The organism is Nonomuraea sp. NPDC049141 (assembly GCF_040648415.1).
Lineage (GTDB): Bacteria > Actinomycetota > Actinomycetes > Streptosporangiales > Streptosporangiaceae > Nonomuraea.
Genome location: NZ_JBEZDR010000003.1, coordinates 111559 through 167263, shown reverse-complemented (window position 1 = coordinate 167263; position 55705 = coordinate 111559). Strand labels below are relative to the sequence as shown.

The following is a 55705-nucleotide window of genomic DNA, read 5'->3' as shown; positions in this document are numbered from 1 at the left end:
TCTCGCAGACCATCCTGCGGGTCCACACCCGTGTGGCCGACCTCTACAACGACCCGATGAACCAGTTCGAGGAGCAGCTCCGCCTGACGATCCACGAGATCCGCGAACGCCAGGAATGGGAGATGCTCAACAACCGCGAGTTCGGGCTGCTGCACAACGCGGATTACGGACAGCGGATCAACACCTGGTCAGGCCCGCCGACCCCGGACGACCTGGACGACCTGATCAGCATGCGCCGCAAGACCCGCCTGCTGCTCGCGCATCCCAAGGCGATCGCGGCCTTCTTCCGCGAATGCAACAAGCGCGGACTGGCCGTGGGCAGCGCCAACGTCAACGGCCATGAGATCCCGGCCTGGCGCGGCATCCCGATCTTCCCCTGCGGCAAGATCCCGATCACCGACGGGCACACCACCTCGATCGTGGCCATGCGCACGGGCGAGGAGGACCAGGGGGTGGTCGGCCTCCACCAGGTCGGCATCCCCGAGGAGTACGAGCCCGGCCTCAACGTCCGGTTCATGGAGACCAACAGCCAGGCGGTCATGTCCTACCTGGTCAGCGCCTACTACTCGACGGCGATCCTGGTTCCCGACGCGATCGGGATCCTGGAGAACGCCAACATCGCCGCCCCTCGATCCTGACCGATTCACCATCGTTGGAAGAGGGCGTCATGTCCGCAGACGACACCACAGAACCTCCCGCCGCCATCACCCTGCCCGGCCCCACCGGCCTGGGCACCTCGGCGCTGCGCGTCCTGCTCCCGGACCGGCGGCCCGCGCCCAGGCCCTGTGAGCACGACGGCCACGAACCTCCGCTGCCGCAGCTGACCCTTCCGGGCGCCGTACGCAAGCACAGCCTCGCGCCCCTCACCTACCAGGAGCGGGAGTGGGGCGACGGATCGTATCCGCCGCTGTACTGCCCCGAGACCGTACGGATCGACGAGGACCTGGCCGACGAGGTCAACCGGCGGCTGGTGGCGTGGGCGGAGCGGGTCGGGATCCACGAGGGCCGGATGAAGGAGTTCGGCGACACGGGCTACGGCCGGCTGGCCATGCTCACCCACCCCGACACGGACGACGCCGACATGCTGCTGGTCGCGGCGCAGATGAACGCCGCCTGGTGGGCGGCCGACGACTACTACGCCGACGAGACCGAGCTGGGCGCGACACCGACCGAGCTGCCGCCGCGGCTGGCACTGGTGACCTCCGCCATGGACCCGCCCCCGCCCGCGGGCGGCTACACCTCCCAGCTCGAGGACGCGATCCAGGCCGACCCCGTCCTGGTCTCGCTGAGGTCGAGCATCAGCCACGTCTCCCGGCACGCCACCCCGTCACAGGTCGGCCGCGTCTGCAACATCACCTCCCAGATGTACGTGAGCTGGGCCGCCTACGCGGCCTGGCGCTATCTGGAGACGCCGCCGCCGGTCTGGCGTTACCTCGCGGCACGTCAGCACGACAGCTTCTACACCTCCATGACGCTGATCGACATCGTGGGCGGTTACCAGCTGCCCGCCGACCTCTTCTTCGAGCGGCGCTTCCACACCGCGCTCATGCAGGCGGGCACCGCCAGCGTCCTGGTCAACGACCTGTACTCCGTCGAGAAGGAGGCCGCCGACGAGCTCCCGGACTCCAACGTGATCCTGCTCATCGCGGCCGAGGAGAAGTGTTCGACCCGCGAGGCGACCGAACGCGCGGTCGCCCTCCACAACGATCTCGTCAGGGGCTTCGAATCCAGCCGGCGCGAGCTCACCGCCGTCCCGTCAGCCGAACTCCACCGGTTCCTGCGCGGAGCGCAGGGGTGGATGGCCGGATGCCTCGAATGGCACGGCTCCACCAGCCGCTACCAGTCTTGACCCCGCTCCCCGCCGTTTCGCGAAGAAGGGAAATCCCCCAGGTGACCGCTACGCAGGATCCCACTGTCCTCAGCAGCCTCTACCAGCGATCCGTCGCCGACTACTGGAACACCGAGAAGAACCCGGTCAACCTCCGTCTGGGCGAGGTGGACGGCATCTACCACCATCACTACGGCATCGGCGACGTCGACTGGGCCGTGCTGGACGGCTCCGCGCAGACCCGGGACGAACGCGTGATCAGGGAGCTCCACCGGCTCGAATCAGCGCAGACCGACCTTCTCATGAGCTGGCTCGGCCCGCTCGAACCCCACCACCGGGTCATGGACGCGGGCTCGGGCAGAGGCGGCTCCAGCATCGTCGCCAATCTGCGTTTCGGCTGTCACGTGGACGGCGTGTCCATCTCCGAGTCCCAGGTCGCCTTCGCCAACGAGCAGGCCAGGCAGCGCGGCGTGGACGACAAGGTCCGCTTCCACTTCCGCAACATGCTCGACACCCGCTTCGAGTCTGGAACGTTCCAGGCGATCTGGAACAACGAGAGCACGATGTACGTCGAGCTCTCGCTGCTGTTCGCCGAGCACGCCCGGCTGCTGAACCGCGGTGGCCGATACGTCTGCATCACCGGCTGTTACAACGACGCCTACGGCCTGCCGTCCCGGGCCATCAGCCAGATCAACGCGCACTACATCTGCGATATCCACCCGCGCAGCACCTACTTCAAGGAAATGGCGGCCAACCGCCTGGTCCCCATCAGCGTCGTGGACCTCACGCCCGCGACGATCCCCTACTGGGAACTACGCGCCAAGAGCAGCCTTGCCACCGGAATCGAGCAGCCCTTCCTCGACGCCTACAAGAACGGCAGCTTCCAGTACCTCCTCATCGCCGCCGACCGCGCCTGACAGACGTGCCCCCGGCCGCCGCCACGCGATCGTCGCAGGCGGCACCCCTCCTGGGGGCGCGCCCGTCCAACGGTGCTGGTTCGCAGGTAAAGTGGTGTGATCGTGGTAACCCGTAATGACGTGGCGCGCCTGGCCGGGACCTCACCCGCCGTGGTCAGTTATGTGATGAACAACGGTCCCAAGCCGGTGTCCGCGGCGACCAAGAGCCGGGTGCTGGCCGCCGTCGAGGAGCTGGGCTACCGTCCCAACGCCGTGGCCAGGTCGTTGCGTGCGCGGCGGACGTGGACGATCGGCGTCATCGCCTCCGACAGCGCGGGCGGCAAGAGCCCGTTCTTCGGCGAGTTCACCCGGTCGTGCGAGGACGTGGCCTGGGAGCGCGGCTACTCCGTCCTGCTCGGCAACTCGGCCGAGCAGCCCGTACGCGCCGAGGGCTACGTGCGCTCCTTCCTGGAGCGGCAGGTCGACGGGCTGGTGCTGATGCGCGTACGCCCGTCGGCCCAGCAGGTCAAGGAGCTGGAGGGGCGCACCCCGGTCGTGACGATCGACCACGAGGCACCACCGTTCTTCTCCAGGCTGGCCGTCGACGACGAGGAAGGCGGTTATCTCGCCGCCAAGCACCTGGCCGGGCACGGGCACACCCGGCTCGCGTTCATCGGCGGGCCGCTGGACATCATGGCGGTAGAGCTGCGGCTGGCTGGCTGGCGCAAAGGGCTGGCCGAGAAGGGGCTCGACAGTTCACTGGTCGCGCATGCCGCGATCAGCCTGGAGGGCGGCTATTCGGCCGCCGCCGAGCTGCTGGCCGAACAGCGCCCGACGGCGCTGTTCGCCACCACCGACCACCAGGCGATCGGCGCCATGCGCGCCGCCGCCGACCTGGGCCTGCGGGTGCCCGCCGACCTGGCGATCGTCGGGTTCGACGGGGCGCGCGAGTCCGCGTTCACCGTGCCGGGCCTGACGACGATCAGGCAGCCGATCGACGAGATGGCCCGCTTCGCCGCCGAGAAGCTGATCGCCGCCATCGAGCAGGGCGAGACCGAGCCGGTCACCCGGATCTTCCCCGCCGAGCTCGTCCGCCGTGGCTCATGCGGCTGCCAGGACCCGCGCACTCCCTAACGGGGTGCCGCGACGGTCCTGGCGACGATCTGCGCGGCCACCTCGTCCGCACGCGCCGCCACGGTGATCCTGGTACGGCCCGCGCCCTCGGTGAACACGCTGCCGCCCGTGGCGTCGATCGCCACATGGCCCTCCGCGGTGAACCCGAACAGCTCGGGCGTCAGCAGCGTCAGCACCGTGATCGGGTCGTGCGGGCTGTTCCACTCCTCGTTCCAGAACCGCCACCACTGCTCGATCTCCGCCTTCAGCGCCTTCCCGAACTCACCCGCCTCGGCGATCCTGGCCACGTCGCCGGCCTCCAGCCGCACAGTCGTGGTGATCTCCAGTCCGGTCACGGTGATCGGGGCGCCGGAGTCGAAAACGATCTTCGCGGCCTCGGGGTCGCACTTGAAGTTGTGCTCGGGCTCCAGGGAGTCGAAGCGGCCGCCCATGATCCACAGGTGCCGGACGTTCGCCGCGAACGACGGGTCGGCCTGGATGGCGTTCGCGATGTTGGTCAGCGGGCCGATCGCGACGACGTCGATCTCGCCCGGCGCCCGCCGCACCTGATCGGTGAGGTAGGTAGTGGCGTCCGGCTCGTGGGAGATCCGCTCGGTGTCGAGGTCGGTGAAGAGCTTGCCTTCGTGACCCGCCCACCAGACCTCGCGGTCGGTGAGCGTCTTCTCCGCGCCGGGCACCACGGTCACGGTACGGCCCGCGAGCCGTACCAGCCGCTTGGCCAGCCGCGCCCGCAGGGCCGTGTCACCGTAGACGGTGACGCAGCCCAGCAGGTCCACCTCCGGCGACCCGAGCAGGACGGCCAGCGCGAGCGCGTCGTCCACGTCGGAGCCGAGGTCGGTGTCGAGAATGATCTGACGGTCAGCCATGGTGGCCTTTCTCCAGGAGAGCTATTTGAGCCCGGTCGTCGCGATGGACTGGGTGAACTGGCGCTGGAAGCGCAGGATGATGGCCAGCGGGATCACGGTCAGCACGACCGAGCCGGCGAACAGCTGCCCGTAGTCGATGGTGAACTGCCCGCGCATGTTGGCCAGGGCGATCGGGCCGAGTTGATGGGCGGTGTCGGTGCCGATGAGCAGCGGCCAGACGTAGGCCTGCCACTGGAAGATGAACAGCGTCAGGCCCGCGCTGACGAGGGCGGGACGCGACAACGGCAGGTAGAGCCTGGCGAACACCCCGAACCAGCCCAGCCCGTCGATCCGCGCCGCCTCCACCAGCTCGGCCGGGATGGCCAGGAAGAACTGGCGCAGCAGGAAGATGGCCAGGCCGTGGCCGAGACCGGGCAGGATGAGGCCGGCGTAGGTGTTCTGCAGGTTCCAGTCGCGGAACAGCGTGGCCAGCGGGATCGCGATCGCGTCGAACGGGATGAGGAAGCTCAGCACGACCAGCCCGAAGAGCACGGCCTGGCCCCTGAACCTGATGGCCGACAGCCCGAACGCCGCCGCCGCGGAGATGGCCAGGCCGATCAGGACCGTGGCCAGCGCGACGAGCAGCGAGTTGGCGATGGCCCGGCCGAAGCCGCCGGTGAGCAGCGCCAGGTAGTTGGCGAGTGTCGGGTCAGTGGGAATCAGCGAGTTGCCGAGGTTGCCCGTGCCGCGCAGCGAGCTGCTGAGCGCCCACAGCAGGGGCAGCGCGAAAGCGAGGCCGACGAGCGCGGCGAGTGTCCTTCTGAGCATGCTCAGTCCTTGGCGCGCAGCAGGCGGAACTGGACGATGACCACCGCGAGCACGACCAGCACCAGCAGCATGACCTCGGCCTGGGCCAGGTTGAGGTCGCCGACGCTGTAGGCGCGGGTGAAGATGTCGAACATGGTGACGTTCGTGGACCCCTGCGGGCCGCCGTTGGTCAGCATCTGGACCGGGGCGAAGACCAGGAAGTTGGACACCGTGTCGGCCACCAGCACGAACGCCAGCGGCCTGCGCAGCAGCGGCAGCGTCACGTGCCAGAACCTGGCCCAGGAGGAGGCGCCGTCGATGCCCGCCGCCTCATAGAGCTCGCGCGGGATGTCCTGCATGCCGGCGATCAGGAACATCATCCAGTAGCCGACCCCGATCCACGACAGCAGCACGATCAGGCACCACAGCGCCTGCTGCGGCGAGGTCAGGAACGGCTGCTGCGGAATGCCGAGCACGTGCAGCACGGCGTTGAGCATCCCGTCGGGCCGGTAGGCCACGCTCCAGATGGCGGCCGACACCGCGGGCGGCACCGCGATCGGCAGGATCACCAGGGAGCGCAGGAAGCGCACCCCGGCGAACTTCTGGGTGTAGAGGACCGCCAGCGCCAGCGCCACCGCGATCTGCAACGGGTTCACGATCAGGCTGAACACCAGCGTGACCTTGACGCTCTGCAGGAACGTCGGGTCCTCGAACAGCGTCGCGTAATTGCCGAGCCCGACGAAGGACGTCTCGCCGGTGACCAGGCTGGTGTGCCGCAGGCTGCTGCCGACGGCGATGGCCGCGGGGATCAGCCGGAGCGCCAGCAGGGCCACCAGCGCGGGCGCCAGGAAGGCCAGCGCGACCTTCATCGAAGCTGCTTCCAGGCGGTGGTGATCTCCTGGGTCGCCTGGTCGAGCCGGGCCTTGGGGTCGGCGCCGTTGCGGATGTCGGCGAACGCCTTGGTCATGATGTCCTCGAACTGGATGTAGCCGACCGACCTGGGCCGCGCCACCGCCGTGTGCTGGGCGTCGTACGTCATGATCTCGCCGACGCCCTTCGCCTTCGCGTCGAGCAGGGGTACGTACTTCTCGAACGCCGCCTTGCTCGACGGGATGATCGTGGTGTTCTGCGTGGTCTGGAGGTTGCCTTCGGGGTCGAGCGCCGCGTACTCGATGAACTTCCGCGCCGCCGTCTGCTTCTTGGAGGCCGGGTTGACGCCCCACGACCACGAGCCGGTCGGGGTCACCGGCTTGCCGCCCTGGAAGTACGGGTACGGCGCGACGCCCCACTTCAGACCCTTGGCCGCGGCGAACGTGCCCACGTCCCACGGGCCGCCGGCGAAGAAGGCCACCTTGCCCTCGCTGAACAGCGGCGAGGTCTGGAAGGAGCCGACGCCACGCGGGGCCAGCTTGTTCGCGAACAGGCCGTGGTACCAGGTCATCGCCTTGACCCAGCCGTCGGTGGTGATGGCGGGCGTCAGCATCTCGGGGCCGGTGATCCCGGATCCGCCGCCGAGCGACTCGGCCAGGCTCTGGAGCTGGTAGAACTGCTCGATCTGCTCGGGGATGACCGCCCACTGGGCGCCGGCCTTCTCCTGCGCCTTCTTGCCGGCCTCGACCGTCTGCTCCCACGTCCACCGCTTGGCCGGGTCGCTCGACGGCGGCTGGACTCCCGCCTTCTCCAGCAGCTCGGTGTTGTAGAAGAGGAACTGGTCGGAGGTCCAGATGGGCAGCGCCCACAGCTTGTCCCTGAAGACGTTGACCTCGTACTGGCCGGGGAGCGCGGCGCTCTTCACCTTGTCCGTCAGATCGGTCAGGTCGGTGAGGAAGCCGCGGGTGGCGAGCGCGGCGACGCGCGGCTGGTCGACCGTGTAGACGTCGATCGAGTCGTCCTTGGCCGCGAGGCGCTGCTGGAGCACGCTGTTGAGCTGGTCGAAGGGGACCTGGGTGTAGGTCACCTTGAGCCCCGGGTTCTTGGCCTCGAATCCGGCGATGACCGGGGCGAAGGTCTTGGGATCCTCGGGGCCGACGAACTGGATCGGTCCCGCCGTGTCGGCGGCCCGGCTCGCGTCACCAGACCCACCTGACCCGCCTGACCCCCCCGACCCGCAGGCGGCCAGGGCGCCGGCCAGGGTTGCCGCGACTATCACCCTGTAGAACTTCATCCCCTAGCTCCTTCTGACTGAGGTCTACACGTGTCACCTTCAGTCGGGCCAGGATGCCATCAAGCGCCGGGAAGAACAAGCCCCAGGTCAGGCGGTTTTTACGCCATCCACCCGCAAATCGGGCGCGCCGCTACTGCACCAGCCGGGCGGGGAATCCGCCGGTCGCGATCGGGCTCCAGCGGTCGATGTGCAGGCGGATGAGGGACTTGTCCTGCCGCCGCATGGCCGCGCGATACTCATCCCAATCGGGATGCTCACCCGAGATGCACCGGTAGTACTCCACGAGCGCGTCGAGCGCCTCGGGCATGTCCAGCACCTCGGCACGCCCGTCGACCTGGACGTACGGGCCGTCCCAGTCGTCGGACAGCACGCAGATCGACGCCCGCTCGTCGCGGCGGGCGTTGCGCGTCTTGGCCCGGTCGGGATAGGTGGACACCACGATCCGGCCGCCCTCGTCGACCCCGCAGGAGACCGGCGAGAGCTGGGGCCGCCCGTCGGCACGGGTGGTCGACAGCAGGCCGTGATGCCTGGGACGGAGGAAATCCAGTAGTTCGGGCAGTTCGACACGGCTGGCGGTCGCGACCCTCGGAGCCATCTCACGTACCTTTCCGCGCCGGGCCGTCGGCGGCATCCGGCGTCAAGGCTCCGATCCTTTCATCCGCCCCCGACCTGGCAGACGCCGGGATGAACCTATACTCGTCTCGATCGCCCATGACTACACACACCACATCCTCACCGGACGCCTCCGCGCAGCTGCTTGAGGTGTTCAAGGCGCTCGCCAATCCCGTGCGGCTCCAGGTGCTCCAGTGGCTGCGCGATCCCGACCTCCATTTCCCGCCGGACCAGGCGATCGCGGACCAGCATGAGGTCGGCGTGTGCGTGAGCCACATTCAGGCCAAGACCGGGCTCGCGCAGTCGACCGTCTCCGCCTACATGGCCTCGCTGCAGCGTGCCGGGCTGGTCCGCGCCACTCGCGTGGGGAAGTGGACGCACTACCGGCGCGACGAGGAGCGCATCGCCCGGCTCGTCGACGTGCTCGGCCGCTCGCTTTAGCGTTCGCTACCCGGACTCCGCACGGGCTCCGCATTTGGTGTCATATCGACTTTCTGCGATACTTCGATTCGTACCGATTCGGCGAGGAGGAGCCATGGGCACGATCGACGGCATGGATGTGGGGCGCTTCGGGGTCTGGACGTTCGACTTCGAGGACCAGCCGGCGAGCATGATGCGAGAGTCCATCCAGGAGCTCGAAGAGCTCGGCTGGCCGGCGTTCTGGATCCCGGAACGGGACGGGCGCGAGGCGATGACGCACGCCGGGTTCCTGCTGTCCAGCACCGAGCGCATCAACGTCATCAACGGCATCGCGCGGATCTGGTCCCGCGAGCCACGATGGACCCAGGGCGCGGCGCTGCTCCTGGCCGACGCCTATCCGAACCGCCACCTGCTCGGTCTCGGCTTCGGGGGCGGGCGGCCCGGGGCCAAGCCTCTTCAGGCGATGAGCGAGTACCTGGATGAGATGGACGCCGCGACGAGCGCCAACCCCCTGCCACGGGCGCCGATGCGCCGCCTGCTGGCCGCGTACGGACCGAAGATGCTCGAACTGGCCCGCGACCGGTCCGAAGGCGCTCATACCTACCACGTGACGGTGGGGCACACGGCGCAGGCGCGGGAGGTGCTGGGCGACGGCCCGTTCCTCGGCGTCGAGCACGCGGTGCTCTTCGAGACCGACCCGGGCAAGGCGCGGGAGATCGCCCGCGAGCATCTGCACGTGTATTTCACGACGAAGTACAACATCGCCAAGTTCCTTCGCCTGGGCTACACCGAGGCGGACATCGACGGCGGCCGGGGCAGCGACCGGCTCGTCGACGACCTGGTGTTCTGGGGCGACCTCGACACGATCGTCGGCAAGCTGCACGACCACCTCGAGGCCGGCGCCGACCACGTCGGCATCCAGGTTCTCGGCGTCCAGCCCGGCCAGACGGCCATGCCGCGATGGCGGGAGCTGGCCGAGGCGCTGCTTCCCCAGCGAGCCGCCAAGTAGGACCGGCCGACACCCTCGATATCGTGGGCCACGTGGACATCATCGAGGCCCCTCGGCTCGTCCTGCTCCCCCTGCGGGTCGAGCACGCGGACGAGATGGCCGTCGCACTCTCCGATCCCGCCCTGCACACCTTCATCGGCGGTACGCCCATGACCGCGTACGAGCTGCGCGCTCGCTACGAGCGCCTGGTCGCCGGGCCGCCCGGCTGGCGCAACTGGGTGATCCGGCTGCGCGAGGACGACAGCCTGGTGGGGTACGTACAGGCCACGATCGACGAACGCAGCGCCGAGGTCGCCTGGGTGATCGGCACTCCCTGGCAGGGCCGCGGCCTGGCCGGCGAGGCCGCCAAGGCGCTGGTCGGATGGATCGCGGAGCAGGAGATCGACACGATCGTCGCGCACATCCACCCCGATCACGCCGCCTCGGCCGCCGTCGCCGCCTCCGCCGGGCTGCACCCCACCGACCAGTGGCAGTCCGGCGAGGTGCGGTGGGAGGCACGGGTGTGAGAGCGGCGGTGCTGTCCGACACCCATGCCCCGCGGCACTGGAAGTCGTGCCCGGACCGGGTGGCCGCCCACCTGCGGGGAGCCGACGTCATCCTGCACGCGGGCGATGTCTGCGTCGGTGCGGTGCTCACCGAGCTGGGGGCGTACGCACCGGTGCACGCGGTCAAGGGCAACAACGACGGACCGGACGTGGACGCGCCCGAGACGCTGGAGCTGGAGCTCGCGGGGCTCCGGGTGGCGATGATCCATGACAGCGGACCGGCCAAGGGGCGCTGGGACCGGCTGCGGCGGCGTTTCCCGGACGCCGACCTCGTGGTGTTCGGTCACTCGCACATCCCGCTTGACCATCACGAGGACGGGCTGCGGATCTTCAACCCGGGCTCCCCCACCGACCGCCGCCGCCAACCTCACGGAACGATCGGGCTGCTCGTGATCGAAGAGGGCCAGCTGGTGTCGTCGGAGATCGTCCCCGTCACCTGAGGCCCCATCGCGGGTAATACTGCCGGTATGGCCCATACGCATGACGCCCATTCGCATGACGCGGACGCGCTCTGTGACGTCGCCCATGGCGAGGCGGCAGCCGGTGACGGTGATCGCACGCTCGTCGCCGTGTTCGCCTCACCTGTCGCCGACCACCTGCTGCGCTACGGCGCCGACCTGGGATTCCGCGGGATCCTCTTCGAGCCCGACCCGCATCGGAGCCCGGCCCCGGTGGGGTTCGAGGTCGTCTCCGCGCCCCCGGCGGACCTGGACGGCACCGCCGACATCGTGCTCACCGACCACCACCGCCCGGAGCTCGCCGCGGTGCTGCACGAGCTGCTCGCGTACAAGTGCCGGTGGATAGGGGTGATGGGCAGCCCACGCCATCCGGCGCCGTATCTCCAGGCGCTGGCCGAGCTCGGCGCGCGGGAGGCGGACATCGCCCGGGTGCACCGGCCGATCGGGCTCAACATCGGCTCGCGCACGCCACCGGAGATCGCCATCGCCACTCTGGCCGGCCTGCTCGCCGACCGCAACGGACGGCCGGGCGGCTTCACCTTCTGAAGCCACCCCGCCGCGGTGACTCAATCAGCAGGGGGTCTCTTGGAAGTCGAGGTATATGGTTTTGACGCCCCAGCCGGGAAGGGTTTCCCCTTCACAGCCCACGCGCCTGACTCCCGCCACCGTGGTGCGGGTTTCGTCGGTGTAGTACGTGCTGACGCAGGTGTATCCGAGCGCGCAGGCCCGGGCGAAAGCGGGGGCACTTGTGACGGTCGTGATGGTGGCGAAGGAGCCGACGACGAGGAGTACGGCCAGCAGAGCGCGGCGAATCATGAAGACCCTTCCCGATCGAGGGAGCGATACTGCTCACGATGATCGATCACCGGCATCGGAAGCTCAAGACGCGTTGGGGATCTTGGCCGCATCCGGCCGTCCGCCGAAAATGATGGGACTTTCGGCCCTAATCATGAGCAGATCCGATAAGGAACCCTAAACAGCATGCAATTGGACTCGTCCGGCCTGGTGGTGCTCTCCCGTGCGGAGTGCCTCCATCTGCTGGCCTCGGCCGCGATCGGGCGGATCGTCTTCACCGACCGCGCGCTGCCCGCCGTGCAGCCGGTCAACTTCTGTCTCGATGGCGAGAGCATCGTCATCCGTACCGCGATCGGCTCGAAGCTGGCCGCCGCCACCCGGCAGGCCGTGGTGGCGTTCGAGGCCGACGAGTTCGATCCGGAGATGCGCACGGGGTGGTCGGTGACGACCGTGGGACACGCGCGGGCCGTACGCGATCCCGCCGAGCTGGCGCGCCTGGCGGCGCTGCCGCTCCAGCCCTGGGCGCCGGGGAGCAGGGACCACTACATCGTGGTGCGCGCGGAGCAGGTCTCGGGGCGCCGGATCACAGAGGCACCCGCCAGCACAGCCGGGCTCCGCCCGGATCCGGAGAGGTGATCTCCAGGGCCCCGCCCAGACAGGTGGCGCGGTCTTCGAGATTGCGCAGCCCGCTGCGCCGGCCGTCGGCGGGCAGGCCGATGCCGTTGTCCTGAACGATGAGCGTGAGCCGGCCTTCCGCGACCTCCACCGCCACGTCGGCCTTGGACGCCTTGGCGTGACGTACCACGTTGGACAGCGCTTCGCGCAGCACGGCGAGCAGGTGCTCGGCCACGGCGTCCGGAACCTGGTTGTCGAGCGGGCCCTCCATCCGCAGCCCCGGCATGAACCCCAGATGACCGCGGGCGGCCTCGACCAGGCCGACGATCTGCGCGCGCAGGCTCGGGTCGGTGCTCTCGCGCGGGCTCTGCAGCGCGAAGATGGTCGAGCGGATCTGGCGGATGGTCTCGTCGAGCTCGTCGATGGCGTGCTGGACGCGGCCGGCCGCCTCCGGGCGTTCCACCAGCTTGACCGTGCTCATCAGGGTCATCGCGGTGGCGAACAGCCGTTGGATGACCACGTCGTGCAGGTCCTTGGCGATCCGGTCGCGATCTTCCAGCAGGTTCAGGCGTTCGGCGTCCTTGCGGGCCTCGGCCAGTTCCAGCGCGATCGCGGCCTGGCCGGCGAACGACTGCAGCATCCGCAGGTCGGCCGCGATGAACGGCATCCGCCCCGAGCGCTTGGCCAGGGCCAGCACGCCGCGTATGGCCCGGCCCGCGCCCAGCGGCAGCAGCAGCTCAGGGCCGAAGCCGAGGCGGCGCAGCGGCGAGTCGGCGTCCAGCAGGTCGTCCTGGCTGAGCGGCTCTCCATGGGTGAACACCTGGCCGGCCGCGCTGGTGCCGAGGTCGAAGGTGATGCCGGCCACCTCGTCGGCCAGCTCGCCGTCCACGATCTCCGCCGTCAGGACGCCGTCGAGCGGCAGCAGCACCTTGACCAGGTCGGCTCCGGTCATCGCCCTGGCCCGCTGGGCCATCATGGTGAGCACCTCACCCGGGTCCGCGCCGGACAGCAGGCTGGTGGTGACCTCTGAGGAGGCCTGGAGCCAGGTCTCGCGCCGCCGGGTCTCCTCATACAGGCGGGCGTTCTCCACGGCGACGCCGGCCGCGGCGGCCAGCGCGATGACGATGGCCTCGTCCTCCTCGTCGAACTCCGCCCCGCCGCGCTTCTCGGTCAGGTAGAGGTTGCCGAAGACCACATCACGCACCCGGATCGGGACACCCAGGAAACTGCCCATCGGCGGATGCCCCGGCGGGAACCCGTAGGACTCGGGATGGTCGGCGATCCGCACCAGCCGCAGCGGCCGGGCGTCCTTGATCAGCAGCCCGAGCAGGCCCAGCCCGTGTGGCCAATGCTCGATGCGGGCGATCTCTTCCTCGCTCAGCCCGACCGGGATGAACTGGATGAGCGTATTCTCCTGCCCGACCACGCCCAGCGCGCCGTAGCTCGCGTCCACCAACTTGGTCGCGGTCTCCACGATCCGGCGCAGCACCGTCTCCAGATCCAGGTCGCTGCCGACGGACACGACGGCCTCCAGCAGCGCGTGCACCCGGTCGCGGGTGGCCAGCACGGCGTTCAGCCGGACCTGCAGCTCCGCCAGCAGCTCGTCCAGGCGACTACCCGGCATCAGCGGGTGCGACCCCATGTCCGTCATAAGGGCAGTTTCCCACCCCAGCAGCGGGACACACATCCCCGGTCGATCAGTCGGCCACTTCGTACAGGGGCCGGCGGACCGCGGCGGTCTGGTCGAAGGTGATCCCGAGTCGCATGATCATCTGGGGCTGCTCGCCGGAGCAGAGCGACTCGCGCAGGAACTCCCGCAGGTGGGGCATCTCCAGCGCCTGGGTGTGGAAGGCGGCGCTGACGCCGTGGGCGGAGGCGTGCAGCAGGACACGCTGCAGCGCCTGGCCGGTGGCGATCCACTCCTCCCGGGTGTCACCGGGCGTGGTGAGCAGGGCCACGACGCCGGCCGTGCTCGACGCGCCCTGGTCGTCCTGGCTGCCCCAGTCGTGCCGCCAGGAGTAGTCGCGCTGCGGGAAGTCCGGGTCGGTCCGTACCGCCTCACGCGGGTAGCCCTCGGCGGGCACGCCGTCGGTGCGCCTGCTGCCCGGCGGGCGGGCCCAGCGGATCACCTCCAGGCTGAACAGCCGGTCCTGGGCCTGTACGCCCTGTGCCGCCTGGGTGAGCGCGGCGACGACCCGCACGGCGTCCGGGGACCTGACCGGCGTGAGCCTGGCCTGCTCCATCGACGCCTCTTTGACCAGCCGCTCGACCACCTGCTCGGGAACGGGCAGGTTGGTGAAGCCCGCGCGGTGCGTACGGCGCCGCTCGATCTCGCCCCTGAGCAGCCGGGTGTGCTCGTCGGCCTCGATGGTCGCGCCGAGTCGCACCGTGGCCAGCAGCGACGGGCGGTCGGGATCGGGCAGGACCCGGACCACCGGGTCGTACCCCTCGCAGGACAGCGCCGTACGCATGGTGAACAGCGCCGCGCCACAGCTGATCAGCAGTTGCCTGCCTTCTATGTCGCTGACGCGCAGTTTCCGGTCGACGTCGGCCCGCAGGCTGATCTCCTCGCCGGAGACGGCGAAGGACCACGGCTGGGTGTTGTGCACGGACGGTGCCCAGCGGGCGGCCTCCAGGGCCGACTCGATGGCCTGCGCCCGCGTCGCCGTACGAGTGCTCATGACTCCACCTCCAAAGGTGCTCAACCCAGCCCATCACCGACCGGAGGCGGCTGTCAGGGCCGAAGGTCCCACCTGTCTAGAGGCGGTCGTCCCGCCTGCGGGATCAGTGCCCCGCGAGCTTCGCCGCCGCGTCGGGCACGTGCGTCTCCAACCTGGGCGGCCGGCGGTATCCGGTCCCGGGTGGCCGGGCCGGGATCTTCAGCCGAGTCCGCCGGACCTCCTGGTAGGGGATGCTCGACAGCAGGTGGGAGATCATGTTGATCCTGGCCCGCCGCTTGTCCTCGCTCTCCACGTCATACCAGGGCGCCTCGGGGATGTGGGTGTGAATCAGCATCTGGTCCTTGGCCCGGGAGTACTCCTCCCACCGCGTGATCGACTCCAGGTCCATCTCCGACAGCTTCCACTGCCGCATCGGGTCCCCGAGCCGGGCGTGGAAACGCCGCTCCTGCTCGTCGTCGCTCACCGAGAACCAGTATTTGCGCAGCAGGATCCCGTCCTCCACCAGCAGCCGCTCGAAGATCGGGCACTGGTGGAGGAACCGCGTGTACTCCTCCTGCGTGCAGAAGCCCATCACCCGCTCGACCCCGGCCCGGTTGTACCAGCTCCGATCGAAGAACACGATCTGTCCGGCGGCGGGCAGGTGCTGGATGTAGCGCTGGAAGTACCACTGGCTGCGTTCCCGCTCGGTGGGCGCTGGCAGCGCGACGATCCTGGCCACGCGCGGGTTGAGGTATTCCGAGACCCGTTTGATCGTGCTGCCCTTGCCGGCGGCGTCGCGGCCCTCGAAGATCACCACCACCCGCCGGCCCTCGGTCCGCACCCACTCCTGCAGCTTCACCAGCTCTCCCTGCAGGCGGAAGAGCTCCTTCTCGTACAGCTTGCGGCTCAGCTTCTTGGCCATGCGGCCCATCCTTCCCGGCGCCTTTACCCCAGGTTCGCACGGAGGCCGGGCTGCAGGCGGTCGGCGTGGGCCGCGACCATGTCGTCGCACAGCCGCCAGATCCGCTCGACGGGCAGGGCCCCGGCGGTCGCCGGGTCCATCATGGCGGCGTGCCGGATGTGGCGGGGATCGTCCTCCAGCGCGGCCCGTACGACCAGGTCGTTCATGCTGAGATAGGCGCGGTTGAGCGCGGCCAGTTGCGGGGGCAGCTCGCCGACGCGGGTGGGTTGGACGCCCATCGCGTCGACCAGGCAGGGCACCTCGACCACGCCGCGCGAGGGGAGGTTCTCGATCAGGCCATGGTTGGGAACGTTCCCATAGATGGTGCGGGGCGTGCCCGTGGTGATGCTGTGGATGATCTGCGGGGCGTACTCCATGGTCCCCTCGACCGGCAGCGGGGCTCCGGTGGCCAGGGCGTCGCGGGTCTTCTCGTACGTGGCCACGTTCTCCTCGACGATGTCCAGATAGGCGCCGATGGGCAGGCGCAGCCGCTCGATCTCGCTGTCGTGGCCCAGGTACCAGGGCACGTACTCGGAGGAGTGCTCGCTGGTCTCGGTCGGGTAGTAGCCCAGCCGCCGGTACATGTCGACGCGGACGCGGCGGCGCAGCTGCTCGTCACCCGCGATCAGCGCGTCGAGGCGGGGGTACAGGTCGGCGCCGTCGTGCTCGAACCGCAGCACCCACGCCTGGTGGTTGACGCCCGCGGCCCGGTAGGTCACCTCCTCGAACGGCACACCCACCAGGTCCGAAAGGTCACGCATCGTCCAGTAGACCGAGTGGCACAGCCCCACCACGCGGGTCAGCCCGGTGGCCTCGGTGAGGTACTGGACGTTCATCGCCATCGGGTTGGTGTAGTTGAGCAGCCACGCGTCGGGACAGACGGCGGCGATGTCCTCGCCCAGTGCCTTCAGCAGCGGGAACGTGCGCAGGGCGCGGAAGATGCCGCCGACGCCGAGGGTGTCGCCGATCGTCTGGCGCAGGCCGTACCGGGCGGGGATCTCGAAGTCGGTGCGTGTCGCCTCGCCCATGCCGACCTGGACGATGTTGATGACGAAGTCCGCGCCGGTCAGGGCCTCCCGCCGGTCGGCGTGCGCGGTGATCCGCGGGCGGGCGCCGCGTTCGGCGGCGATGTGCCGGGCGGCGGCCTCCGCGGTGCTCAGGCGTTCGGCGTCGATGTCGTGCAGGGCGATGTGGGCGTCCTTCAGCTCGGGGAACGCGAAGAGGTCCGCGAGGAGGCCCTGGGTGAAGACGACGCTTCCCGCGCCGATGAATGCGATCTTCGGAGTGCTCATGTCGGCTGGTTTTCCTTGCTGGTGACGTGTGCGACGGCCTCATCCCAAGTGGGCTGGGCCGTGGTGCCGCCGGGGGCGCGGGTGGACAGGGCGCCGCAGACGGCGGCGAACTCCAGGGCGCGGTCGGGGAGCAGGCCGTTCAGGGTCGCGGCGATGAAGCCGGCGTCGAAGCTGTCGCCCGCGCCCACGGCGTCCACGGCGTCCACGGCGATGCCGCCGGTGGTGACGAGCGTGTCCCCGTCGTGGCAGAGGGCGCCGTCCGCCCCGTTCTTGACGGCCACGAGCGGGCCGCGCGCGGCGAGCGCGGCGGCGACCGCTTCCAGGGAGCCCGCGGCGTGACCCGCGAGGTGGCGAGCCTCGTGCGCGTTGGGCAACAGGATGTCGAGCTCCGCGAGTACGGCGGTCAGCCCAGCCGGATCCCACAGTCCGGCGGGGTCGTCGTTGGTGTCGAGCGAGGTCGTGGCGCCGTGGGCCCGCGCGGTGCGCAGCAGGCCGGGCAGCGCCTTGGCGAGTCCCGGCATCAGGAAGTAGGAGGCGAAGTGCACGTGCCTGGTGGCGGCGAGCAGTGACTCGGGGACGTCGTCGCCACCGGTGGCGGCGAGGGTGCCGGGAGCGGTCAGGATCGCCCGGTCGCCGTCGCGGGTCAGCACGACGGTAAGCGGGGTGGACAGCTCCGGGTCCACGCGCAGCGCCTCGGTGTCGACCCCGCGCGAGTTCAGGGCCGCGCGGACGTAGCGGCCGGCGTCGTCGTCGCCGACGCGCCCGGCGAACGCGACGCGCAGGCCCAGGCGCGCGGCTCCGCAGGCCATGATCGCCGCGGAGCCGCCGAGGGTGAGCGCACCGCCGCCGACGAGCTGTTCGCGCTGCTCGAAGGCGAGCGGAGCGTCCAGCGGGCCGAGGATGACATCCGGGTTGGCGTCCCCGGCAACGAGCAGGTCGAACATCGGTTTCCTGTAGATCGAGGGGGTTTCAGCCCTTGAGGCCGCTGGAGGTGATGGACCGGATGAACGACTTCTGCGCGCCGATGAAGGCGAGCAGCACCGGCAGCACCGTGATGAGGTTCCCGGCCATGACCGCCGCCCACTGGGTGTGGTGCCGGCCCTGGAAGTTGGCCAGCCCCAGCTGCAGGGTGTACTGGGTGTCGTGGTTGATGGCGATCAGTGGCCAGGTCAGATCGTTCCAGGTGGTGAGGAACGTCAGGATCGCCACAGTGCTCAGCGCGGGCCGCGACAGCGGCAGCACGATGCGGAACAGCACCCGCAGTCTCGTGCACCCGTCCATCCAGGCGGCCTCCTCCAGCTCCCTGGGCAGCGAGAGGAAGAATTGCCGCAGCAGGAACACGGCGAACGGCGTGACCAGTGACGGCACGATCAACGCGCCCAGCGAGTCGATGAGCCCGAGGCTCTTCATGACCAGGAACGTCGGGATCATCGTCAGCTGGAACGGGATCGCCATCGTGGCCAGCATCAGCACCAGCAGGGTGCGGGAGCCGAAGAAGCGCATGCGGGCGAACGCGTAGCCGCCGAGCGAGCCGAACACCAGGTTGGACACGACCGCGACACCGGAGACGATCAGCGAGTTGAGGAACCAGCGCGGGAACAGGGCGTTGTTGAGCACGTACCGGAATCCGCCCAGGTTGATCCCCGAGGGCCACAGCGCGGGCGGGAACCGGTTGATCTCCGCGTTGCTCATCACAGAGCTGAGCACCAGCCAGATCAGGGGGATCGCGAAGATCAGCGCGAGCGGCGCCAGCAGCAGGTGCCAGGCGCTGAACGGCAGCCGCACGCGGCTCTTCCGGCTCACGCCCGCGTGCGCGGCCCGACGCTGGGTGGTGGCGGTCGCCGTCATCGGGTGGCTCCTTCGAGGGTCTTGCGCTCGCGGCCCCGGACCACGCGCAACCCGGCGGCGATCACGAACAGGGCCACGGCGAGGACATAGGCGGCAGCGGCTCCGTAACCGGCCGTGAAGTTCTTGAACGCCTGCTCCCAGATGAAGTAGACGATCACCGTGGTGGCGCCGAGCGGTCCGCCCTTGGTCGTCACGTACACCAGGTCGAAGACCTGCAGGGCGTTGATGGTCTGCCACAGCACCAGGAACACGCTGACCGGCGTGAGCGTGGGCAGGGTGACGTGGCGCAGCAGGTGCCATCGCCCGGCGCCGTCCAGCCGCGCCGCCTCGATCAGCGGCTGCGGCACGTCCTGGAGGGCCGCGAGATACACCACCACGCAGAACCCGAGTCCGCTCCACAGACTGATGGCCACCAGCACGAGCAGGGCCTGAGCCGGGTCGGTGAAGAATTTCTGGGGCGAGATGCCGAACCAGTGCAGCACCGCGTTGGCCGCCCCGAACTGCGGGTCGAGGATGAAGGAGAACAGCGTCCCCTGGGCGGTGGCCGAGATGACGAACGGCACGACGAACAGCGTGCGGTACAGGCCGACCAGCCTGATCCGCCGGTTCAGCACCAGCGCGAGCCCCAGTCCCAGCACGATGCTGAGCGGGACGTACAGCGCCGTGTAGACCAGCGTGTTGCGGACGGCCTCACCGAAGTGCGGGTCCTTGGTCAGCGCGTAGTAGTTGTCCAGTCCCACCCAGCGGCTGGGCGTGATCAGGTTGTCGGCCTGGAAGGACAGCAGGAACGACCAGACCGTGGGCACGATGCTGAGCCCGAGGATGATCAGGACGGCCGGGGAGATGAACGACCAGGCGGTCGCGGACTCCCGGCGCCGGGCCTGGCGCCGGGCCCGCTGCCGCAGCTCGTGACCGGAAATGGTGATGGGTGTGGGCACAGGCGACATGCGACGCTCCTCAGCGCGGTATGAGCAGGGCGGCGTTGGCCGCGTCGGCACACTCGCGCAGCGCTTCGGCGGGGGTGCTCTTGCCGAGCAGGACGGCGACGACGGCCTGCCCGAGCGCCTGGGATATCTGCGGATAGGCGGGATGCGTGGGGCGGACCCGGGCCGTCTCCAGCGACTTGACGAACACCGGCAGGCCCGGGGTGTCCGCCTCCTGCTTCTTCCAGGCGGGCAGCGCCTGGGTGGGGCGGCTCAGCGGCATGCTGCCCGCCTCCACGTCCCAGCGCACGTCCTGGGCGGGCTGCATGAGCCAGGTCAGGAAGGTGCGGGCGGCCCGCACGCGCGTCTCGCCGTTGTCGAACATGGTCCAGGTGTCAGGACCCGAGATCGTCATCGGCCGCCCGCTGAAGCTGGGCAGCGGCACCACCTCATAGTCGATCTTGGCGCTCAGGATGTCGGGCAGCTGCCACGGGCCCGTGACGACCATCCCCATCCGGCCGCCCAGGAACACCTGGTACATCTGCTCACTGCCGGGCTTGGGATCGATGTAGACACTCGCGTCCTTCGCGAGTGCCTCCACCACCTGCAACGCCTGCGTGCCCGTGTCGGCGAACCCGATGCCGCGCCCGTCCTTGGCGACCACGTCGCCGCCCAGGTCCCAGATCAGCGGCCACATCCGCCAGACCGTGTCCTCGTCCGCCGCGCCCGGCCAGCCCGTGCCGAACCGGCCACTGCCGGCGTCGGTCAGCTTCTTGGCCGTCTCGATGAACTCCGGCCATTTCCAGCCCGCCTGGGGCAGGGGAACCCCCGCGTCGCGGAACACCTTCTTGTTGCAGACCACGGCGAGCGAGTCGAGCACCGCCGGAGCCGCGCGGACCTGGCCGTCGATCGTGACGGCGGCCCGCGCCGGCGCCCAGAAGTCGTTCCACGGTGTGGGACCGGACTCGACCATGCTGGTCAGATCCGCCACCTGCGGGCTGAGCGCGACGTTGGCCAGGTCCGATCCGAAGATATAGGCGATGTCCGGGTAGGAGCCTGACGCGAGCGACGCGGTGATCTTCTGCAGCATCGCGTCGGCCAGCACTCCTCCGCCCATGTCCACCCGGATGTCGGGATGCGCCCGCTCGAAGTCGGCCACCAGGCGCGCCAGGGCGTCCTTGGCGGTGTCGGTCTGACCGTGCCAGAGCTCGATCGTGACCCGCCCGTCGGCGCCGACGCCATCGCCGGCGCCTTTCGCGCATCCGGCCAGCGTCGTTCCCGCCACCGCCGTGAGCGCCAGGGCGTACCCGCCGCGCAGGACGTCTCGGCGGGAGGGCAGTGGGGCAACGCGCTCCATCTTTACCTCCAGAAACCGTGGTCAGAAGACCAGTCAGCAGGTCTTGCGGACATATCCGCTGCTGCCCTTGGGTGAGACGTCCACGTCACGCCGGACGATGCTCAGCTTGGTACCCCATCCGGAGCACGCCCGCGACAGACCGGTGGCGTTGTACTCGATGACGATCACGTTGTTGCCGAACGCCGCGGTGTAGTCGCCGCACTCCTTGTACTGGCCGCACTCCTCCGCGACCGCGAAGTCGAGCCCGTTCGCCGTGCGCGAGCCGGCCAGCTCCGAGGTGTTCTTCTGCGCGATGGCCAGGCCCTGGCTGTGGGCGTGGCTGCTGAGCAGCCGGATGTACGCCTGGGCGTTCGAGGCCGTCAGCAGGTTCTTCGACCGGGTGTAGCTGTCGTAGTTGTCGGGCTCGATGGCCTGGTAGCCCTTGGTCTTGCAGCCGGTGATCCAGGAGTTCACCTTCGCGGCGACCCGCGTGCGCTTGGCGTCCGTACGCAGGTCCAGCAGCGCCTCGCCCCAGTCCTCGTCGATGACGACCTTGCCGTTGGCGTCACGCAGCAGCAGGTCTGCGTCCCAGTCCTTCTCCTCGCCGGGCTGGACCTGGAAGGCGTTGACGTAGCAGATGTTGTACAGCCCCGCCGCGGGAGCCGCGGACCTGTCCCTGCTGACCACGGTGACCCCGGTCGGGGGCGTGTAGGCGCCGCCGATCTGGTAGTCGAACCCGGCATGGGTCGGGGGCGGGGCGAACGCGGCCGCCGAGGCGGTCGACGGGGTGGCGGCAAGCGCGGCCACCGCGGCCGTCAGCGCCGCCGCAGCACTCAAACATCTACGTGTGGGGCTCATCGTCGCACTCCAGACGATAGGGGGTACGTCCCCGCCTCGGACGCTGACAGCGATCCTGGCGACTTAGTCCGGGCTCATGGTGGTGACCATCTACCGGCTAGGCGTACCTCTGGCGCCGGATGCTGGATACCGGCGTTCATCGGAGTAAATCGAGCACGAACGCTTCTGTCAAGAGCTCGGAGCTGCTCGAATGGCGGGATTTAAGCGCAAGATTGCACAACATGAGCCTCGCCATCGGTGCGGTCAGCCTATCGGCGATCACGAACCACGATCGGGCTAATGTGGAAAGTATACCGGCTGGCCGGTATATATACGTATATGCCCAGACCAAGCTCGAAAGACCGGCTGCTGGACGCCGCCGCCGACGTGCTGCTGTCCGACGGTGCGGAGTCGCTCACGCTGGAGGCCGTCGCCAAGCGGGCAGGCGTCTCCAAAGGCGGCCTCTTCTATCACTTCCCCACCAAGCAAGCGCTGGCCGCCGCCATGATCGAGCGCTTGACGAAAGCCTTCGACGACGCGCTCGCTGAAGCGGGCGACAGGCCGGGCGACTTCCTGCGCGCCTACGTGCGGGCGACCATTCCCGAACGGCACACCACTACCGCCCCGGCCGACCGGGTGACTGCCGCGCTGCTGGCCGGGGTCCTGGTCGACCCGGCCGGACTGGCGCCGCTGCGTGAGCGGTTCGCCGCCTGGCAGGCACGGCTCGCCGACGACGGCATCGACCCTGCCGCGGCGACGGCCGTACGGCTCGCGGTCGACGGATGGTGGGCGGTCAGGCTGCTCGGACTGAGCGAACCGGGGCCGGGGCTGCACGAGCGGACCCGCGACCATCTCATGGAGGCGATCGATCGTGCCGCGCACCACTAAGGCGTTGATGCTGGTCACGGACCTGGGCTTCGTCGTCTACTTCACCGTGACCGGCCTAGGCCTGATCCCGCCGGAGTGGGCGTTCGCCGACTACGCCGACCCCTTGATGGCCGACTGGAACTGGTCCTTCCTCTGGATCGATCTCCTGGCCAGCGCCACCGGCCTGACCAGCCTGTTCCTCCTGAGCCGGGGCTCGCCCAGCGGCTCGCCGCTGATGCTGGTCTCGCTGGTGCTGACGATGGCGTCCGGGCTGATGGCGATCGCGTTCTGGACCCTGCGCGGGGACTTCTCACTCCTCTGGTGGATACCGAACCTCTACCTCATGCTCTTCCCCGTCCCGGGGATCATCCGCCTGACGGCGTCAGATCCGTGCGTTGCGGCGCAGGATGCCGAGAGCGGCCACGGTCGTGTGGCCGCGCCAGTCCAGGACGCCCGCGGGTGAGATCTGGGCGTAGTCGACGGTCCATCCGCCGTCGTCCTGCTGCGCCCCGGCCAGGCGGTCGAGGTCGGCCTCGATCAGCTCCGGGGCGAACAGGGCCCGCACCGGGCGGTCCGGGAACGGCGCGAAGTCCAGCGGGCGGAGCATCTCGTGCTCGGTGCCGCCTTCGACGTGAACCTGGCCGCTGGCCGGGATGTACGTGCCCAGTCCGGCGAGGAGCCCGGCGGCCTCCGGGTGGGTGTCGTGCACCGCGTCCAGGAACCGCAGCGCGAAGGCCAGCACGTACGCGTGCGGCCGCTGGTCGAGGGCGGCGATCGTGTCCAGGCAGTAACGGGTGGCCCGTTCCAGCCAGGGGTGCGCGGCCACGCCGGGCAGGTGGGCGGCGACGCGGTGCGCGGTGGCCGCGGTGACGGAGGTGATCTGCAACGAGGACACCGTGCTGTCGGCGCCGGCCCACCAGGGCGCGTTGCCGGCGTCGGAGGCGCGGGGCAGCGCGAACGGCAGGCCGCCATCGGGCAGCGAGGCCGACGCCAGCCAGTCGCACAACTCGGCCGCCCGTGTGGTGGCGGCCGGGGCGGTGTCCTCGAACACCTCGAAGGCGTGCAGCGCGGCACCGGGCTGGCTCTCGGGCGAGCGCAGGTCGGGCTCCAGGCCCCAGCCGTAGCCGCCGTCGGGGTTGCGGTAGCCGTCCAGCGCGGCCAGCGCGCCGGCCGGATCGCCCTCGCCCATCAGGACCTCGAAGCGGCGACGGTCCAGGACCCGTGCGTGCGTGGCCATGAAGGCGGTGGCAGCGGAAAGATCAACGTTCATGTTTTCATGATGACCCTGCCGCTGGGCTGCGGTCTTGCAAGAAACGGCCGCGTTGACCCGTGAAGGGGGCGTGCCCCTGAAGGCACGCCCCCGGCCGTCACGGCCCGTATGCCTTGACCTCAAGGAGGCCGACGGAGCTGGTGCCGTTACCGGTCAGCAGCACCCGCAGGCGGGTGGTACTCGTCGCGGTGAAATTGACGGTGTTGTACTGGTTCTTCGCCAGCCCGTACGAACCGGCGCCGGGCATGTCGACGTAGGCGGTGCCGTTCCAGTACTGGAGCTTCCACGACGCGGGCATGTCGATGCCCTCGTCGTCGTCGAAGAAGTAGACCTCGGCCTTGTTCAGGGTCTTGGCCGAGGACCAGGTCAGGTCCACCCACTGCTGCCCGGTCTCCGGCCAGCAGCCCCAGCGCGGGTTCACGGTGTCGTTGGAGGAGGGCGGGTCGATGCCGTCGTTGACGGCGGCGACGCTCTCCCAAGAGGAGGTGTTCGACGCCGACGGGGTCGCCGAGGCGGCCAGGTTGCCGCTCGGCGGCTGCTGGGTGCCGCCGCGGTTGAAGACCTTGATCTCGGTGAGCCCGGTCTTGGCCCCCGAGGCGTTGGTGGCCAGCACCCGTACCCGCTGGGCGCTGATCGCCGGGAACTGCACCACGTTGTAGTTGGCCCGCGGCGCCGACGGGCTCTTGGCCTGGCTCGGCACGCTGACCCAGGCGCTGCCGTTGTAGTACTGGATGTCGTACGAGGCGGGAGCCCGGTAGGTGGCGCTGGCCGGGCGGCTGTCCTTGAAGTAGAGCCGCACTTCGTTGAGGGTGCGGGCGGCCCCGAAGTTCACCTCGTACCAGTCCTGGGAGGCGCCGGTGCCGCCCCAGAACGGTTCGTTGATCGGGAAGCCGTCGACCGCGCCCGCGGCCGTGCTGCCCGAGGCGGTGGAGGAGGTCGAGACGCTCGACCCCTGAGCCAGGTTGGTCAGGTCGGCGGTCAGGTCGACCCCGGCCTTGGCCAGCAGGTCCACCATCCGGGCGCTGGACTGCGTCACCTGCGCGGGAGCCTGCAGCCCCGGCGAGGACACGTGGTAGGTGACCGTGCCGCTCGTGGTGACGTCGCCGGTGGCCGGGTCCCAGGTGAACGGCACCAGCGCGCCGACCGTGGCGACCCTGCTGCCGTTGATGAAGATGGAGTAGCCCTCGGGCACGCCCGGGTAGCGGACCACGCCGTCCGACGGGTCGTCCCAGACGATGGTCAGGTCGGCGTTGCGGTAGCGCAGGTTGTTGACGGTGAAGTTGGGCCAGCCGATGTTGATCGGCGAGAGCTCCACCTTCGCGTCGTTGCGCGGGCGCAGCCCCGCCACGTCCTCGATCACGGTCCAGTTGCTGCTGCCCAGGATGTTGTGGTGGATCCAGGAGCGGTAGGTGATAGAGGAGCCGTTCCAGTCGGCCCAGAACTCGTTGGCGTCGGGCCACTGGGTGTTGCCGTTGATGTACTGCGCCCAGGCGTTCCAGTACAGGAGCTTCTTGTACCAGGTCGCGTCGATCCACGAGTTGGAGTAGTTCCGCAGCACAGAGGAGAGCAGGCGGAACTGCACGGTGGAGTTGATCGTGGAGAAGTTGTTGCTACCCGTGCCCGAAGCCGCCTTGTCGGCCTGGTTGGCGGTGTAGAAGGGGAAGATCGGATACTGCGCCGGATCGTCGAACAGGCGCAGGGCCTGCTTGTAGGTCGCGGTGTTGGGGATGGCGCCGACGGCGAACGGATAGTAGTTGTTGATCTCCTTCCACGGCACCCACTCGTTGGTGGACTTCAGCCGGTGCTCGAACAGCTGCCGGTTGGGGTTCCACAGCACGTTGACGATGGCGTTCTGGATCTGCGTCGCGAGCGTGCGCATCTCGGTGGCCTTGGCGGTGTTGCCGATCGCCTCGTACGCCTGCGCCGCGGCCAGCGCGCCGCTGTACTGGTAGGCCGACTCCGCGCGGTCCATGTTGCCGCTCTTCCAGTGGAAGGAGACGGCGTCGGCGTCGTTGCCGGTCAGGGCGCCCCAGTCGTACTCGATGAGCTTGTTGTTGTCATGGTCGTAGTAGGAGAGCTGGCCCTTGACGTCCCCCTCGGCGTAGCGCGCCAGGTTGGCGGCGATCGCCGGCTGGCCGCCATGGATCTGGTAGCTCTTCCACGCCGCCTCGGCGATGTACTGGGTGTAGCTGTTGGACCAGTTCTCGGGATCGCCCGGGTTGTCGAGGAAGCGGCCGTTCTTCGAGATCTGACCGACGCTCAGCCAGTCGCCGTAGGAGTAGATCGGGTTGCGCAGGTATTTCAGGTCGTCGATGTGCATGGGCTGGGTCAGCGCGATGGCGTTGTTGTAGCCCAGCACGCCTTCGGTCGAGGTGGGGAACTGGAACGTCTGCCCCGGGATGTCGGCGTCGAGGTTGTTGAAGCGCATCAGCCACCAGCGGTAGTAGATGTTCTTCTTGATGGCCGGCTCGGGCACGTCGATGTAGGGCACGTTCTGCGCCCACCACAGGTTGTAGGCCCGTACGTGGGTGGCGAAGGCGGTGGCGTTGGTGTAGCCCGCGTACGCGTCGTACTCGGTCCGCGACTCGGGAATCTCGTTGGTGACGAAGCCCATGACCACCTTGGCGGTCACGGTCGCGCCCGCCGCGATCGTCACGGACCTGTTCAGGCCGCCGCTGGAGACGGTGAAACCGTCACCGGTCAGCCGGGGGTAGATCGTGGTGAGGTTGTTGTAGGCGTTGACCTGCCCGGTCAGCTCGCTGCCGGACCCGGACGTGGCGTACGGCGAGGTCGCCCGCAGTTGCAGCGTGGTCGAGCTGGAGCCGCCGTTCGTGATCGACAGGTTCGTCACGGCGACGTTGTTGTTCGTGATGAACTTCGTCTGGTTCACCGTGATGGAGCCGCTGGTGTGCACGCTCTTCCAGTAGCTGGGCGCCTGCCAGCGGGAGTTCACCTGCTCGGTGAAGGTGCCCGGCGTGATGGCCACGGTGTAGGCGTTGTTGTTGCTGATGCTCTCCCAGTACGCCACCTGGCCGGCGAAGCCGAGCGTGCCCGGTGTGTGGGTCTTCATGAACAGGGCGCGTCCCCGTGACATGAGCCAGGTTCCGGCCGGGTCGTTGCCGGGGCGGGCGAGCAGCCGGTCCATCCAGAAGTCCGTGCCCGAGCTCTCCGCGTCGTAGATGGCCTGCATCATGTTGCCGGTCGTGTACGTACCGGGCGCGGCCGGGATCGACGGGCCGGCGAAAGTGGGGTATCCGATGGTCTGGGCGGCCTGCGCGGGAGCGCCTAAGGCGAGTGACCCGGCGATGAGCAGCAGGGCCGTGATGATTCTTCTCATGCCTGATTGATCCGATCCGATCGAGCGCGTGGGGGGAATGATCGAACCTAGCGCTTGGTTGTGGTAGCGCTAACAATCCTTTCTGTCGAATCACCTGAATAAAAGGTTTTCGGAAACGTAGACCGATCTTCCGGACCTGTCAATCAGTACGGCGGCCTATCCCTCGCCACTCCACCGCGCTGCGGAGCGAAAAGGCTTTCGGAGAGCCGTCAGGCGAGGTAGCCGAGCTGCGCGACTTCCACCCGGCCGCGCAGCGGGCGCCCGCTCAGGAAACGTTCAAGCTCGCCGACCGCGAACTCACCGAGCCGCCGCAACTCACGACCCTGCGCGCCCGCCAGATGCGGGGTGACGAGCACATTGGGCATCCGGAAGAGTGGGTGCTCCAGCGGCAGCGGCTCGGGATCGGTCACGTCGAGCACGGCCGAGACGCGACCGGTCGCGCACACCCGGGTGAGCGCCTCGGTGTCGATCAGCGAGCCGCGGGCGGTGTTGATCACGACGGCCTGGTCGGGCAGGAGGGCGAGGCGCCGTTCGTCCAGCAGGTGGCGGGTCTCGGCGAGGGCCGGGGCGTGCACGGTGACCAGGTCGCTGCGCCGGCACAGTTCGTCCACGTCCACCAGCTCGACCTCCAGCCGGGACGCCTCCTCCGGGGAGACGTAGGGGTCGGACAGCAGGATGTCCACGTCGAAGTCGCGGAGCCGCCGCAGCACGTGACGGCCGACCCGGGAGGCCCCGATCACGCCGACGGTGCAGTGATGCAGCCCGGTGCCGCCGCCCGGCTGCCAGGTGGACCGGTCGGCGCCGGCCGCGTAGTGTCCGGCCCTCCCGAAGACCCGTTTCGCGCCGAGGACGAGCATGGCGATGGTGTACTCGGCGACGGGCACGGCGTTCGCCTCCGCCGCGGACGACACGACGAGCCCGCGCTCGAACACGACGGGATCGACGATCGCCTTTACGGTGCCGGCGGCGTGGACGACGGCCCGCAGCCCCGGCGCCGCCTTCAGCACTCCGGCGTCGATCCGCGGGCAGTCCCAGCCGGTCAGCAGGATCTCCGCCGTGGCCAGCGCGCGGGCCGCCTCCTCGCCGTCGAACGAGGTGAAGGTCACCGTCGGATCGACGTCCACCGACTGCCGCAACCGGGTGACGAGGTCGGCGGGGAAGACGTCGTGGAAGGCCCAGGGCGCGATCGCGAAGACCGCTACGGGTCGCCGTGCCATAGAAGGCTCCTTGGGTAGGTGAACGGTTCCGCGGCGGCCCCAGGGCCGCCCGCCCCGTCAGGGACGGTCGCCGCCGTTGACGACCCGTGCGCAGGTCGGGGTGCCGGTGAGGCGGATCGTCACCGAGTCGCCGCCCGGCCACTCCAGGCTGACCTGGTCGTCCTCGACCCGCACCGCCGGGGGCCGGAGCTCCTCGTCCGTGCCGGTGAGCAGGACGAGGCTGACGTACACGGCGGTCCCGCCCGGGTGCGCGTCGGCGATCACGTACGGGGTGGCCGAGTGCCGCCCGAAGGCGTTGGCGCCCTCCGCCGTCGCCACGCCTGCCCCCGTGTAACCGTGCAGGCCCCGTACCACGCTGACCAGATCGTCCGGCCGCCGCGCCGACGCCCAGACGTCGCCGCTCCGCGCCGTGAGCGGCGCCTCGCCCGCGAGGGCGTGCCCGCCGTCCCTGATCCGGTGTCCGGCGGGCGCGGTGACCTGATGGATCCGCACCTCGGCCGGCCCGTCCACCACCGAGGCCGTCACCACGCGGACCGGCCCGGCCGGCAGGTCGTCGCAGTAGGCGGAGGCGGCGAACCGGTCCTGCGTCGTGAGCGGCTCGATACGCCGCCGCCGCGCGACGGCTCCATCCGGCGCGACGACGACGAGTTCCCCGTCGAAACCAGCCGCCTCGCCCAGGTCCGGCCCGGTGTGGCTGGTGTAAGCGAGTTTGAGGTAGTGCGGATCCGGCAGCCCCGACGGGTCCTGGATCCGGTCCCGGTCGCTGCCGTGGTTGACCAGCCGGACCACGCCGTCCTCGCGGGTGGCGTGCAGCAGCCATCCCGGCGGGCGCAGCGCCACCGCCTGGTCCGCGAGGTCGATCGGCGCCGGGACCTCGGCGTCAGTCCAGACCGGATGCTCGGGCGGCAGCAGCAGCCCGAGGAACGCCTTGCTGGCCCAATAGGGCGAGCCCGGCCCGGAGTAGCTCTGCGTGACCGGCAAGAACGTGTCGTACCAGCCCAAAGTCAACAGACCGCGCTCGTCCGGCACGCCGCGCTCGGCGAAGTGGCGCAGCACGCCGCTGGCGATCCGCCGGGTCCGGCCGGGCGGCAGCGGCGAGGAGCCGGCCAGCGCGCCCAGCCAGAGCGGCGCGGCCGTGGCGAACCGGTAGGTGAGCGAGCGCCCCTGGTGCACGGGCCCGCCGTCGGCGGCGAACAGGTGCTGGTACTGGCCGAGGAAGAGCCGCAGCCGCTCGCCGTAACGCTCCAGGCGGGCGGTGTCCCCGGCCATCCTGGCCCACAGCACCGGGTAGAGGTGCAGGGCCCAGCCCGCGTAGTAGTCGAAGTTCTTGCCCGCGCCGTCGGAGTACCAGCCATCCCCGACGTACCACTCCTCGATCCGTTCCAGCCCGCCGGTGATCTCGGCGGCCTCGTACGGCCCGCCCACCTCGGCCAGGAACTGCTCGACGACCACCCGGAACAGCACCCAGTTGTTGTCCGGGGTCCGTTTGCCGACGAAGCCCGCCAGCCACGCCACCACCCGCTCCTGCTCGGCCGGGGACAGCCGGTCGTACAGCCAGGGCCGGGTCTCGTGCAGGGCCAGCGCGATCGAGGCCGCCTCCACCAGCGGCTGGGACATGTCGGTCAGCGCCGGCCAGGCGTACGGGTGCGCCGGGTCGGTCCCCGCCACCAGCCCCTGGGCGTACCGCTCCAGGAGCGCGGGCGGCATCTGACCACCCGCCCCGGCGATCCGGAACGCGGCCAGCATGAACGTGCGGGCGTACCCCTCCAGACCGTCGCTCACCGGCCCCGAGCGGCTCTGCCTGCCCGGCAGGCGGTATTGCGCGAAGTCGTCGGTGGCGTACGGCACCACGGACGCCAGCAGGTGATCCGCCACGGCCTCCCAGTGCGCCCGGGTCCAGCCGGTGTAGGCGGACAGCTCGGCATCGGCGGGTGGGAGGCGCAGCGATGGCATAAAGCGGATACTACGGCATTTTAGCTGGGGTTTTCCGGCTAAAATAGCCCAGCGAGAGTAACCGTTTTAACATTGGGAGGTCGCATGGCCCGGCGGACGGCGTCCGACGACGGCGGGCCGCGACCGTCGACGATCCGTGACGTGGCGAAACACGCCGGCGTATCCGTCGCCACGGTGTCCAGGATCCTGTCCGGCACCTATCCCAGCGCTCCCGCCACGCGCGGCAAGGTCATGCGGGCGGTCCGCGAGCTCGACTACGTGGCCAACGCCCACGCTCGGGGGCTGGCCGGGTCGAGCACCAGCAGCGTCGCCATCATCGTCAACTCGGTCATCTCCCCCCACTACGCCGCCGTCGCCCAGGGTGTGCAGACCCAGGCCGCCCTCGAAGGCCGGTTGTGCCTCGTCGGCACCACCGGAGGCGATCCGGAGCGGGAGCTGGCGACGATCCGGCTCATGCGCGAGGAGCACGCCGACGCGGTGATCCTGGTCGGCAACGTGGTGGCCGACGACGCTTACCGCGAGCGGATGGGCGAGTACGCCCGCGCGCTGGCCCTCGCGGGCTCGCAGCTCGTCCTGTGCGGGCGCCCCCCGCTGGGGCCCGACGTACCGGCCATCGTGGTCGAATACGACAACACCGGTGGCGCGTACGCCGTCACCAGCCACCTGCTCTCGGCGGGCCACCAGCGCATCCTGTTCCTCGGGCGACGGGACGGCTACAGCACGCCGGAGAGCCGCATCGCCGGCTACCGGGCGGCGCTGGCCGCCTACCGCGTGCCCCACGATCCGGCGCTGGAGGTGGCCGGCACGATGGAGCGCCACGAGGGCTACCGCATGGTGCGCGAACGGCTCGACGCGGGACCGCGCGACTTCACCGCCATCTTCGCCGGGAACGACCTGATCGCCGCGGGTGCCCGCCAGGCGCTCAGGGAGCGGGGCCTACGCATTCCCGACGACGTGTCCATGGTCGGTTTCGACGACCTGCCGCCCGCCGCCGACATCGACCTGACCACCGTGCACGTACCGCACGAGGAGCTGGGCCGCACCGCCGTACGGCTGGCACTCGAACGCGAGCGCGGCAGGACGGGCGCCGCCGAGCACGTCCTGCTGGGCACGCACATCGTCGTCCGCGACTCGGTCCGCCCGAACCTCCCCTGACCGCTCAGCCGGAAGGGATCACCGGCGCCACAGGGGCCTCGCTGATCACCGGCGCCGCCAACGCCGCGGGCGCCACGCGGATCACCGGCGCCGCAGGCGCCGAGGGCGCGTCGGGCGCGCCCGGCAGGTGGGTGCCGGTGGGCAGCAGCGACTCGCACGCCTTCACCGCCGCCCCGTACCTGACGGACAGGACGTCGACGTGTTCACCGTTGATCTCGAGGTTGACCAGCCCGTCCGAGGAGACCGCGACCTCGGGGAAGTCGGGCAGCCCCTTCGAACGCATGCAGTCGGTGAACGCCTTGGCGTCCGTGCCGGGGCCGTCCGGGGCGGACAGCGCACTCGCGCCCCCACCCACTCCCGCTGCGACGACCGCGGCGGCGAGGATCACGTTCCTGATCGTTGAGCCGAGCATGATGGCTCCTCCGTTTCCATCGTTTCTGTTCGGTGAGCCCAGCAAAGCCGAGGACCGGTTACGGGACGGGAACGGCGGCGGTTACCCCGCTGTAACCGGCGGCTGGGCATCCTGGGTGGATCATGAGGGTGCTGATGGTCGAAGACCACGAGGAACTGGCCCAGACAGTGGCCGCGGGGCTGCGCCGCGAGGGCATGGCCGTCGATGTGGTGCTGGACGGCGACGCCGCGCTCGACCGTACCTCCGCCAACCACTACGACGTGGTCATCCTCGACCGCGACCTGCCCGGCCTGCACGGCGACGACGTGTGCAGGTCGCTCGTGGGCGCGGGCTACCCGGCGCGGGTGCTGATGCTCACCGCCGCCGGAACGATCGACGACAAAGTGACCGGGCTGGGGGTCGGCGCCGACGATTACCTGCCCAAGCCGTTCGCCTTCGCCGAGTTGGTCGCCCGGCTCCGGGCGCTGGCCAGGCGGACGCGTCCGGCCCTGCCGCCGGTGCTCGTCCACGGCGACCTGCGCCTCGACTCGACCACGCGGATCGCCACCCGCGACGGGCGGCGGCTGTCGCTGAGCCCCAAGGAGTTCGCCGTGCTGGAGCTGCTGCTGGCCGCCCGGGGTGCCGTGGTCTCCGCCGAACAGCTCCTGGAGCAGGGCTGGGACGAGTTCGCCGACCCGTTCACGCAGACCGTGAAGGTGACGATCAGCCGGTTGCGCCGCAAACTGGGCGACCCACCGCTGATCGAGACGGTTCCGCAGGCCGGATACCGGATATGAGGCGGACGGCCCGGCTGCGCCTCACGCTCCTGTACAGCGGGCTGTTCCTGCTGGCCGCGGTGGTGCTGGTCACCCTCATCTACTTCCTGGTCGTGTACTCGCCCTTCCCAGGGCCGCCGACCGCTCCCACGGCACCAGGAGGGCTCGACCTGCCCGTACCGGAGCCCCAGGTGAAGGAGCAGCACGCCGAAAGCCTGCGCCGGCTGCTGGTCAACTCCCTGGTCGCGCTGGCGGTCATGGCGTTCGCGTCGGTACTGCTGGGGCGGCTCATGGCCGGGCGCGTCCTACGACCGCTGGGCGACATGACGGCCACCGTCCGGCGCATCACGGCCGACCGGCTCGACCGGCGGCTGGCCGCGTCCGGGCCGGACGACGAGCTCAAGGAGCTGGCCGACACCTTCGACGAGCTCCTGGATCGGCTGGAGGCGGCGTTCACCGCGCAGCGGCGGTTCGTCGCCAACGCCTCCCACGAGTTGCGCACGCCGCTGACACTGCAGCAGGCCATGGTCGAGATCGCGCTCACCGACTCCACGGCCGACGCCGGGTCGTTGCGGGCCGTACTGGAACGTCTGCTCGCCAACGGAAAGCACCAGGAACGGCTCATCGAGGCCCTCCTCACCCTGGCCCGTAGCCAGCAGGGCCTGCATCACCGGCAACCTCTCGACCTGGCCGCGATCGCCGGGCAGGCCCTCGACCAGCGGGGCGACCAAGGCGTCCGGGTCGAGCCCGCGCTGCGCCCGGCACCCGCGTCCGGCGACCGCGCCCTGCTCGAACGCCTGGTCGCGAACCTGCTGGACAACGCCGCACGGCACAACGTGCCCGACGGCTGGATCAAGGTGACGACCGCCGTGGAGGGCGGCCGGCCCACCCTCAGGATCTCCAACAGCGGCCCGGTGATCCCACCCGAACGAGTCCCCACGCTCCTGCAGCCCTTCCAGCGTCTGGAGACCGGCAGAAGAGCCACCGGCGACGGCCTGGGGCTGGGCCTGTCGATCGTCGCCGCCATCGTCCAGGCCCACCACGGCACACTGGACGCTCGCGCCCTGCCTGGAGGCGGGCTGGAGGTGACTGTCTCTTTGATCACGCGGTAGAGGTCAGCCAGCCGCGGACGTCGGCCATCGCCGTACCCTCGCTGTCGGCGTCGATGCCCGCTGCCAGGTCCGCGATCGTGACGGCTGCCAGCGCGCCGGACCAGGCCTCCTGCGCCGAGGCCATCGCGCGGGCGATCGCGCACGGCCGGTCACACCGTTCGGCCGGTACGGCCAGCGGCCCCTGCTGCCGGATCTCCGTGCACCGGTAGGCGGGTGACGTGCCGTCGATGGCCTGGACCACCTCCAGCACGGTGATCGCCGCGGCGGGCCTGGTGAGGAGGTAGCCACCGACCTGGCCGGCCGTCGACCGTACGATGCCCGCCCGGGAGAGCGCCTGGAGGTGCTTGGCCAGGTACGCCGGAGGGGTGCCGTGCAGCTCCGCGAGCCGCGCCGCCGGCACCGGGTCCCGGCTCTGGCTGAGCGTGACACAGCCGTGCAGCGCCCACTCCACTCCGTTGGACATCTTCATGTCCGCAGCCTACCCATTCCGGATAAGAAATGTCCGTGATAGAACTCGGATGGAAAATGTCCGAGATCAATTGGGAGTCCCCATGACGCGTACCGCCCTCGGCGCGGCCGCCGTCGCGCTGTTCGTCGCCGCGGCGAACCTGCGGCCGGCGATCGCCGCCGTGTCCCCTCTGGTGGACCGCATCCAGACCGACCTCGACCTGTCCGCCACCGGAGTGGCGCTGCTGACGACCATCCCGACGCTGGCCATGGGGGTCTGCGCGCCCCTGGCCGCCGTGGTCGGCCGCAGGTTCGGGCTGCGGCGCGGCGTGCTGATCGGGCTCGCCGTCATCGCCGTGGCGACGGCGGCCCGCGTCATCGGCGGCGCCGCCTGGCTGCAGCTGACCTGCGCGGCGGCCGTCGGGGCCGGGATCGCGATCGCGCAGACGCTGCTGCCCGCCGTGGTCAAGACCCGCTTCGCCGACCGCGCCGGCCTGGTGACCGGCATCTACACGGCCGGCCTCGGCCTGGGCGGGGCGGTCGCGGCCGGGGTGACCGCCCCGCTCGCCGACGCCATCGGCTCCTGGCCGGGGGCGCTGGCCTCCTGGTCGGTGCTCGCGGTGGCGGGCATGGCGATGTGGTCGGCCTCCGCCACCTCCCTGGGCCTCGACAGCGGCCCAGCCCCTGTGGGCCCCGCTACCAAGGGACTGCCCTGGCGGAGCGGTGTGGCCTGGCGGATCACCGCACTGTCCGCCGCCAACTCCGCCCTGTACTACTGCGAACTGGCCTGGGTCGTCCCCCTGCTGCACGAGGACGGGCGGCGTGGCGCCACCGGTGCGGGGGTGCTGCTGACCGTGCTGATCTCCATCCAGGTCGTCGCCATGCTGGCCGTACCGGCGCTGCTGGGTGAAGGGCGGGACCGGCGCGCCGGGCTGGCCCTGACGACGGTGTTGACGGCGATCGGGTTCGCGGGGCTGGCGGCGGCGCCGGCGACGGTCACCTGGTTGTGGATCGCCGCCTTGGGCGTCGGTCACGGCGGGCTGTTCACGCTCGTACTCACGCTGCCCGTGGTGGTCAGCCGTGACGCCGCCGAGGCCGGACGGATCAGCGCGATGGCGTTCTTCGTCGGCTACGCCTGCGCCGCCCTGGCACCCCTGCTGGTGGGCGCGCTACGCGACGCGACGGGAGACTTCCACCTGGCCTTCGGCCTGCTGAGCGGCCTGACCGCCGCGACGCTGCTGCCCATCGCCCGGCTGAACAAGGGCGGGGGCGAGCGTACGGCCGGGGTTCGTGAGGCGTCACAGATTTGACATCGGCGAGCCGGACGCGTTTTCGCGACGCGTCCGGTTCACCGCACCCGCAGCGGCATGGCCGACAGAACGCCTCGGCCGCCCGGCGGCAGCCCCAAGGCGACCGAGAGCTGACGCGCCGTCTCCGCGGCGATGCCGCCGATCTCGTGCAGGCGCGACTCGCTCGGCGAGCGGGTGACCGACACGGAGACGGCGGCCGCGATCACCCCGCGGTGGTCGCGTACCGGCGCCGACACCCCGAACACGCCGTCGTCCAGCTCGAACGCCGTCACCGCGTAGCCGAAGGAGCGTACGTGGGCGACGTCGGCCAGCCACTGCTTCTCGTCGTTGACCGCGGGGCCCAGGCCGGCGGGCAGGGCGGCCCGCAGGCTTTCGCGGATCTGCGCGTCGTCCCAGTCCGCCAGCAGCGACCGGCCGGCGGCCGCCATGATCACCGGGATCGAGATGCCCTCCCAGATCCGGTGGAAGGCCCGCGAGGAGGGCAGCGTCATCAGCGTGAGCGCCATGTCGCCGCGCTGCACGCACAGGTGCGTGTCCTCGTCGCAGGCCGTGGCCAGCCGCCGCAGGAAGGGCACGGCCAGCTGGACCAGCCTCGACTGCTGCGTACGCGCCGCGAGCGCGAACAGCCGCCAGCCCAGGCGATAGCGCTTGGTCAGCGGGTCGCGCTCGACCATGCCCTCGGCCTCCAGACCGCGCAGCGCCCTCGACACCTGGCTCTTCTCCCGGCCCAGCCGCTGCGCGATCCAGTTGACGCCGAACCCGTCCACGTCGCGATCGTCCCCGTTGCCCGCCAGCACTTCCAGGATGTCCATGTCCCGCCGGAGTCCGGCCGACGACAGCGGCGATTTCTCGCTCATTCCCACCCTCGCTCAGTTGCGCTGACCGCAACCCATTTTGCGATGACTGCAATTGGTCACATACGTTTACACATTCCTACAAGCGTAAGCAAAGGCGGACACTCTATGAACTTCAGCGAGTACGTGGTCTCACGCTGGGACACCCTCTCGCTGGCTGCCGCCGAACACGCCCTGGTCGTGGGCATCGCCATCGGCGTCTCCACCGCCGTCGGCGTCGGCATCGGACTCCTCACCCACGACCTTCCAAAGACCCGGGGTGCCTCGCTGGGCATCTCCGCCGCGATCCTGACGGTCCCCTCCCTGGCACTGCTCACCCTGCTCATCCCGGTGACCGGGCTGGGATGGGGATCCACGCTGGTCGCGCTGACCGCGTACGCGTTCCTGCCGATCATCAGGAACACGGTCGCCGGGCTGCGCGGCGTCGACGCCGCCATGGTGGAGGCGGGGCGCGGGATGGGCATGAGCCGGATCCGCGTCCTGCTGAAGGTGCGGCTGCCGCTGGCCTGGCCGCTGATCCTCACCGGAGTGCGCGTCGCCACGCAGATGCTCATCGGCATCGCGGCCATCGCCGCCTACGTCGACGGACCCGGCCTCGGCACGCAGATCTTCGAAGGGCTGTCCCGGCTGGGCTCGGTGAACGCGCTCAACGCGACGCTCGCCGGCACGCTCGGCATCGTGGTCATCGCGGTGCTGTTCGACCTGTTCTTTTTCGCTGTACGTCAACTGACGATCCCAAGGGGGCTTCGTGTTCGACCGTGACACCGGAGGCGCGCGTATTGAGCTGCGGGCACTGACCAAGCACTACCCAGGGCAGCCCGCGCCGGCGGTGGACCACGTCGACCTCGACATCCCCGCCGGTGAACTCGTGGTCTTCGTCGGCCCGTCGGGCTGCGGCAAGACGACCACGATGAAGATGATCAACCGCCTGGTCGAGCCCACGTCGGGCGAGATCCGCATCGGCGGCGAGGACGTGCTGAGCCTGCACCCCGACGAGCTGCGCAGGCACATCGGCTACGCCATCCAGCAGGTGGGACTGTTCCCGCACCTGACCATCGGCCAGAACATCGGCCTGGTGCCGAAGCTGCTGGGCTGGTCCGCCGCCCGTACGGCCGACCGGGTCGAGGAACTGCTGACCCTGGTGAACCTGGAGCCGTCGGCCTTCCACGACCGCTACCCCAGCCAGCTCTCCGGCGGGCAGCAGCAGCGGGTGGGCGTGGCCAGGGCGCTGGCGGCCGACCCGCCCGTGATGCTGATGGACGAGCCCTTCGGCGCCACCGACCCCATCACCCGTGAGCACCTGCAGAACGAGTTCGTCAAGCTCCAGAAGCAGCTGCGCAAGACGATCATCTTCGTCACGCACGACTTCGAGGAGGCCATCAAGCTCGGCGACCGCATCGCCGTACTCCGGGAGCGCTCGCACATCGCGCAGTACGACACGCCCGCGAACATCCTGGCCAACCCCGCCGACGACTACGTGGCCGGCTTCATCGGCCAGGACGCCACGCTCAAGCGGCTCGCGCTGCTGCGCGTGGCGGACGTGCAGTGCGCGCAGCAGCCGGGGAGCGCGGACATGCCGCAGATCACCGCGGACGCCAGCCTGCGCGAGGCTCTGGACGTCATGCTCGCGCACGGCACCGACCGCTGCGGCTCGCCGTCCGGCGTGCTCACCTACGACGCGCTGTGCGAGGCGGTGGGATCCGAACCGGCACCGGGGACCGCCCCCGTGCGGAAGGAGCCGGTGGGAGCCGGCCCGGCCGCCGCTCTGAAGGAGGCGGTCCGCCGGTGACCACCGCGACACTCCGTGCGGGCCGGACCCGCCCGTCCTGGCGCGTGTCAGGTCTGCGGCACGTCATCACCCCGGTCGTCCTGTGCGGCGTACTGATCGGCCTATACGTATGGGTCAGCGCGCAGAACCTGGACTCGATCGAGAGCCGCAGCCTCACCCGGGAGTTCCTCCTGGCCAAGGCCGTGGAGCACATCCAGATGACGCTCCTGGCCACAGCCCTCGTCGTGATCGTCGCGATCCCCCTGGGCGTCGTCGCCTCGCGGGCGCGCAACCGGCTGATCGCCCCCGTCATCCTCACCGTGGCCAACCTCGGCCAGGCGATCCCGTGCATCGGGCTGCTCGTGCTCTGCACGTTCATGTTCGGGGTGGGTTTCCAGACCGCCCTGGTCGGCCTGGTCGCCTATGCGGTGCTGCCCGTGCTGCGCAACACGATGGTCGGGGTGCAGCAGGTCGATCCGGCGCTCATCGAGGCCGCGCGCGGCATGGGAATGACCAAGGGGCAGGTGCTGCGCCGGGTCGAGCTCAAACTGGCCGTGCCGGCGATCCTCGCCGGCCTGCGGACCGCGCTCGTCCTGACCGTCGGCGTCGCCACGCTCGGCGCGTTCGTCGCCGCGGGCGGCTTCGGCGAGCTGATCATCAACGGGCTCAAGCTGAACCGCATGCCCGTGACCATCGTGGGCGCCGTGCTGACCGCGTGCATCGCCTTCTTCATCGACTGGCTGAGCGCGCTCGCCGAAGACCTGCTCAAGCCCCGCGGCATCTGACCCCACGCAAGTCCAGCTTCAAGAGGTGTTTTTTTCATGCATGTCCGCAAGACGTTCACCCTGCTCGCCGCCGCCGCCCTGACCCTGACCGCCACGAGCGCCTGTGGTTCGAGCGACTCCGTCGAGGCCGCCAGTGCGGGCAACGAGTTGTCCGGAGCCAAGTTCGTCATCGGCTCCAAGGACTTCACCGAGAACATCATGCTCGGGCAGATCGCCGTGCAACTACTCAAGGCGCACGGGGCCGAGGTCGAGGACAAGACGAACCTCGGCGGCACCGTGCCCAACCGCAAGGCCCTGGAGTCCAAGTCGATCGATATGTACTGGGACTACTCGGGCACCGGCTGGATCGAGCACCTGAAGAACGCCACCCCCATCCCGGACGCGGCCAAGCAGTTCAGGGCCACCGCGGACGAGGACCTCGCGAAGAACAAGATCCGCTGGGTCGGGCCGACGCCGCTGAACAACACCTACGCACTGGCGATCCGCTCGGAGAAGGCCAAGGAACTGGGCGTCAAGACGATCTCCGACGTGGTGAAACTGGCCAAGACCAACCCGGACCAGGCGTCGTTGTGCGTCGAGTCGGAGTTCTCGACCCGTGACGACGGGCTGCCGGGGCTGTCCAAGGCGTACGGACTGAACCTCCCGAAGGACAAGATCAGCCAGCTCGACACCGGCGTCGTCTACACCGAGACCGACAAGGGCCAGACCTGCAACTTCGGCGAGGTGTACACCACCGACGGCCGCATCTCCGCGCTCGGCCTGACCGTGCTGCAGGACGACAAGCACTTCTTCCCGATCTACAACGCCGCCGTCACCGTACGGGACGAGACGTACCAGAAGTACCCGGCTCTGGAGAAGGTGCTCAAGCCGGTGATCGCCAAGCTGGACGACACGACCATGCGGAAGCTCAACGCCCAGGTGGACGTCGACGGCGAGGAGCCGAGCAAGGTCTCCGCCGACTGGCTCCGCACCTCAGGCTTCCTCGGCAAGTCCGACGCCTGATGGTGCGGGTCCAGTAGCCGGCGAACGCCACCAGCAGCGCGTCCACCCGCTCCGGCTCCGCCGCCCGGCCCAGCGGATGCGCGGCGAACAGCTCCTCGGGGTCGGCGTCACCCAGATCCGACTCCAGCAGCAGGCAGACCAGGTCGGCCCACGCGGGGCCGGTGCACGCGCGGCCCCAGTCGACCAGGCCGGCCCGCGCGTGCGGGGTGATGAGGAAGTTGTCGAAACGCGGATCGAAGTGCAGCAGCGAGTCTCCGACGACCAGCGACGCCCAGTCCCGTTCGACCTCGGCCAGCCGCCCCAGCCGCGCCCGCTCCCAGGCGCCGAGACCGTCGGTGGCGCCGTCGCGCTCCCTGGCCTGCCAGGTCTCGCAGCGGCCAGCCATACGGTCGGCCACCGTCGGCAGGCCGCCGATCGGCGACGGCGTGAGCTCGCGGGCGCAGACGGTCACCAGGCGGAGGGCGGCGGCCCGCCCCGGCGCTCCTCGAAACGCCGCACGGCCGAGCCGAGGCGGCGTTCCACCTCTTCCACCAGGGGACCGGGCAGCTCGTGCCAGGCGCGGCGGCCGGATTCGCGCACGACTCCGGCCTACCCGATCAACGCCCGAAGCACCCTCAGCCCAGCAACTCGACCGTGCCCCGCTCGCCGTCCACCCGGACGCGGTCGCCGTCGTGCAGCCGCATCGTCGCGTTGCCCGTACCGACCACGGCCGGGATGCCCAGCTCGCGGGCCACGATCGAGGCGTGCGACAGCGGCGCCCCCATGTCCGTCACGACGGCGGCGGCGCGCGGGAACATCGGTGTCCAGCCGATGTTGGTCAGCGTCGTCACGAGGATCTCGCCGGGCTTGAGCCGCTCGCCGTCCTCGGGCGAGGCGATCACCCGGGCGACGCCCTCAACGATGCCCGGCGCACCGGGGAAACCGGTCACCGTGTCGCTGACCGGCGCGCTCCCGCCGCGCGCGTCGTAGATGTCGCTCCGCCTGCCGGGGTCGGCGGCCCAGCGCACCGGATCGAAGTGCCCGACGATCAGCGTCGGGTACGGCGGCAGCGAGGCGTAGCGTTCGTAGGTCGCCCGCCGTACCGGGATCTGGTCCAGTGAGGACGCGTCACCGCGCAGGAGGCCGAGGATCTCCTCCAGATAGAGGAAGAACACGTCGTCGCCGTGCCCCGTGAGCTGCCCGGCCCGCAGCATGAAAGCGCGCAGCACCCAGAACGCCCGCATGTTCTCCGACCTGGCGCTCTCGCGGTCGCGGACGACCTGGTTCCACCGGGTGACCCGGGCCCGCATCTTGGCTTCCTTGCGGGGATAACGCTGGGCGAACCGCGCCCACGCCTCCTCGCGCGCCTTCTTCTGACGGGCGAACAGGGCCTCGGTGTCGGCGCTCATGTCGCGGAGCCCGGCGAGCTGGGCGTCGATCCAGGCCGGGTCCTCGCCGGGGCGCGGAAGGGAGACCTCGAACTCGTGGGGGCCGCGATGCCCGTACAAGCGGGCGAACGTGTCACGGTCGATCTCGCCCCTGGCCAGCTTGCCCAGACCGAGGACCGGGCCGAGACTGGCCAACTCGCCGTCGGCGTTGGCGCCGGTGAGCATGGCTTCGGCGTCGACGTCGCCCATCATCTTGCGCAGTTTGTCGCGGGTGTACACGAGCGTGGCCCCGCCCTGCCGGCCGGCCGCCTCCAGCATGCGGCAACTGGTGACGACGTACGGCTCGATCTCACGCTCCCACAGGGCGGCCAGGTCGGGGCCGGTCTCCGCGGTGGCGATCCGGGCGCGCAGGTCCTCCGCGCGCTGCTGCGCGGTGGCGAGGAAGGGGCGCAGGCCCTTGAGGTTCGTACGGACGCGCTTCTGGATGTTGATGCCCATCGGCACGACCTTCTTGACGATCTCCCAGGGGGAGACCGTCAGCAGCGGCACGTCGAGGCCAGGCGGCAGCTTGCCGAAGATCTGCTCGACGGCGCTCAGCCGTTTCCGCATGCCGAGCGAGATGGCCATCGTGTACATGACGCTCAGGTTCATGTAGAACCGGCCGCCGATGTTGCCGACCAGGTCGAACCCGGGCAGCGCCGAGGCGGCCATCGCCTCATGGATGAACAGGCGGACGAACGACCAGGTCGCGGGCGTCATCACGTCGGGGATGGCCTCGCCGAGGTTGCCGCCGGTCCACAGGTAGTCGCCCTTGAGGCTGTCGTTCCACTCCTCGGCCCGCTGCTTGAGGCCGGTGATCGGGCGGGCCTGGACGATGAAGAACGAGCCGTCGCGCCTGGCCCATTCGACGTCCATCGGGGTGCCGTACAGCTCCTCGATGCGCGTGCCGATCGCGGCCAGCTCGGCGGCCTGCGGCGGGTCGAGGACGGCCCGGCGCCGCAGGTCGTCGGGGACAGGCTCCTCCCGCGTGCCGGACGGCGTGCGCACGGTCATGACCGTCTTGTCGCCGATGCGCGACTCCGCGACGGCGCCGTCGCGGACCACGACGGTGTCGGGGGTGACCTGGCCGCCGACGACCGCCTCGCCGAGGCCCCAGGAGGCGTTGATGACGATCTCGTCGCGGGCGCCGTTGACCGGGTTCGCGGTGAACAGGACGCCGGCCGCGTCGGCGTCCACGAGCTCCTGCACGACGACGGCCAGCGCCACGTCGTCCTGGGGCACGCCGTTCTGCTCGCGGTAGGCGATGGCGCGGGCGTTCCAGAGCGAGGCCCAGCAACGCTTGACGGCGTCGAGCAGCGCCTCGCCCCTGATGTTGAGGTAGGTGTCCTGCTGCCCGGCGAACGACATGCCGAGCAGGTCCTCGGCCGTGGCGGACGAGCGGACGGCCACGGGCACGTCGTGGCCGAGCGCGTCATACGCCTCGCGGATCTCGGCGGCGATCGCGGCGGGCATGTCGTGCTCGGCGAACAGGGCGGCGATCGCGGCGGCGTCGCCGGCGGCGGCCGCGTCGAGGATCCGGTCGTGGAAGTCCGCGACGAACGCGCGGTAGGCCTCGGTGGTGATGTGGAATCCGTGGGGAACGGGCAGTCCCGCCCTGGTCAGCCTGGCCAGGGAAGCGCCCTTTCCCCCTGCTGTCGCGAGGTCGGCGGCGGCATCGTCGAGAGGGATTAAGGCCCTCACGTGACACGCTCCTTAGCGCCTAGGGAGACCGCGAGTTTCCGCTGCGCGATCTCCTCGATGGTGTCGAGATAGCCGAGGGTGGCCAGCCTGGCGGCCCGCGCGTCGCCGTCCGGCGGCACGCCGTCCGCGCCCATGGCCCGGATGGCGGTGTCGGCGACCAGCTCGGCGAGCCGGTCCTCCGGCGTCCGCATCTCCTCGGGCAGCATGTTCTGCGTGATCAGGAACCCGTAGACGACCGAGACGAGGATCGCGAGGTGCTCGGCGGGAGCCAGGTCGGAGCGGAGCACTCCCCGCCCGACCAGCTCGCCGAGGTACGTCTCGAACGCGGCGCCCTGCTCGAACGCGGCCGCGCTGTTCTGCTTCTGCCTGCTGAGCTTGCCGAACACCGCCGAGTCGCCCAGGATCAGCGCCTTCATCAACGGCCGTCGCAGCACCCCCCCGACCAGCTCTCGGAGCAGCTCGTGCAGGTTCGCGGGCGCGCGCTCGCGGACCTCGCCCAGCATGCGGACCCGCTCACGGCGGACCAGCGCGGCGAAGAGCAGCTCGCGCGTCTTCCAGTGCAGGTAGATCGTGCCCTTGGCGACGTCCGCCCGCCTGGCCACGTCGTCGATGGTCGTCTTGTCGTAGCCCCAGCGCAGGCACAGCTCGGCGGCGGCGTCGAGGATCCGGTGCGCCCGCTCCAACTGGCGCGCGGGGTCCTGCGGGGGCCGGCCGACCTTGGCCATCAGTCTCACCTCAAATGATTGACTAGATGAGACTAATTGGTCATTTAATTAAGCACAAGCTCATCCCAGCTTCGCCAGCAGTTGTTCGGCGTCGGCCGCGAAGGGCGAGTCGTCGGTGCCGGCCGCCAGCCGGAGCATCCGCCTGGCCACCGTGAGGTCGCCGTGGGCGTAGCGGATCTCCCCCAGGCGGAAGGCGGCCTCGGCGACCAGGTCGGGCTGCTCGGTCAGCCCCAGCGTGAGCTCGTAGTAGCGCACGGCGCCGTCGCGGTCGTTCAGCCAGTAGCAGAGCTCCCCCAGGTGCGCGGCCGCCATGCCCGACTCCGTGTCGCCCGAGTCGATGACCCGCTGGTACCAGCCGAGCGCCTCGGGGAAGTCCCGCTCCCGCTTGGCCAGCGCCCCGAGGTGCATCGCCCCGAGCGCGGTGACGTGCCCGGTGCCGAACTCGACCGCCCGGACGTACCACCGGCGGGCCTCGTCCTCGTCCTCGTCGTGGTAGCTGTGGCCGAGCGCGACCATCGCCCTGGCGGCCAGCTCGTCGTCGCCCGCGACGAGCACGCGCCGGTATACCTCCCTGCCCTCGGCCACCTCGCCGGTCCCGACCAGGGCCTGGGCGAGCACGCTCAACGCGGTGGGCTCACCGCTCTGGGCCGCCTCCCGCAGCGTGCGCAGCGACGCCTCGGTGTCGCCCTGGCGGCCCTGGAGCATGCCGAGCAGGCTGCCGAACACCGACCGCACCGGGCTGTCGGCGTCACCCGCCTGGCGTTCGGCCAGGTCGTAGAAGGCGGCGACGTCGTTCTCGACGTCGAGGAGCGCCAGCAGCCTGCCGCCCGCGACGAACCGCACGTCCGGGTCCTCGTGCTCGTTCAGCCGCTCGTAGACGGCCCGCGCCCGCGCCGTCTCGCCGAGCTCGGCGAGCCGCTCGGCGACCCCCAGCTCGGTGAAGGCGTCGGAGCCGACCAGCTCGTAGTAGAGGTGGACGGCGTCGGGGTCGTCGCAGAGCTCCGCGAGCTCCCTGGCCTTGACCCCGGCGTGCGGCCCCAGATGCGCCAGCACCTGTACGGCCAGCGCGTGCTCGCCCCGCTCGTACGCCTGGTAGGCCAGGGTGCTCAGATTGTTCAGGGCCATCTGGGCCAGCTCTCGGGTTGGCTCGTTGGTTGACTCGTTGGCCGATTCGTGGGTTGGCTCGGCGCCCGTCCCCGCGGCGCCCGTCCCCGCGGCGGCGGCGAACGCCTCGGCGGCCCCGAGCGGGTCGCCGTCCTCGTGCAGCCAGCAGCCGAGCTGAAGGCCGCCCCTGGCCACGGCGTCGGTCTCGCCCGACTCGATGGCCAGTCGCGCCTCCCCCGCCGCGGCGGCCGTGTCACCCAGCGCGTGCAGGGCGTCCGCGAGGTCGACCCGCATCCCCGCGTTCGGGTGACCGGTGTCGATCCCCTTGCGGTACATGGCGACCGCGCCCGCCAGGTCATCCGTCGCCTTGCACGCGTCACCCCACACCCAGTAGCCCATGGCCACCGTCTCAGGGTCGCCGGTACCGATCGCCAGCTCGGCCTCGGCGGCGACGGTCGCGTACTCCCGCCGCTGGAACAGATTGACGAGCAGATGACGCAGACTCGCGAGATCCCCGGCCGCGGCGCCACGATCGAGCACGTCACCGGCGCCCGCCAGATCGCCGCCCTCCTCCAGCAACCCGGCCAGCTCGACGGCGGTCGACGGCATCGCGGCCCGCAGCGCCTCGACGGCTCCGTCCAGGTCCCCGCGCCGACGCCGGACGGCGGAGACGTCGCGCCACGCCATGAGGCTGATCTCGGCGTCGTCGCTTCCGGTCGCGGGCAGAAGGCACAGCTCGGCCTGGCTGTACTGGCCGTCACGGGCCAGGTCCGCGCCGAGCCCCAGCCTTGCCGGCGCGGCCCATCTCGGCCCGCCCAGCTCGATGACCAGCAGGTAGAGCGCCCTGGCGAGAGCGTCGTCCCGGGTCATCCTGGCCATCTCCAGCGTCTCGGCGAACGCCTCGTCGGTGGCCGTAGGAGATGCGGTCAGCAGGCGGCGTACCTCGGCCGGCTCGCCCGCGTCCAGCGCGAGCAGCAGCCGGGCCATCGACGCCGAACCGGTCAGCTCGGTCAGAGCCGTCAGCGCGCCCTGCCGGTCGCCCTCGGCGGCGAGCACCCACGGCCGCTCCTCCGGCGACGCCGTGCCGAGCCGGACCCGGGCCGTGGCCGCGGCCTGCCGGTCCACGTCCTGAACCGCCGCACGCTGGTAGGCCGAACGGGCGCCGTCCTGGTCGCCCGCCTCCTCCAGCCGCCGGCCCGCCTCCACCAGCGTGACACCCGCCGACCCCGGATCAGCCGCCACGGCCCGCTCGAACGCCGCCCGCGCCCCCGCGAGATCGCCGGTCCGCGCGAGGAGACCACCCAGCAGGCACACCGCCTCCGCGCCCGGTGCGATCCCCACCGCGATCTCCGCAGCCGCCAGCGCTCCCTCCAGATCACCGGCATCCCGCAGCAGCCGGGCCAACTGCGGCACCGCCGCATCCCCGAACACCACCCGCAGCACTTCGCGAGCCTCGTCGGTCGACCCACTCGCGATCAGAATCTCCCCGAGCCGCAACGCAGCCTCAGCCACGTGCGCCTCGACCGTCGCCTCTCCGTACGCTCCTGCCGCGGACGCCCTTTCAGCCCCGGCGGCTGTCCCCTGGTCCTTCGCCGCGTGCCCGGCAGCCACCGTTTCCTGGTGCCCCACACCCGCCTCGCCGTACCCCGCCAGTGCCTTCCGGTATGCCTGTGCCGCCGTGGCCAGGTCGCCGAGGGTGTGCCAGGTTCGGGCGAGGTCGCGGTGCGCGATGGTGGCGAGGCGTTCGTCGGGGCCGGTCGCGGCCTGCTGCCAGGCGGCGATCGCGCCGTGCGGGTCGCCGGCGTCGTGGCGTAGGGCGCCGAGGTAGCAGGCCGCCTCCTGCTGGAAGTCCGGGTCACCGATGTCGAGCACCAGTGACAGCGCCCCGTCCGCGGCGGCCGTCTCGCCCTGCCGGTGCCAGGCGTGCGAGCTCTGCATCGCCAGCATGGCCGCCATCCAGGACCGGCCGTCGTCGGCTATCTCCTCGAAGGCCGCGGCCGCCGCACCGAAGTCGCGGTCGAGCAGGAACCGGGCGTAGCGTCCTGTGTCCCCCTCTTCCGGGTGAGTCTCCGGGATATGGGCGAACGCGGCACGAGCGCCGTCGAGGTCGTCGATCCGTACCCGGGTGAGTCCGAGCAGCCACGCGTTGCGCGGCGCCTGGACCGGGTCACCCTCGGCGACGAACCGCTCGTGCAGACGGCACGCGGCCAGCAGATCGCCCTGGCGCTCGAACAGCCCGAGCAACGCACCCATCGCCTCGACCCGCAGCCCCCGATGGCGGGTCTCCATCGCGGCGGTGAACGCGGCCCGCGCCTCCACCAGATCACGCTCGCGCGCCCCCGCTCCCTCACCCGCGCCGAAGTCCTCACCCGGATCCTCACTGAGCAGCTCACCCAGCCCGTACGCCACCCACGGCGCCAACCCGGGATGCCCATCGACGCGGGCCCGGCGCAGCAGTGCGACCGCCTCCTCGGTCTGGTCCTGGTTCACCAGGACGTCCTTGAAGATGGTGGCCGTGTACGAGAGCGCGAGCGGATCACCGGATTCGGCCGCCGCGCGGAACAGCTGGGCCGCGTCCGACAGGTCATACCCGATGGAGGCCAGCACCTGCGCGAACACCGCGGTGCCGATCGCGGCCGTCGCCGGGTTCGGGTGCTCCATGGCCTGGCGGTAGCGGACCAGCCCCTCCTCCCTGCCCAGGCGCTGGTGGTCGATGACCGCCCGGAGCACGGGATGCGGTTCGTCACCCGATTCGCGGAGCAGGTGCAGGAAGAACTCGGCGCTGAAGCCCTGCAGCAGATCGTCACCCTCGGCGACGTACGACAGCAGCTCGTCGGCCTGCTCGCGGTCGCCCTCGCCCAGTTCCAGCTCGGCCAGCGTCATCATGGCCCGGACCGACTGCGTGGCCGCGCCGGAGTCGATGGCCCTGCGCAGCAGCCGCCGCGCCCCGGCCAGGTCACCCGCCTGCAGGTGGCGCAGGGCCTCGTCGACGTCCAGGAGCGCCTGCTCCTCCACCGGGTCGGCGAGCGGCTGCTGCCGCGCCGCGTGGTCGATCAGCAGCGCGGCCTTGAACGCCGTGTCGGGGTCGTCGTGCTCGGCCGCGTCGAGTACGAGCGCCATGAGGCTCTCCCGATCGTCCGGGTGCCGGTCGAGCAGCAGGCCGAGCAGTGTGACGCAGATCGACGACCACTCCGACTCCCCCGCCTCCAGTACGGCCCGCAGCGCCGCGAGCGCCTCGGCCACCTCCCCGGCCTCGGTGTGCATCTGTGCCAGGCACGCCTGGGCCTCGACGGCGTACTCGCGCTGGCCGCTGGCGATCACCCGGTGGAAGATCGCCTTCGTCGCCACCACGTCGCCGAGCTGCGCGGTCACCTTGGCCTGCTCGATGAGCGCGGGCAGCCGCTCCTCGGGCCTGGGGTCCTCGGCGGCCGTGGCGTAGGAGGCCGCCGCTTCGGCGTACTCGCCGAGATCGACGAGGACCGCGCCGCGCAGCCGGTGGGCCGTGGCCAGGTGGTCGGCGTGCCCCACGGCGATCGCGTGCTCGCACGCCTCGCGGGCGGCCACGAAGTCCTCCTCATCGGCGTACATCTGGAAGAGCCGGAACGCCGACAACGACACCACCTCGGGATCGCCGCAGGTCAGCAACTGCCGGTAGTCGTCCTCGTCCTCCGCCAGCTCGTACAGGTCGCGGGCCGTACCGGGATCGTGGGGGACGAAGTCGGGCAGCTCCAGCTGGGCGGCCAGCTCGGCCACGGCAGGACTGTCACAGCGCCGCGCCCGCTCCAGCGCCTCAGCCGCGCCCTGGCCGTCGCCCATCTCGGTCAGTACGAGGACCAGCGCCGTCTCGGCGAGCGCGGCCACCTCGAAGTCGGCGCCGTCGGAGGCGATCATCAGCACCCGGTAGGCGGCGGGCCATTCCCGCGCGGCGATCAGCATCATGCTCATGGCGATGGCCGACCGCTGCCCGAAGACCGGGTCGCCCGACTGGATCACCGACCGGTGCGCGGCCTCCGCCCCGTCGAGGTCGTCCTGCTCCTCCAGCAGGCAGGCCAGCAGATGCGACGCCTCGGGATCGCCGGTGGCCGCGTTCTCCCTGAACAGCACCGCCGCCGCACCGAGGTCTCCATCTTCCCAGTACCTCATCGCCGCGGCGAGCTGTTCTGACTCCATGCCGTACTCCCCAGTCAGCTAATAATGTGAAAAAGCTACATGTGTAGTCGCCTGGTTACCGCACATTCTCCGGATCTCCGGACCTGGGGCCATCACCGCTCGGAGCGCCGTAGCGTAGTCCCCATGGCTAGAGCGTTCTGGATCGACCAGGAGTTCGACAGGGATCGTGACGGGCGCTACGCCGTACACGTGCGCAAGAACCTCGAAGAGTTCGAGTGGGGGGACATCGCGCCGGTCAGGTTCGCCTGCGCGGCCTGGCGACTGGCCACGCCGCCGTCGCTGAACCCCGGCTACGTGCGCTGGGACCGCCGCATCCTGGAGGCGACCTGCGACCGCAACACGTGGGACGGCACGCTCAACGCGCGGATCCGGCTGGTCTCGCCGCTGCCCGAGGAGCTCACCCGCTCGCGGGCCTGGTGGCGCGACCGCGGCTGGCTGGGCTGGCAGGAGACGTTCGGCCAGTACGTCGAGCCGACGCAGCAGGACCTGGCCAGGATCCCGTTCCTGCGGGCGACACTGCTGGTCGAGGTGCCGGTGCCGCTCGACGACCTGCCGCCGGAGCCCGAGGGCCCGCATGATCAGGTCGAGCAGAGCGCGGAGCGGGCCCTGGTGGTGCTGGTACGCGAGCTGAACCAACTCGTCGCCCCCATCCTCGACCAGCTCGGTTAGGAGCATGCCCGACACGTAAGTGGGTAGCAGGGGGCGCGTGAGGATGCTGCTCGCCGTGCTGCCGGTGACGCTGATCATCGCCGGGTGCGCCGTGGACACCACCTCTCCGGCCCGTACCGCCGAGCGCTTCCGCACCGCCCTCGCCGCGCACCAGGAGGACACCGCCTGCGCGCTGCTCGCCGAACAGACCGCGGAGAAGCTGCCCGACCCCGGCCAGACGTGCGCCGAGGCGCTGCGCGACCTGAAGCTGGGCGCCGCCGGGCCGGTCACCGCGGTGCGGGTCTGGGGCGACGACGCCCAGGTACGACTGTCGGGCGACACTCTCTTCCTGCACCGCTACAGCGACGGGTGGCGGGTCACGGCCGCGAGCTGCCGTCCGCAGGGCGACCGCCCCTACGACTGCGAGGTGGAGAACTGATGCGGGTGATGTTCGTGATCACCCTCGTCGTCATCGCGACGGGGCTGATCTGCGTCTTCGCGACGGGCCTGGTCCACCTATGAAGAAGATCAAGGAGAACGGGCTGTCGCTGACGTTCCTGGTGATGTTCCTGCTGGCGTTGGGCGGGCAGGCCATCGCGGGGCTGGCCCTGTTCAACGACCAGCAGCTGGTCGACGGCGGGGAGCCGGTGTCGATCTTCAAGTACGTGGCCTCCTCCGACTTCGCCGTGGACGTGGCCGAGAACTGGCAGTCCGAATACCTGCAGTTCTTCCTCTACATCATGGTGACGGTCTGGCTGGTGCAGAAGGGTTCACCGGAGTCCAAGAAGGTCGACGACGCGGGCCCCGGATCGGACGAAGAGCAGCTCGTCGGCCGCCACGCGCGACCCGACTCCCCCACCTGGGCGAAGGTCGGCGGGATTCGGCGCCAGGTGTACAGCAACTCGCTCGGGCTGGTGATGGGGCTCGTCTTCGTGCTGTCGTGGCTGGCGCAGTCGGTGGCCGGGGTGGCGTCGTACAACTCCCAGCGACTGCTCGACCTGCGGGATCCGGTCTCGTGGGGCACCTACGCCACCTCACCGGACTTCTGGAACCGGACCCTGCAGAACTGGCAGTCGGAGCTGCTCGCCGTCCTGTCGATGGTGACGCTGTCGATCTACCTGCGGCAGCGCGGGTCGCCGGAGTCGAAGCCGGTGGGCGCGCCGCACACCTGGACCGGGGTCGAGAACTGACCGGTCGCCGGGTTCCAGGTCGCCTGGATTCAGGTCGCCGGGTTCCAGGGCTCGCCGGTGACGACGGCGACGATGCGGGTGCCCGGCTGGAAGGCGCCCTGGCGTACGAGGTCGAAGACGCCGTACAGCATCTTCCCGACATACACCCCCTCGACCCGATATTTCGCGATGAAGTCGTCGAGAACCGGAGTCGAGCGGGCGTAGCCCCCGAAGTGGTAGTCCAGGTTGACCGACCAGTTGGACCACACACGCCCGTAAGCCTCCCGCTGCAGGCGCGCGACCTCACCCTCCAGGAACCCGGCCCCCTTCAGCACCGCGAACCCGATCGCCCGCCGCCCCTCCGGCAACCCGGCCGCGATCCCGGCGAGGGTGCCGCCCGTGCCCACCGCGCAGCAGATCACGTCGTAGCCGCCACCGATCTCACCGGGCAGCCCTGCGATATCGGCGGGCAACTCGGCGCACCCGCGCACGGCCGCCGCGTTGCTGCCGCCCTCCGGCAGGATCGCCACGTCGCCCCACTGCTCACGTAGCGCGGCCTGTACCTCTGGCGTGTGCTTGAGCCGGTACGTCCCCCGGTCGAGGTAGGTCAGCCGCATGCCGCAGGACACCGCGTACGCCAGCGACGAATTGAGCGGCAACCGCTCCTCGCCGCGGATCACCCCGATCGTCTCGAACCCATCCCGCTGCCCGGCCGCCGCCACAGCCCTGATGTGGCCGGAGTAGGCGCCACCGAACGTGAGCACCCGCGGGTGGCCCAGGTTGTACTTGAGTTTGCGCGCCTTGTTGTCGTCGCGGACGAGGAAGACCCGGACGGAGGCGAGCGCCGGATCCACCAACTCCTCCATGGCGCTAGTCTACGGTCGGAGCTTTGTTGAGGAGTGTTGGATTATGCGCGTTACCGATGCTTTCCGTGCCGCCTTCGGCGGCGACCCGCGTACCGTCTGGCACGCGCCCGGCCGGGTCAACCTGATCGGCGAGCACACCGACTACAACGACGGCTTCGTCCTGCCCTTCGCGGTGCCGTGGGGCGTCACGGCGGCGGTCAGCCCGCGCGACGACAGCACGATCCGGCTCCTGTCCCTGCAGTCGCCCGGCGACCCGGTGGTCATCTCCAGCCACGAGGAGTCCCGCGGCTGGACCCGCTACGTGGTCGGCGTCCTGGCCACGCTGGGCGACCGGGTACGCGGCGCCGACATCGCCATCGACGGCGACATCCCCGCGGGCGCCGGGCTCAGCTCGAGCGCCGCGCTGGAGGTGGCCGTCGCCTCGGCCCTCGACGACCTGTACGACCTGGGCATGACGCCCATGGAGCGCGCCCTGCTCAGCCAGCGGGCGGAGAACGACTTCGTCGGCATGCCGTGCGGCATCATGGACCAGGCCGCGTCCGCGCTGAGCGCCGAGGGGCACGCGCTGTTCCTCGACTGCCGCTCGCTCGGCTCCCGCAACATCCCGCTCGACCTGGCCGCGCACGGGCTGAGCATCCTCATCATCGACACGCGGGTGCACCACGAGCACGCGGGCGGCGAGTACGCCAAGCGCCGCGCGGAGTGCGAGTCGGCGGCCCGCAAGCTGGGCGTCGCGGCACTGCGCGACGTCACGGACCTGGCCGGGGCCCTCGAACAGCTGCAGGGCGACGAACGCAAGCGCACGATGCACATCGTCACGGAGAACCACCGCGTCGAGGCGCTCGTCGGCCTGCTGCGGGCAGGGGCGATCACGGAGATCGGGGCGCTGCTGAACGCGTCCCACCTGTCGCTGCGCGACCAGTACGAGGTGTCGTCACCGGAGCTGGACCTGGCCGTGGAGGCGTCCCTGCGCGGCGGCGCCCGGGGCGCCCGCATGACGGGGGGCGGCTTCGGCGGCTCGGCGATCGCGCTGGTGGCCGACGACCGCCTGGAGTCGGTGAAGGAGTCGGTGAACAGCGCCTACGCGGAACGCGGCTGGCAGCCGCCCCGCTTCCTCCCCGCCACCCCCGCATCAGGCGCTCGACGCCTTTCTTGACTTTCTGTTAGGGCCAATTTTTCTGTTACGGCCAGCCCGGTGGGCCCCACCCTTTGCGCGGGGCTGGCCTCTGTCCAGGGGAACGCTCCTCCGGTTCACCGGCTTGCCGCCGTTACGTGCGCACCGGCACCGTCTGGGTGGTCTTCGGGGCGCCGTCCGGGCGGCTTCTTTCCTGGCTAGAGGGGCGGGAAGTTCGGTGAGCGGCGTTCCAGGAAGCTGGCGACGCCCTCGGCGAAGTCCGGGCGGTTGAAGGAGGCGAGCATCTCCTGGGTCGCCGTCTTGGCTGATTCTTCCAAGGTGACGTTCCAGTCGTTCCAGATCTGGCGCTTGATGATGGCCATGGAGGCCGGTGAGCTGTGGATCGCGAGCTCCCTGGCGTACTCCTGGGCCGTGGCGAGCAGCGAGTCGCCTGGGACCGAGCGGTTCGCCAGGCCGAGTTCGTAGGCTTCCGTGCCGGTGAAGACCCTTCCCGACAGGAGGATGTCCATGGCTCTTTGCTGGCCCATGAGGCGCGGGAGGATCCAGGACAGGCCGTACTCCGCGATCAGGCCGCGGCGGGGGAAGGCCGTGGTCCACTTGGCGTCCTCAGCCGTGAAGATCAGGTCGCAGGCCAGCGCGTGGACCATGCCCAGACCGGCGCAGGCGCCGTTGACGGCGGCGATGATCGGCTTGGCGATGGTGGTGGGGAAGGTGTTGGGGCGCGGATCCGGCGTCTCGTCGTAGGAGCCGGCCTGGAGGGCGCTGAGCGTCTGGAAGTCGGCGCCCGAACAGAAGCCCTTGCCCGCGCCGGTCACCACGATGGCCCGCACGTTCGGGTCTTCCTCGGCCTCTTGGAGGAGGTCGAAGTAGCGCCGGCCCATCGCGTCCGTCCAGGCGTTGAGCCTGTCGGGGCGGTTGAAGGTCAGGGTGAGCACGCCTTGGTCGGCCGAGGTGAGAACGAGTTCCGCCATGGGGCAACCGAATCATATTCTAGTGGCGGAACGCAAGAAACCCGAGGCCACTCCACGCAGGCCGCGCGATCAACCGCTGTGGTGGACGAACGCCGGAGTCAGCGTGGGGTTGTCGTAGTAGCGGTGGAAAACGCGGGTGACGCCGCCGGAGATCGGCGGCACGATCCACGACCAGTCCGCCGGGCAGACGCGCCCCGCCTTCTCCTCCCGCTCCAGGTGCGTGAGGAACCGGTTCGACTCCGTATGGTGGTCGGTCATCGTGACCCCCGCCCGCTCGAACGAGTGCAACACGGCCACGTTCAGCTCGACCAGCGCGTGATCCCGCCAAAGCGACCGGTCGGTGGCGGTGTTCAGCCCGAGACGCTCGGCGACCACGGGCAGCTGATCGTAGCGGTCGACGTCGGCGAGGTTGCGGGCGCCGATCTCCGCCCCCATGTACCAGCCGTTGAAGGGCGCGCACGGATAGCACAACCCGCCGATCTCCAGGCACATGCTGGAAATGGCCGGCACGGCATGCCAGCGCAGCCCCAGCTCGGCGAACCACGGATATTCCGGATGCGTGAAAGGCACCTCCAGAACCGCGTCGCCCGGCAGATTACAGAGCAGCGGCCGCCCCACCTCCGGCTGGATCACCAGCGGCAGCACATCGAACCTCCCCTCCCCGCCACGCCAGCCGAGCCCCCTGACCATCGTGGTGAAGTCGGCGTAGCGGGGATCCCCGACGATCGAGCCGTCCCGCATGCGATGCCCGGCGTACCGGATGAGCTGCTCGTTCAGCACCCGGGGCCCGCGCCTGGCCGGCGTGTCCGGCGGGAACACGGTGACCGTCGGCCGGATCCGCCCATCACCTGTCGCGGCGCGCAGATGAGCCACGCACTCGATGGCCACCCCCTCAGCGGTGTTCACCTGCCTGCGGTCGCGCACCCTCAACGACCGCCAGTAGAGCCGCCCGATGCAGCGGCTGCTGTTACGCCAGGCCACCCTGGCCCCGAACTGAAGCTCCTCGAACGTATGGACGTAGGTCCCATGACGGGCCACGTCCCTGGCGACCTCACGCAGCCGCGCGTGCACGTCGCCGGCGCCGGGATTCTCGGCGTGGAAGAGCCTGATGAAGCGCTCCGCCTCGCGGATGTCGATCGTTCGCTCGATGAAGGCCTGTACGGCGATGGCCTCGAAGGGACGCAGGGACCTGATCCAGGTACGCAACGCAGTAACCAGCACTTTTCCATCAACGGAGCGCCCCGCCGATTCCGGGTCGGCGACACCTCCTTGCAGGCGGCGCCCTCTCCACACCGCCTTCGCAACGTGACCGCAGCTCCTGCCATCCTTCACCGTCTGGCAGCCGTTTGTCCCGGCAAATCAAAAATCCAGTGATCTTATGACTACAAAGCGTGAATGGCGGCAGCGGCGGGGTGGCCTCGGGGTGCTGACCGGCAAGAGGAGCTCCATAGTCAGTCCTGGGAAGCGAAAACTCCCCCTTCCCAGGATCCGGGAAGGGGGAGCTCGGTGTTGCTCCCGCGATAGGACTCGAACCTATAACCTGCCGGTTAACAGCCGGCTGCTCTGCCGTTGAGCTACGCG

General features: G+C 70.2%; 54 protein-coding genes and 1 tRNA gene (2 of these 55 running past the window's edge). 24 read left to right on the top strand and 31 right to left on the bottom strand.

Annotated features, from left to right (window positions below; all coding sequences use genetic code 11):
- The 4 genes from AB0B91_RS09440 to AB0B91_RS09425 all read left to right on the top strand — a co-directional run.
- A protein-coding gene (locus tag AB0B91_RS09440; RefSeq protein WP_358317809.1) for a family 2B encapsulin nanocompartment shell protein crosses the window boundary here: on the top strand, positions 1-638 show its end. Its footprint begins 757 nt before the window's first position; the window shows 638 of its 1395 coding nt (coding positions 758-1395); the start codon falls outside the window, past its left edge; the stop codon is at positions 636-638.
- 29 nt (positions 639-667) lie between these two features.
- Positions 668-1849: a family 2 encapsulin nanocompartment cargo protein terpene cyclase gene (locus tag AB0B91_RS09435; RefSeq protein ID WP_358317808.1), complete on the top strand. Its 1182-nt coding sequence runs from the start codon at positions 668-670 to the stop codon at positions 1847-1849.
- A 41-nt stretch (positions 1850-1890) separates the two neighbouring features.
- Entirely contained in the window at positions 1891-2745 is an 855-nt protein-coding gene (locus AB0B91_RS09430) for a geranyl diphosphate 2-C-methyltransferase (protein WP_358317807.1), read from the top strand.
- A 96-nt stretch (positions 2746-2841) separates the two neighbouring features.
- Complete coding sequence (locus AB0B91_RS09425) at positions 2842-3858, top strand: LacI family DNA-binding transcriptional regulator (RefSeq protein ID WP_358317806.1); 1017 nt, start codon at positions 2842-2844, stop codon at positions 3856-3858.
- Here AB0B91_RS09425 and AB0B91_RS09420 read toward each other — a convergent pair.
- The 5 genes from AB0B91_RS09420 to AB0B91_RS09400 all read right to left on the bottom strand — a co-directional run bounded on the left by AB0B91_RS09420 (position 3855) and on the right by AB0B91_RS09400 (position 8269).
- Positions 3855-4724: a nucleoside hydrolase gene (locus AB0B91_RS09420; RefSeq protein ID WP_358317805.1), complete on the bottom strand. Its 870-nt coding sequence runs from the start codon at positions 4722-4724 to the stop codon at positions 3855-3857. The genes AB0B91_RS09425 and AB0B91_RS09420 overlap by 4 nt on opposite strands.
- Positions 4725-4745: 21 nt before the next feature.
- Positions 4746-5531 (bottom strand): carbohydrate ABC transporter permease, encoded by a 786-nt coding sequence (locus AB0B91_RS09415; protein ID WP_358317804.1) that lies wholly within the window; start codon positions 5529-5531, stop codon positions 4746-4748.
- A 2-nt stretch (positions 5532-5533) separates the two neighbouring features.
- The gene (locus AB0B91_RS09410) at positions 5534-6379 is read right to left on the bottom strand and encodes a sugar ABC transporter permease (RefSeq protein ID WP_358317803.1); all 846 of its coding nucleotides are present in this window, start codon (positions 6377-6379) and stop codon (positions 5534-5536) included.
- A complete protein-coding gene (locus tag AB0B91_RS09405) occupies positions 6376-7674 on the bottom strand; it encodes a sugar ABC transporter substrate-binding protein (RefSeq protein ID WP_358317802.1) in 1299 nt (432 codons plus the stop codon). The genes AB0B91_RS09410 and AB0B91_RS09405 overlap by 4 nt, the downstream gene beginning before the upstream one ends.
- Before the next feature lie 130 nt (positions 7675-7804).
- Positions 7805-8269, bottom strand: a complete 465-nt coding sequence (locus AB0B91_RS09400; RefSeq protein WP_358317801.1) for a PPOX class F420-dependent oxidoreductase — start codon at positions 8267-8269, stop codon at positions 7805-7807.
- A gap of 116 nt (positions 8270-8385) precedes the next feature.
- Between AB0B91_RS09400 and AB0B91_RS09395 the strand changes: the two genes are divergently transcribed.
- From AB0B91_RS09395 to AB0B91_RS09375, 5 genes are all read left to right on the top strand, one after another.
- Complete coding sequence (locus AB0B91_RS09395; protein WP_358317800.1) at positions 8386-8727, top strand: helix-turn-helix transcriptional regulator; 342 nt, start codon at positions 8386-8388, stop codon at positions 8725-8727.
- 94 nt (positions 8728-8821) lie between these two features.
- Positions 8822-9715 carry a TIGR03620 family F420-dependent LLM class oxidoreductase gene (locus AB0B91_RS09390; protein WP_358317799.1) on the top strand — a complete coding sequence of 298 codons (894 nt, stop codon included), beginning with the start codon at positions 8822-8824 and terminating at the stop codon, positions 9713-9715.
- A 32-nt stretch (positions 9716-9747) separates the two neighbouring features.
- Entirely contained in the window at positions 9748-10221 is a 474-nt protein-coding gene (locus tag AB0B91_RS09385; protein ID WP_358317798.1) for a GNAT family N-acetyltransferase, read from the top strand.
- Entirely contained in the window at positions 10218-10700 is a 483-nt protein-coding gene (locus AB0B91_RS09380) for a metallophosphoesterase family protein (RefSeq protein WP_358317797.1), read from the top strand. The genes AB0B91_RS09385 and AB0B91_RS09380 overlap by 4 nt, the downstream gene beginning before the upstream one ends.
- A gap of 27 nt (positions 10701-10727) precedes the next feature.
- Positions 10728-11264 carry an XdhC family protein gene (locus tag AB0B91_RS09375; RefSeq protein WP_358317796.1) on the top strand — a complete coding sequence of 179 codons (537 nt, stop codon included), beginning with the start codon at positions 10728-10730 and terminating at the stop codon, positions 11262-11264.
- 24 nt (positions 11265-11288) lie between these two features.
- Here the strand turns inward: AB0B91_RS09375 and AB0B91_RS09370 are convergent, their stop codons facing one another.
- Complete coding sequence (locus AB0B91_RS09370) at positions 11289-11534, bottom strand: DUF6289 family protein (protein ID WP_358317795.1); 246 nt, start codon at positions 11532-11534, stop codon at positions 11289-11291.
- A gap of 165 nt (positions 11535-11699) precedes the next feature.
- Here AB0B91_RS09370 and AB0B91_RS09365 point away from each other — a divergent pair, with 165 nt between their 5' ends.
- A complete protein-coding gene (locus tag AB0B91_RS09365; protein ID WP_358317794.1) occupies positions 11700-12149 on the top strand; it encodes a pyridoxamine 5'-phosphate oxidase family protein in 450 nt (149 codons plus the stop codon).
- On the opposite strand, the gene AB0B91_RS09360 is transcribed toward AB0B91_RS09365, so the two are convergent.
- The 9 genes from AB0B91_RS09360 to AB0B91_RS09320 all read right to left on the bottom strand — a co-directional run bounded on the left by AB0B91_RS09360 (position 12097) and on the right by AB0B91_RS09320 (position 21985).
- Complete coding sequence (locus AB0B91_RS09360) at positions 12097-13779, bottom strand: GAF domain-containing protein (protein WP_358317793.1); 1683 nt, start codon at positions 13777-13779, stop codon at positions 12097-12099. The two genes, AB0B91_RS09365 and AB0B91_RS09360, sit on opposite strands and share 53 nt — an antisense overlap.
- Positions 13780-13825: 46 nt before the next feature.
- Entirely contained in the window at positions 13826-14809 is a 984-nt protein-coding gene (locus tag AB0B91_RS09355) for a nitroreductase family protein (protein ID WP_358317792.1), read from the bottom strand.
- A gap of 103 nt (positions 14810-14912) precedes the next feature.
- Positions 14913-15710 carry a polyphosphate kinase 2 gene (ppk2, locus tag AB0B91_RS09350; RefSeq protein WP_358317791.1) on the bottom strand — a complete coding sequence of 266 codons (798 nt, stop codon included), beginning with the start codon at positions 15708-15710 and terminating at the stop codon, positions 14913-14915.
- Between the two features lie 23 nt (positions 15711-15733).
- Positions 15734-17041 carry an alpha-glucosidase/alpha-galactosidase gene (locus AB0B91_RS09345; protein WP_358317790.1) on the bottom strand — a complete coding sequence of 436 codons (1308 nt, stop codon included), beginning with the start codon at positions 17039-17041 and terminating at the stop codon, positions 15734-15736.
- Positions 17038-17985 carry a carbohydrate kinase family protein gene (locus tag AB0B91_RS09340; protein ID WP_358317789.1) on the bottom strand — a complete coding sequence of 316 codons (948 nt, stop codon included), beginning with the start codon at positions 17983-17985 and terminating at the stop codon, positions 17038-17040. Before AB0B91_RS09340 ends, AB0B91_RS09345 begins: the two co-directional genes overlap by 4 nt.
- Before the next feature lie 25 nt (positions 17986-18010).
- A complete protein-coding gene (locus AB0B91_RS09335) occupies positions 18011-18889 on the bottom strand; it encodes a carbohydrate ABC transporter permease (RefSeq protein WP_358317788.1) in 879 nt (292 codons plus the stop codon).
- The gene (locus tag AB0B91_RS09330; RefSeq protein WP_358317787.1) at positions 18886-19836 is read right to left on the bottom strand and encodes a sugar ABC transporter permease; all 951 of its coding nucleotides are present in this window, start codon (positions 19834-19836) and stop codon (positions 18886-18888) included. The genes AB0B91_RS09335 and AB0B91_RS09330 overlap by 4 nt, the downstream gene beginning before the upstream one ends.
- 10 nt (positions 19837-19846) lie before the next feature.
- On the bottom strand, positions 19847-21169 hold the full coding sequence (locus tag AB0B91_RS09325) for an ABC transporter substrate-binding protein (protein WP_358317786.1): 1323 nt from the start codon (positions 21167-21169) through the stop codon (positions 19847-19849).
- 33 nt (positions 21170-21202) lie between these two features.
- Positions 21203-21985 carry an endo alpha-1,4 polygalactosaminidase gene (locus AB0B91_RS09320; RefSeq protein WP_358317785.1) on the bottom strand — a complete coding sequence of 261 codons (783 nt, stop codon included), beginning with the start codon at positions 21983-21985 and terminating at the stop codon, positions 21203-21205.
- 339 nt (positions 21986-22324) lie between these two features.
- Here AB0B91_RS09320 and AB0B91_RS09315 point away from each other — a divergent pair, with 339 nt between their 5' ends.
- Together AB0B91_RS09315 and AB0B91_RS09310 are read left to right on the top strand one after the other, a co-directional pair.
- On the top strand, positions 22325-22873 hold the full coding sequence (locus AB0B91_RS09315) for a TetR/AcrR family transcriptional regulator (protein WP_358317784.1): 549 nt from the start codon (positions 22325-22327) through the stop codon (positions 22871-22873).
- Positions 22857-23315, top strand: coding sequence for a DUF5360 family protein (locus tag AB0B91_RS09310; RefSeq protein ID WP_358317783.1), 459 nt, complete (start codon positions 22857-22859; stop codon positions 23313-23315). The genes AB0B91_RS09315 and AB0B91_RS09310 overlap by 17 nt, the downstream gene beginning before the upstream one ends.
- Here AB0B91_RS09310 and AB0B91_RS09305 read toward each other — a convergent pair.
- The 4 genes from AB0B91_RS09305 to AB0B91_RS09290 all read right to left on the bottom strand — a co-directional run bounded on the left by AB0B91_RS09305 (position 23235) and on the right by AB0B91_RS09290 (position 30629).
- Positions 23235-24122 carry a hypothetical protein gene (locus AB0B91_RS09305; RefSeq protein ID WP_358317782.1) on the bottom strand — a complete coding sequence of 296 codons (888 nt, stop codon included), beginning with the start codon at positions 24120-24122 and terminating at the stop codon, positions 23235-23237. The genes AB0B91_RS09310 and AB0B91_RS09305 overlap by 81 nt on opposite strands.
- 97 nt (positions 24123-24219) lie before the next feature.
- A complete protein-coding gene (locus AB0B91_RS09300; protein WP_358317781.1) occupies positions 24220-27459 on the bottom strand; it encodes a hypothetical protein in 3240 nt (1079 codons plus the stop codon).
- A gap of 209 nt (positions 27460-27668) precedes the next feature.
- Entirely contained in the window at positions 27669-28676 is a 1008-nt protein-coding gene (locus AB0B91_RS09295; protein ID WP_358317780.1) for a hydroxyacid dehydrogenase, read from the bottom strand.
- A gap of 57 nt (positions 28677-28733) precedes the next feature.
- The gene (locus AB0B91_RS09290; RefSeq protein ID WP_358317779.1) at positions 28734-30629 is read right to left on the bottom strand and encodes a DUF2264 domain-containing protein; all 1896 of its coding nucleotides are present in this window, start codon (positions 30627-30629) and stop codon (positions 28734-28736) included.
- 84 nt (positions 30630-30713) lie between these two features.
- Here AB0B91_RS09290 and AB0B91_RS09285 point away from each other — a divergent pair, with 84 nt between their 5' ends.
- Positions 30714-31784 carry a LacI family DNA-binding transcriptional regulator gene (locus AB0B91_RS09285; RefSeq protein ID WP_358317778.1) on the top strand — a complete coding sequence of 357 codons (1071 nt, stop codon included), beginning with the start codon at positions 30714-30716 and terminating at the stop codon, positions 31782-31784.
- Positions 31785-31788: 4 nt separating this feature from the next.
- On the opposite strand, the gene AB0B91_RS09280 is transcribed toward AB0B91_RS09285, so the two are convergent.
- Positions 31789-32196, bottom strand: a complete 408-nt coding sequence (locus tag AB0B91_RS09280) for a hypothetical protein (protein WP_358317777.1) — start codon at positions 32194-32196, stop codon at positions 31789-31791.
- A 122-nt stretch (positions 32197-32318) separates the two neighbouring features.
- Here AB0B91_RS09280 and AB0B91_RS09275 point away from each other — a divergent pair, with 122 nt between their 5' ends.
- Positions 32319-32972: a response regulator transcription factor gene (locus AB0B91_RS09275; protein ID WP_358317776.1), complete on the top strand. Its 654-nt coding sequence runs from the start codon at positions 32319-32321 to the stop codon at positions 32970-32972.
- On the top strand, positions 32969-34063 hold the full coding sequence (locus AB0B91_RS09270; protein ID WP_358317775.1) for an ATP-binding protein: 1095 nt from the start codon (positions 32969-32971) through the stop codon (positions 34061-34063). The genes AB0B91_RS09275 and AB0B91_RS09270 overlap by 4 nt, the downstream gene beginning before the upstream one ends.
- On the opposite strand, the gene AB0B91_RS09265 is transcribed toward AB0B91_RS09270, so the two are convergent.
- Complete coding sequence (locus AB0B91_RS09265) at positions 34053-34532, bottom strand: Rrf2 family transcriptional regulator (protein WP_358317773.1); 480 nt, start codon at positions 34530-34532, stop codon at positions 34053-34055. The genes AB0B91_RS09270 and AB0B91_RS09265 overlap by 11 nt on opposite strands.
- A gap of 82 nt (positions 34533-34614) precedes the next feature.
- Here AB0B91_RS09265 and AB0B91_RS09260 point away from each other — a divergent pair, with 82 nt between their 5' ends.
- A complete protein-coding gene (locus AB0B91_RS09260) occupies positions 34615-35820 on the top strand; it encodes an MFS transporter (RefSeq protein ID WP_358317771.1) in 1206 nt (401 codons plus the stop codon).
- 38 nt (positions 35821-35858) lie between these two features.
- Here the strand turns inward: AB0B91_RS09260 and AB0B91_RS09255 are convergent, their stop codons facing one another.
- On the bottom strand, positions 35859-36677 hold the full coding sequence (locus AB0B91_RS09255) for an IclR family transcriptional regulator (protein ID WP_358317769.1): 819 nt from the start codon (positions 36675-36677) through the stop codon (positions 35859-35861).
- A gap of 105 nt (positions 36678-36782) precedes the next feature.
- Here AB0B91_RS09255 and AB0B91_RS09250 point away from each other — a divergent pair, with 105 nt between their 5' ends.
- From AB0B91_RS09250 to AB0B91_RS09235, 4 genes are read left to right on the top strand one after another with little or no spacing between them, the layout of a single operon-like run.
- A complete protein-coding gene (locus tag AB0B91_RS09250) occupies positions 36783-37436 on the top strand; it encodes an ABC transporter permease (protein WP_358317767.1) in 654 nt (217 codons plus the stop codon).
- Positions 37423-38463: an ABC transporter ATP-binding protein gene (locus AB0B91_RS09245; protein WP_358317765.1), complete on the top strand. Its 1041-nt coding sequence runs from the start codon at positions 37423-37425 to the stop codon at positions 38461-38463. Before AB0B91_RS09250 ends, AB0B91_RS09245 begins: the two co-directional genes overlap by 14 nt.
- Positions 38460-39227: an ABC transporter permease gene (locus AB0B91_RS09240; protein ID WP_358317763.1), complete on the top strand. Its 768-nt coding sequence runs from the start codon at positions 38460-38462 to the stop codon at positions 39225-39227. Before AB0B91_RS09245 ends, AB0B91_RS09240 begins: the two co-directional genes overlap by 4 nt.
- Before the next feature lie 36 nt (positions 39228-39263).
- The gene (locus AB0B91_RS09235; RefSeq protein ID WP_358317761.1) at positions 39264-40229 is read left to right on the top strand and encodes a glycine betaine ABC transporter substrate-binding protein; all 966 of its coding nucleotides are present in this window, start codon (positions 39264-39266) and stop codon (positions 40227-40229) included.
- On the opposite strand, the gene AB0B91_RS09230 is transcribed toward AB0B91_RS09235, so the two are convergent.
- From AB0B91_RS09230 to AB0B91_RS09210, 5 genes are read right to left on the bottom strand one after another with little or no spacing between them, the layout of a single operon-like run.
- Positions 40135-40680 (bottom strand): phosphotransferase, encoded by a 546-nt coding sequence (locus AB0B91_RS09230; protein WP_358317759.1) that lies wholly within the window; start codon positions 40678-40680, stop codon positions 40135-40137. The two genes, AB0B91_RS09235 and AB0B91_RS09230, sit on opposite strands and share 95 nt — an antisense overlap.
- Positions 40677-40808: a hypothetical protein gene (locus AB0B91_RS09225; RefSeq protein WP_358317757.1), complete on the bottom strand. Its 132-nt coding sequence runs from the start codon at positions 40806-40808 to the stop codon at positions 40677-40679. The genes AB0B91_RS09230 and AB0B91_RS09225 overlap by 4 nt, the downstream gene beginning before the upstream one ends.
- Before the next feature lie 35 nt (positions 40809-40843).
- Entirely contained in the window at positions 40844-43336 is a 2493-nt protein-coding gene (locus AB0B91_RS09220; protein WP_358317755.1) for a PEP/pyruvate-binding domain-containing protein, read from the bottom strand.
- Positions 43333-44061 (bottom strand): helix-turn-helix domain-containing protein, encoded by a 729-nt coding sequence (locus AB0B91_RS09215; RefSeq protein WP_358317753.1) that lies wholly within the window; start codon positions 44059-44061, stop codon positions 43333-43335. The genes AB0B91_RS09220 and AB0B91_RS09215 overlap by 4 nt, the downstream gene beginning before the upstream one ends.
- A 60-nt stretch (positions 44062-44121) precedes the next feature.
- Positions 44122-49335, bottom strand: a complete 5214-nt coding sequence (locus tag AB0B91_RS09210; RefSeq protein ID WP_358317751.1) for a tetratricopeptide repeat protein — start codon at positions 49333-49335, stop codon at positions 44122-44124.
- A gap of 123 nt (positions 49336-49458) precedes the next feature.
- On the opposite strand from AB0B91_RS09210, the gene AB0B91_RS09205 reads away from it, so the two are divergent.
- From AB0B91_RS09205 to AB0B91_RS09195, 3 genes are all read left to right on the top strand, one after another.
- Positions 49459-50004 (top strand): hypothetical protein, encoded by a 546-nt coding sequence (locus AB0B91_RS09205; protein ID WP_219527414.1) that lies wholly within the window; start codon positions 49459-49461, stop codon positions 50002-50004.
- A 37-nt stretch (positions 50005-50041) separates the two neighbouring features.
- Positions 50042-50422 (top strand): hypothetical protein, encoded by a 381-nt coding sequence (locus tag AB0B91_RS09200; RefSeq protein WP_358317749.1) that lies wholly within the window; start codon positions 50042-50044, stop codon positions 50420-50422.
- A 79-nt stretch (positions 50423-50501) separates the two neighbouring features.
- Positions 50502-51173 (top strand): DUF6766 family protein, encoded by a 672-nt coding sequence (locus AB0B91_RS09195; protein WP_358317746.1) that lies wholly within the window; start codon positions 50502-50504, stop codon positions 51171-51173.
- 29 nt (positions 51174-51202) lie between these two features.
- On the opposite strand, the gene AB0B91_RS09190 is transcribed toward AB0B91_RS09195, so the two are convergent.
- Positions 51203-52018: a 1-aminocyclopropane-1-carboxylate deaminase/D-cysteine desulfhydrase gene (locus AB0B91_RS09190; protein ID WP_358317744.1), complete on the bottom strand. Its 816-nt coding sequence runs from the start codon at positions 52016-52018 to the stop codon at positions 51203-51205.
- Positions 52019-52061: 43 nt separating this feature from the next.
- On the opposite strand from AB0B91_RS09190, the gene galK reads away from it, so the two are divergent.
- Positions 52062-53174, top strand: coding sequence for a galactokinase (gene galK / locus AB0B91_RS09185; protein WP_358317742.1), 1113 nt, complete (start codon positions 52062-52064; stop codon positions 53172-53174).
- Between the two features lie 176 nt (positions 53175-53350).
- Here galK and AB0B91_RS09180 read toward each other — a convergent pair whose 3' ends face one another.
- From AB0B91_RS09180 to AB0B91_RS09170, 3 genes are all read right to left on the bottom strand, one after another.
- Positions 53351-54124 carry an enoyl-CoA hydratase-related protein gene (locus AB0B91_RS09180; RefSeq protein WP_358317740.1) on the bottom strand — a complete coding sequence of 258 codons (774 nt, stop codon included), beginning with the start codon at positions 54122-54124 and terminating at the stop codon, positions 53351-53353.
- A 69-nt stretch (positions 54125-54193) separates the two neighbouring features.
- On the bottom strand, positions 54194-55330 hold the full coding sequence (locus AB0B91_RS09175) for a nitric oxide synthase oxygenase (protein WP_358317738.1): 1137 nt from the start codon (positions 55328-55330) through the stop codon (positions 54194-54196).
- 306 nt (positions 55331-55636) lie between these two features.
- Positions 55637-55705 (bottom strand) — tRNA-Asn (locus AB0B91_RS09170); it runs 3 nt beyond the window's last position.

Coding starts and splice junctions, on each gene's coding strand:
- galK (WP_358317742.1), top strand. CDS start 52,062: ATGCGCGTTACCGATGCTTTCCGTGCCGCCTTCGGCGGCGACCCGCGT.
- AB0B91_RS09370 (WP_358317795.1), bottom strand. CDS start 11,534: ATGATTCGCCGCGCTCTGCTGGCCGTACTCCTCGTCGTCGGCTCCTTC.
- AB0B91_RS09410 (WP_358317803.1), bottom strand. CDS start 6,379: ATGAAGGTCGCGCTGGCCTTCCTGGCGCCCGCGCTGGTGGCCCTGCTG.
- AB0B91_RS09315 (WP_358317784.1), top strand. CDS start 22,325: ATGCCCAGACCAAGCTCGAAAGACCGGCTGCTGGACGCCGCCGCCGAC.
- AB0B91_RS09300 (WP_358317781.1), bottom strand. CDS start 27,459: ATGAGAAGAATCATCACGGCCCTGCTGCTCATCGCCGGGTCACTCGCC.
- AB0B91_RS09195 (WP_358317746.1), top strand. CDS start 50,502: ATGAAGAAGATCAAGGAGAACGGGCTGTCGCTGACGTTCCTGGTGATG.
- AB0B91_RS09190 (WP_358317744.1), bottom strand. CDS start 52,018: ATGGAGGAGTTGGTGGATCCGGCGCTCGCCTCCGTCCGGGTCTTCCTC.
- AB0B91_RS09420 (WP_358317805.1), bottom strand. CDS start 4,724: ATGGCTGACCGTCAGATCATTCTCGACACCGACCTCGGCTCCGACGTG.
- AB0B91_RS09360 (WP_358317793.1), bottom strand. CDS start 13,779: ATGACGGACATGGGGTCGCACCCGCTGATGCCGGGTAGTCGCCTGGAC.
- AB0B91_RS09375 (WP_358317796.1), top strand. CDS start 10,728: ATGGCCCATACGCATGACGCCCATTCGCATGACGCGGACGCGCTCTGT.
- AB0B91_RS09280 (WP_358317777.1), bottom strand. CDS start 32,196: ATGCTCGGCTCAACGATCAGGAACGTGATCCTCGCCGCCGCGGTCGTC.
- AB0B91_RS09335 (WP_358317788.1), bottom strand. CDS start 18,889: ATGACGGCGACCGCCACCACCCAGCGTCGGGCCGCGCACGCGGGCGTG.
- AB0B91_RS09270 (WP_358317775.1), top strand. CDS start 32,969: ATGAGGCGGACGGCCCGGCTGCGCCTCACGCTCCTGTACAGCGGGCTG.
- AB0B91_RS09405 (WP_358317802.1), bottom strand. CDS start 7,674: ATGAAGTTCTACAGGGTGATAGTCGCGGCAACCCTGGCCGGCGCCCTG.
- AB0B91_RS09340 (WP_358317789.1), bottom strand. CDS start 17,985: ATGTTCGACCTGCTCGTTGCCGGGGACGCCAACCCGGATGTCATCCTC.
- AB0B91_RS09330 (WP_358317787.1), bottom strand. CDS start 19,836: ATGTCGCCTGTGCCCACACCCATCACCATTTCCGGTCACGAGCTGCGG.
- AB0B91_RS09415 (WP_358317804.1), bottom strand. CDS start 5,531: ATGCTCAGAAGGACACTCGCCGCGCTCGTCGGCCTCGCTTTCGCGCTG.
- AB0B91_RS09235 (WP_358317761.1), top strand. CDS start 39,264: ATGCATGTCCGCAAGACGTTCACCCTGCTCGCCGCCGCCGCCCTGACC.
- AB0B91_RS09325 (WP_358317786.1), bottom strand. CDS start 21,169: ATGGAGCGCGTTGCCCCACTGCCCTCCCGCCGAGACGTCCTGCGCGGC.
- AB0B91_RS09255 (WP_358317769.1), bottom strand. CDS start 36,677: ATGAGCGAGAAATCGCCGCTGTCGTCGGCCGGACTCCGGCGGGACATG.
- AB0B91_RS09400 (WP_358317801.1), bottom strand. CDS start 8,269: ATGGCTCCGAGGGTCGCGACCGCCAGCCGTGTCGAACTGCCCGAACTA.
- AB0B91_RS09355 (WP_358317792.1), bottom strand. CDS start 14,809: ATGAGCACTCGTACGGCGACGCGGGCGCAGGCCATCGAGTCGGCCCTG.
- AB0B91_RS09435 (WP_358317808.1), top strand. CDS start 668: ATGTCCGCAGACGACACCACAGAACCTCCCGCCGCCATCACCCTGCCC.
- AB0B91_RS09215 (WP_358317753.1), bottom strand. CDS start 44,061: ATGGCCAAGGTCGGCCGGCCCCCGCAGGACCCCGCGCGCCAGTTGGAG.
- AB0B91_RS09260 (WP_358317771.1), top strand. CDS start 34,615: ATGACGCGTACCGCCCTCGGCGCGGCCGCCGTCGCGCTGTTCGTCGCC.
- AB0B91_RS09210 (WP_358317751.1), bottom strand. CDS start 49,335: ATGGAGTCAGAACAGCTCGCCGCGGCGATGAGGTACTGGGAAGATGGA.
- ppk2 (WP_358317791.1), bottom strand. CDS start 15,710: ATGGCCAAGAAGCTGAGCCGCAAGCTGTACGAGAAGGAGCTCTTCCGC.
- AB0B91_RS09395 (WP_358317800.1), top strand. CDS start 8,386: ATGACTACACACACCACATCCTCACCGGACGCCTCCGCGCAGCTGCTT.
- AB0B91_RS09250 (WP_358317767.1), top strand. CDS start 36,783: ATGAACTTCAGCGAGTACGTGGTCTCACGCTGGGACACCCTCTCGCTG.
- AB0B91_RS09365 (WP_358317794.1), top strand. CDS start 11,700: ATGCAATTGGACTCGTCCGGCCTGGTGGTGCTCTCCCGTGCGGAGTGC.
- AB0B91_RS09390 (WP_358317799.1), top strand. CDS start 8,822: ATGGGCACGATCGACGGCATGGATGTGGGGCGCTTCGGGGTCTGGACG.
- AB0B91_RS09275 (WP_358317776.1), top strand. CDS start 32,319: ATGAGGGTGCTGATGGTCGAAGACCACGAGGAACTGGCCCAGACAGTG.
- AB0B91_RS09265 (WP_358317773.1), bottom strand. CDS start 34,532: ATGAAGATGTCCAACGGAGTGGAGTGGGCGCTGCACGGCTGTGTCACG.
- AB0B91_RS09180 (WP_358317740.1), bottom strand. CDS start 54,124: ATGGCGGAACTCGTTCTCACCTCGGCCGACCAAGGCGTGCTCACCCTG.
- AB0B91_RS09290 (WP_358317779.1), bottom strand. CDS start 30,629: ATGCCATCGCTGCGCCTCCCACCCGCCGATGCCGAGCTGTCCGCCTAC.
- AB0B91_RS09345 (WP_358317790.1), bottom strand. CDS start 17,041: ATGAGCACTCCGAAGATCGCATTCATCGGCGCGGGAAGCGTCGTCTTC.
- AB0B91_RS09205 (WP_219527414.1), top strand. CDS start 49,459: ATGGCTAGAGCGTTCTGGATCGACCAGGAGTTCGACAGGGATCGTGAC.
- AB0B91_RS09305 (WP_358317782.1), bottom strand. CDS start 24,122: ATGAACGTTGATCTTTCCGCTGCCACCGCCTTCATGGCCACGCACGCA.
- AB0B91_RS09285 (WP_358317778.1), top strand. CDS start 30,714: ATGGCCCGGCGGACGGCGTCCGACGACGGCGGGCCGCGACCGTCGACG.
- AB0B91_RS09295 (WP_358317780.1), bottom strand. CDS start 28,676: ATGGCACGGCGACCCGTAGCGGTCTTCGCGATCGCGCCCTGGGCCTTC.